Below are 55,554 nucleotides of genomic sequence, written 5' to 3'. Positions count from 1 at the left end.
ACCCTGACCGAGCTGGCCACGCCCCTCGCCGGCAAGGTCGTCGTCGACTGCGTGGTGCCGATGGGCTGGGACGAGCTCGGTGCGTACGCGCTCGACGTGCCCGAGGGCAGCGTCTGCCAGCAGGCGGCCGCGCTGCTGCCCGACAGCGCCGTCGTCGGTGGCTTCCACCACCTCTCCGCGGTGCTGCTCGAGGACCTGTCCGTCCCGACCCTGGACGGCGACGTGATGGTCGTGGGCGACAGCCGGGAGGCGACCGACCTGGTGCAGGCGCTCGCCGGGCGGCTGCCGGGCATGCGCGGGGTCTACGCCGGCCGGCTGCGCAACGCCCGCCAGGTCGAGGCGCTCACCATCAACCTGGTCTCGGTCAACCGGCGGTACAAGGCGCACGCCGGGATCCGCGTCACCGACGTCTGACGAAGGGCCGCCGCGGTGCCACGCTGTAGGTCGTGGGGGTCCTCGCGGGAGCGGTGGCCGTGCTGCACGGCGTCGTCGTGCTGGTGATGCTGACCGGCGCGCTGGTCGCGCTGCGCCTGCCGCGGTTCGTGCTGGTGCACGCGCCGGTCGCGCTGGCGGTGCTCGCCGTCAACCTCGCCGGCGCGGACTGCCCGCTCACCGACCTCGAGCTGGCGCTGCGGGCGCAGGCCGGGCAGCCCGGCTACGACGGCGGGTTCCTCGGCCACCACGTGTTCGCCCCGCTGGGACTCGACGTCGGCGCGACCGGGACGCAGGTCGGCATCTACGTCACGGCCGTGGGGGCGAACGCCGTCGGCTACGGGCTGCTGCTCGGTCGGAGGTGTGCTCCGCGGTCATCGGGAAGGTGCCGGTCCGCACCTCGGTGGCGTACTCCTGCGCCGCCCGCAGCAGCTCTCCCCGCAGGTCCGCGCACGCCGTGACGGACGCGCCGGCCCGGCCGGCGGCGTCCAGCGCCTCACGCGGGTGGTGGTCCTGCCCCGAGACGGACGGCTTGCTCTCACCGTCGGCCGACGGACCGGGCCGCGCCGCGGCCGACCCGGTCGGCGAAGGCCCGGAACTCCGGGAAGGCCGCCACTGCCACCAGACAGGCGGCCGCGAGGACCACAGCGAACCAGAGGGCCGGGACCGGACGGGCGACGACCATGACGGCGGGGACGGCGGCCATCAGGACGGCGCGGCGGACCCTCCCCGATCTCCGCCACGGCACAGCACCGAGCGCACGCCGCTCCGTGGCGAGCAGGCCGAAGAGCCAAGCGGCCAGCCAGCCCGCGGACAGGGCTCCGATCGCCAGCCCGCGGACCCCGTCCAGAGCGGCACCGAGCACCATCACAGCCGTCGTCGAGGACAGCGCCCAGGCGATGGCGGTGAACCCGCTCGACGGAGGTGAGTGCCCCGGAGTGGTGCGGCTCTGCACGAAGGTCGTCAGGAGGTTGAGCAGTCCCAGCGCGACACCGAGCGATGCCGTGTACGGCAACCACTGCGTGATCGAGCCGTAGTCCGCCGGGAAGACGCCACGGATGACGTCGCCAGGCGCGGTGAGCAACGCCAGCCAGATGAACCCTGACGTGACGGCGTACAACCGCAGGGCCTGCACACGTCCCCGGAAGGCGTTGCCCGGCACGAGCGTGGGGAAGACGGCGGTCGAGACGGCCGACGAGATGAACATCGGCACCTTGCCGATCGTGGAGGCCAGTTGGTAACCGGCCGCCGCTCCGCGGAGGCTCGGCAGAGCTGCGGCGAGGATGGTGTCCAGTGAGGCGATGACGCTCACGCCGACCTGGAGCACTCCGATCCGCCCCGCAGCCCGCCACAGGCTCCGGTCGGTGTGCAGCGAGCGCGGGAGACCGATGCACCGAGCCGCCGGCCCGAGTGCCACCAGGAGCACGCACGCCCCGGCGAGCGCGCCGCCCAGGGCGCCTCCAGCCGAGGGCTGTGACCGGGACACGAGGACCAGGCCGACCCCGAACTTGACCACCACCTCGGAGACGACGAGCGCCGCCAGCGCGGTCGTCCGACCGCGCCCCTGCAGCAGGCCCAGGCCGGTCGAGGCGACGCACAGGACCAGCGACGTACCGGCCACCAGGAGAGCGTCGACCGAGGAACCGAAGGACGCCACGATGGCACCGGTGACGACGCTCGCCACCACCCCGACCCCCATGTTGGCCCAGAACGCGAAGTTGATCGCCTGCCGCAGCCGCACCGTGTCCTGCTGGACCGCCGCAACGGCCGACTCCCGAGCGAGCACCCACGGCACGGCGGCACCGCTCACGATGCCGACGACGAGGACCAGCGACTGAGCACCCGCGAAGACGGAGAACTCGGACGTGGTGAGGCGGTGCGTCATCAGCAGCGTGTAGGCGTAGTTCACCACGCCGGCCGCGACGGTCCCGATCGTCAACAGCCCCGCGGTGTGGCCACGGGGCCGGGCGCTGATGCGGATCCGGCTAGCCACCGGTGCCGTCGGGGGAGCTGGCCGGTACGGGGTCCACCGTCACGGGTGTCCGGTGCGCCCGGCTCCTCTTCTCACGGTGACGACCTCCCCGTCGCACGAGCGGCCACGCCACCAGTGCCACCAGGGCATCCGCACCGAGAGTCGCACCCAGCGTGGTCCCGAACGCCGTCGCGGCGGCGATGTCGACCGGCTGGGGGAGCGGGGCCACGCAGCCCGGCAGCGATTGGCCGACCGGGGTGACGGGTTCCCCCACCACGTACACCGAGAGCCGCTGGTGGGTGGGGCTGGCGACGGAGAAGACCCGTCGCCCGTTCTCCGCCAACCAGTTGCTCAGCTCGGCGTTGCTCGGGCCGTAGTGGAACATCGCGTCCTTCGGCGAATCGAGGAAGATCCGGACGTCGTTGGCGACTGCCTGCCGGCCCGAGCTGTACGAGGTGATCGGGTTCGTGCGCAGCGTCCACTCCCAGCCGAGGGTGTTCCCGGTGGAGTTGACCGCGGCACACGGCGGGAGGTTGCGGCTGATGTACGCCTCCGCCTGGGCGGCGGCATCGTCACGGACGATCCCGAAGGAGGTCAGCCAGCTCACGGCGCACACGAGGAGTGCCACGACCGTGCACACGGCTGTCGCCAGGTGGACCCGGAAGCGTCGCCCTCTGAGGCGCAGCCCGGTGAGGATGCCCGGGGCGCCCGCGACGAGCAGGGTGGACGCGGGAACTGCATAGTCGGTGAGGTGCTGGTTGGCCTGACCGATCAGCGTGCTGTAACCCAGGAATCCGTAGGTGACCACGCCGAGTGCCAGGATCTGTGCTGCGCCGCTCTCGACGGGGGTCCGTCGCCGGAGCGCCTGCCACAACGCCACCACGAGGACGCAACCCCCGATGGCGAACACCAGGTACCCGCCGACGAACTGGCCGAAGGACTCCCACACAGCGGCGAAGGGTGAGAGACCCGGGCGGTTGAGCCCCGTGGTCTGCAGGATGCCCAACAGGCGTCGGACGCTCTCGCCCTGCTGCGAGGTGAACTGCACCCAGAAGCCGGTGCGGTAGGCCCAGATCGGGAAGGCGGCGAAGACCACGCCCCCGACGAGGAGCGCCGCGACGTGACGCCCGAGGGCCCGCCAGTCGCGTTGCAGGGCCGCGGCGGCCAGCGGAGCGGCGACGAGGAAGAGGACCGGCAACTTCGTCAGGAGCGCCACCCCGATGACCGCCCCGACCACCGTGGCGTAGAGCACCGCGTGTGCCTGACGCATGCGCCAGGCGACGAGCAGGGCGAGCAGCCCTGCGGCCAGCGCCATCGGTTCCAGCAGGACCGCCCGACCGAAGCGCAGGAGGAACGGGTTCAGTGCCGTCAACGCCGTGGCGACGACCAGCAGGCACCCGCGCCTGGCCGGGGTCCAGGTACGCGACCAGCTCCGGGCGAGCAACGCCACCAGGAGGATCACCAGCAGGTCGTAGACGACGTTGAGGTGCCGAGCAACGGCCACCCCGTCCAGCATGGGGGTCTGCAGACCGCCGAACACGGCCAGCCAGCCGGCCAGCGTCACGAAGAAGAGCGGCGGGTGGACGGAGATCGGGTCGTCACCGAAGGTGAGCGAGTTCCCGTTCCCGACGTTCCGGGCAGCCTGCACGTAGAGGGTCTCGTCCAGCAGGAAGTCCGGCGCCCGTCGCAGGTTCCAGAGGTACAGGAAGGCGCCGCAGGCGAGGGCGACAGCGATGACCCACGCCGGCCGGCGGTCCGCCCAGGCCCACACGGCGATGGTCCGTTCCTCCACCCAGCGCACCAGGTCGCCGGGTGAGTACGACCTGGCGGACCTGGGATGCGTCCTCGGCGACGGCGGGGCTTTGACTGACCTGCTCACGTCGTCGGTGACTCCCGGGTCCTCGGGGACGCATGCCGATGGAGGGGCGTGCGCCGCTGGTGCCTCACCTCACCCCGCCCGTCCGTCTCGGCGCAATACCCGTCCCCGTGGCCGATCCAGGCCCTCGTGGTCAGGTGACCACATGTCGACGGTGATCGAGGAGCTCCAGCAGGGCATCGAGGTGCTCGCTCCCCAGCTCGACCGGATCGCCGGACAACGTCGAGACGCTGAGGACGGAGACGCCGTGACTCAACTCGCGCAGCGGCATCACGATGGCGGAGGTGACCTCAGGGCGTCGCAGGAGTCCTCTCAGCGCCGCATCGACCCGCGCCCCTGAGTTGATGACGACCGGGTCGCCGTGGCGGCCCACGTAGGCCGCCACCGGCGCCTCCCTCGAGACCCCGACCAGCCCGTCTCGGCGATAGACGGTGGGGGCCGACGGGTGCCCGTCGTGGGGGACGAGGGAGATGCTGGCCCGGGCGGCACCCAGGCGGTGGGTGACCACATCGAGCAGTTCGACCGGTTGCCGCCAGCCTCTCGGCAGAGCCAGCGCCGCTCGACGGTGGAGGACCTCGCTGTGGGCCCGCCGGAACACCTGCTCGTACCGCTGACCGGCGGCCTCGACCGACATGTCCCGGCTCCGGGTGACGGCGTCGGCTGCGAGGCGGGCGAGGCGCTCCCGATCGAGGTCGAGGTCGAGGATCGCCTGCCGGAGCGCCCGGCTGTCGCCGGGCGGCACCAGCAGCCCGGAGCTGCCGACCACGCTGCGGACCCCGGGGAGGTCGGAAGCGATCGGCACGCAGCCGGCTGCCATCCCCTCGAGCAGGACCAGCCCGAACGCCTCGGCGCGGGTCAGGCTCGGCAACACGACCACGTCGTGCTCGCTGTAGGCCTGCCAGAGGTCCTGCTCGGAAACGCGGCCCCGGATCTCGACGCGGTCCAACCCGTCCCGTGCCACCTGCTCCCGCACCTCGGGGAGCAACGGCCCGTCCCCGATGATCGTGAGGCTGACCGGTGGGAGGTCTGCCATGGCCTCGAGCAGGACGTGCACGCCCTTGTAGGGACGGAGCTGGCCGACGAAGAGCAGCTTCAGCGGCTGGTGGACAGACGTGACACGGGGCAGGACCTTGCAGGCCGGGTCCACCCCCCAGGGGATCGCCTCGACCTTGGCGATCCCTCTGCTCCGCACCGTCGCGGCGTAGTCCTCGGAGCTGACGACGGTGAGGTCGGCGACTCGAGCGATGCGGTAGTTGATCCGGTTGTAGACCTCGCACGCCGTCTCGAGGCCAGGTATCGACAGGTCGCTGTGGTGCGTGTAGACGATCGCCGGGCGGCGGTGCCGTGGCAGCGTCGCCGCTGCCAGGAGGAGGAAGGTCTCACTCATCGAGGGCACGGGCCCGTGGACGTTCACGACGTCGAAACCGAGCACCCGTCGACGGATCCTGAACCAGGTCAGCGCGAAGGCGGAGAGGCGGCACTCCCGCCACACGAGGTGCGGGAAGTCCGCCCGGCTGATCACCGTGACGTCGTGGCCGCGTTCGCGGTGCGTCCGAGCCAGCCCGCCGACCGCCGTCGAGATCCCGCTGATCACCGGCGGTGCCTCGGAGGTGAAGACGAGCACTCGCATGCGGTCGTCGGGGTCCACGAGCGACGGGCGCCGGTGGTCCGTCCCTCGGGATCCGTGATCCGCGGTGCGCCAGAGGACCGAGACGTGGTGCAGGAACCGGCGCGACTCGGTGATCGACGACTTGGAACGACCCGAGTGCCGATGGTCGAAGCGGAAGGGGACGTCGAGGACCGAGTTCCAGCGGCCCCTCGCGAGGACCTCGAGGAGGATCTTGAACCCCTCGGGCCGCAGGTCGACCCCGGCGACGACGCTCCGACGGAGCGCGAAGAACCCGGACAACGGGTCCGTGGTCGCCCGCGACACGGGCAGGAGCAGCCGCGAGAACCGCCGGCAGCCCTGCGAGGCCACGGTACGGAAGCGGCCGCTGAGGCCCGTGCTGGAACCCCCGGTGACGTAACGGCTCGCGACCGCGAGATCGGCTCCGGAGTCGGTCACGGCCGCAACGAGTTCCGGCACGAGTTCCGGAGGGTGCTGCAGGTCCCCGTCCATCACGACGAGCACGTCGGAGCGTGCCGCGGCGAAGCCGCGCAGCACCGCGCCGCTCAGGCCGCCGTGTCGGGCGCCGGCCGGCCGGTGCACACAGCGGACGCGGCCATCGGTCCTGGACACACCTGCGATGACGAAGGGCGTCGGGTCGTCGGAGTCGTCGACGAACACCACTTCCCAGGACCGCCCGCGAAGGGCGCCATCCAGTCGCTGGTACAGCTCGTGCACGTTGCCCGACTCGTTCCGCGTGGGGACGATCACGCTCACCTGCACCCGCGCGGTGTGGGGAGGCGCGGCGTCCGCGGTCGTCAGGGCACGGCGGTTCTCCGTGGCAGGCAACATCGAAGGATCCCTTCGCTCAGCTTGGCGCAAGACGTGACTCAGGCGCGGACGGAGGACGGACGCAGCGCGGCGACGAGCGCGTCCGTGGTGCGGCTCCAGGTCGCCGTCCGGGCGACCTCGTGGCCGGCGTGGACCAGTTGCGCCCGGCGGGCCGGATCGCGCAGGCCCATGACCGCCTCGGCCCAGGCACCGGGATCGGACACGGGCACCAACTCGGCTGCGCCCCGGCTGACCTCTCGGAACACCGGGATGTCGCTGGCGACGACGGGCGCGCCCGCTGCCATGGCCTCCAGCAGCGGCAGGCCGAAGCCCTCGACGAGGGACGGGTACACGAACGCCTGCGCTCCCCGGTAGAGCGCGATGAGGTCGGCCTCCGACACGTGCGGGAGATGGACGACGCGGCCGGCGACACCGAGCTCCTCGGCGACCTCCGGCACAGGGTCCGGCGTCCGGCGGTCGACCGGGCCGACCAGGACGAGGTCGAGGTCCTCGGGGAGGCGGGCGAGCGCCCGGACCAGTGTGACGACGTTCTTGTGCGGTCGCCGCGCGCCGACGTGCAAGAGGTAGCTGCCCGGGGCGGGCAGCGTGCGCGCTGCCGTCGCGCTGCCGGCGTCCTCCTCCGGCCGCGCCCGAGCCCCGCGGAACGCGGTCTCGACACCCCACGGGATGACCGTCACGGCGTCGGCAGGGACGCCGTAGGTCTCCTGCACCGCGGCCGCCGAGGCCGCGGTCGGTGTGATCACCCGGTCGCGCCGCACGACCACGCTGGTGGCCGCCATGTAGAGAGCGCGCGTCAGTGCGCTCGGGGCGAACGCCGGGTCGGACTCGAGGATGCAGTCGTGCACGATCGTGTGGCGCTGGGCACGCCCCCAGACGGCTGCCCCCAGGTTGTACGGGAACAGCACGCTGTCGACGGCTGCCGCCCGGATCGCACCGGGCCAGCGCAGCCATTGCAGCGGGGAGTCGAGGGGCGAGTCGAAGGTCGCGGTGGTGTGGCCCAGCCCCGCCGTCAGCGCGGGCACGTCGAAGCGCCGGCTGCACTGGTCCCGCCGCAGGAAGACGACGACGTCGACGTCCGGTCGCCCGGTCAGACACCGGAGCAGGGCTTCGGTCACCCGACCGATGCCGTGGTAGCGATCGTCGAGGACGCGGCCGTCGATCCCGAGGCGGAAGGAGCCGGGCCGCACCGTCGTGGAGCCTCGCGGAGATCCCGCCGGACGGTCGACCGCCGCCGGGTCGAGCCGCTCGAGCACCCCGACCCCACGGCGGGACAGGAACGAGCTGACCCCGGTGACGTCTACGCGCAGGCCCATGATGCCTCTTTGCTCTGGCTCGGCAAGAGCGAGAGGTATATCGCGCCGACGTCGCGGGTTACAAGTTCGTCCCGAACGGAATTCGATGAAATCGAGATTGCACGGGCATGCGTGCCGATATGGTCACGAACAGTACTCGCGGCAAACCCCTACCGCAATCCTCGCGAATGCGATATGCGCGCGCCGCGCGCGAGATCTGCGGGGGGCGATCAAATGGACGGTCCGGTACGGACCTGGACCGCTCGCCGCCCCGAACTGTCGGAGTGCGACGCTCCTGCGTGCCGAAGTGGTCACGAATAGTCACTCGTCGAGAGATTTCCGCGTCGCGACGGCTGAGACCTTCCGCAGATCGTCCGGCGCGGCCATCATCCCTGGACGCCTGTCGGCCGATCCGCCAGTCGTACCGAGTCGACTGCACACAGTCACCCGAGGGGGAATTGCGGTGAGAATGCGCGCGACGACTCTCCGTGGCCCCCGGGGCCTGGTCATCATCGGTGTCGTTGCGGCCGTCCTCCTCGCGGGCCTCGGTTGGGGGTTGTTCCACCCACGGGACGCCCCCGGCCTGCGGCTGGGCCTGGCAGGGCCGTTCCGCGACTCGAGCCTGACCGCCGCGCGCGAGATCGGGGTGTCGGACGTGCTCGTCGAGGTGGAGTGGCGACGCGCCGAGCCACGTCAGGGACAGCTCGACGAGGAGTACCTGCGGGACAAGGCGCAGCAGGTCGCGCGGCTCCGCGCGCAGGGGTTCCGCATCGCGCTCAACACGGGCATCCAGGACGCTCCGGAGTGGCTGCTGGAACGTCCCGGCGCACGGTTCGTCAACCAGTTCGGGGACGCCTACACCGAGCGACCGGTCCCGAACCTCCTCTTCGGCACCGAGTTGCGACCACTGGCCGCGTCCTACCTGACTCGCCTCCTCGACCGACTGGGGACGGAGTTCAGTCTGGTACGCGTGGGCGGGGGGCCGTTGGGAGAGCTCAGCTACCCGTGGATCAGGAACTCCGACGGTCGCGTCGAGAACTTCTACTGGGCTTTCGACGACAATGCGATGCGTGCCAATCCCGTCCCGGAGTGGCGTCCCGGGATGCCGTCGGACAGAGCTGAGGCACATCGGTTCCTCACGTGGTACCTCGATTCTCTTGCGCGGTACCAGAACTGGCAGATATCCACTCTGCGGGGTGCGGGATTCGGCGGCCCGGTCGCCGTCCTCTACCCGTCCTACGGCATGCGCCCGGGTGATGCCGAGATCGCGATCGACAACAACCTGGGCGGCACGTCGGCGGTCGAGGAGAGCGGAGACGTCCAGCGCGGCTACGACTTCGCCCGACAGGTCTCCGCGCTGACCGACCTGAACACCGTGATCTACGCGACCTGGGGCGAGCAGGTCGACGTGGTGGCCTACCTCGCCTTTCTCGCCCACGACGACGGGCGACCGGCCATGGCCGAGAACAGCGGGGCCAACTCGCGCGACGAGATCGACCGGGCACTCCGGAATGCGGCGGACCAGGGACTGGTCGCCTTCTATCTCGTCCGCGCCGAGGACCTGACCTGCGAGTGCAACGGCCTCGCCACACTCGACGACGTCGCTCGTACGTACCAATCGCTGGCCGAGTCCCCTCGGCGACCGCTGCGGCGCAGGGGAGCCTCACGAGAGCGCGGCCACGGCAGTTCGTGGCCCCGCTCCACGAGGGCGGTCGGGTGCGTGTGAACCTCCCCGAGGCTCTGGCCGCGGGTCCGCCGGTCGTGACCACCACGGTCGGCACGGCATTCCTCGATGCTCTCTCGGGACAGCGTGCTGAACGGGACCCTCACCACAGGCGTACGTGCCGTCGGAGTTCCTGTACGAACCCGTGCCGACGGCAGCCCCGACACCCCTTCGGAGACGCATGATGGCTTGGCTCCGCGTCCCCCACCCCGGCGGCGACGGTGACGGTGACTCACCGTCATGAGCACGTCCGCGCCCCGGGTGTCCGTCGTAGTGCCCTCGTGGACCGGCGAGGTGTCGCGTCTACAGCGGAGTCTGGCCGAGCAGACGTTCCGCGATGTCGAGATCGAGGTGGTGCGCGGGGTCAGCCCGGCGGCTCGGGCGCGCAACGTCGGGGCAGCCCGCGCTCGTGGGGACATCCTCCTGTTCGTGGACGACGACGCCTACCTGGGCGACCCCCGGGTGATCGAACGCCTGGTGGCCGTCCTCGACCGTGACCCGGACGTGGCGGTGGTCGGGACGTCGAAGCTCGCCCCTCCCGATGCGACCCGCTTCCGCCGCGCGGTCGCTCGCCAGGTGCCGCGGATGACCTATCCGGTCGTGGATCACGACACCGACAGCAACCCACCACTGCACGGCTACGGGTTCTGCGCCATCACCACGACCTGCTGCGTCGTTCGTCGAGCCCAGTTCCAGGAACTCGGCGGGTTCGACGAGAGCCTGGCCACCGGGGAGGACACGGACTTCTTCTACCGGGTCCACCAGGCCGGCGGACGACTGGTGGTCGCGGCGAGGACCTGGGTGTACCACGACCCTCCGGGAGACCTCCGGGACCTGCTGAGGGCGAGTTTCGGGTACGGCCGGGGCCACGCGCTCGAGGCGCGCAAGGACCCCTCCCGCGGGATGGACATGTTGCGGTTGGACGAGAGGTGGGGAAGGCGCCGGCTCCTGTTCGCGCTGCCGGCTCTTCCGCTCCTGTTCCTGGTCCATCCCTACTTCGATCCCGAGCGGCGCCTGGTCCTGGGTGTCCGACCGCTGAAGACCCTGTCGACCTATGCAGTGCTCGCCGGATACGTGTACGGCTGGTTCCACGGTCCGTCCCGACGCCCGACCACCACCTACCGCGGGCGGGAGCCGGCGTCCGACACCGCGGAGCAGCTGGAAGGCGGACCGCTCGGCCGATCGGCATGAGAGGACCGCGTCCTGCCGGTCGGCGTCCGGGGTCGCCCCGGACTGCGCCCCTCCCGGAGGAGGTCAGCGGATGGCTCGTGGCGGTGACGTGACAGCGGGACCACCACCCGATGCTGAGCACTCCAGCGTCGCCGGCAGGGTCCGGAGCGGTCTCGCCTGGAGCCTGGTCAACAACATGGTGCTCCGTGTCGGTGCACTGGTCTCGGCCATCGTGCTCGCGCGCATCCTGTCCCCCGAGGACTTCGGCGTCTACGCCATCGCGCTGACCGTCCTGACCCTCCTGCAGAGTGCCAACGAGCTCGGGGTGAGCCTGGCGCTCGTGCAGCGCCCAGGGGACGTCCGGGAGATCGCCCCGACGGTGATGACGATGGCGACGGCGACGAGCCTGGGCATGTACGCGGTGACCTTCACGCTCGCACCTGCGCTCTGCGGGTGGATGAACGCTCCCGACGCCGTCGGGGTCGTGCGCCTCATGTGCTTCGCCGTCGTGCTGGACGGCATCGCGATGACGCCATGGGGGGTGTTGAACCGGTTCTTCCTCCAGAAGCGCTTGTTCGTCGGTGAAGCGGTCATGTTCGTCTCCACGACCGCCGTCACGATCGGCCTCGCGCTGGCCGGTACCGGCGCGTACGCCTTCGCGTGGGGCACCGTGGTGGGGCACGCCTGCCTGGCGACCTCCCACCTCTGTCTTGCGCCGGTACGGGTCTGGCCCGGCTGGGACCGCCGAGTCGTCCGGCCACTGTTGTCGTTCGGGCTGCCGCTGGCCGGCGCCAGTCTGCTGGCGCTGTCCGTCATCAACGTCGACAACATCGTGGTGGGGAGCGTCCTCGGCCAGACCATGCTGGGCTACTACCTGCTGGCCGTCCGGCAGTCCAACTGGCTGCTCCTGTTCTCCGACGCGGCGCGACGGGTCGCCCTGGCCGGTTTCTCCCGACTCGTCGACGACCGTGAACTGCTGTCCCGGGCCTTCGAACGCGGCCTGGCCCTGCTGATGGCGGCCACGATCCCGGCGGCGGTACTGCTGGCCGCCTACGCCGGACCGCTGGTCCGCTTCCTCTACGGCGAGCGGTGGGATCTCGCGGCGCAGGCCCTCCCCCTCCTGGCCGCCTTCGGTGTGGTCAGGATCGGGCTGACCGTCGCCTACGACCTCTTCGTCGCACTGGGCCACTCCCGGCTCCTCGCCGGGCTCCAGTTCCTGTGGCTCCTCGCCCTCGGGCCTGCCCTCGCCGTCGGTGCCCGCGTCGACGGGATCCGAGGTGCCGCGGCCGCCCACGCACTGGTCGCGGCGATCGTGGTCACCCCGGTCTTCCTGGCCGTCCTCCGCCGGGTGGGCGTCGGCCCCGGACGGGCACTGGCGGCGTGCCTCCGTCCCGCCCTCGGAGGCATGGCGATCGGGCTCGTCGCCTGGGGGGTCACCGCCACGGTGGAGGGCGATCTGGCCCGGCTGCTGTGCGCAGGCCTGTCGGTGGTGGTGGTCTACGGGCCGATCGTGTGGCCGATGCGGTCGCTGCTGCCGGCCCGCTCGGCACCCGGTCCGCTCGCCACCGTGCCGGGCTCTCCCGTGGACTCCTCGGCGTAGGAGGTCGCCTGGGGGGTCGTCCACGACCCAGCAGGACGTGCGGGGTCAGAGGCGGGGGGCAGGTCCCACAGCGGTGCGAACCTCGTGCGGAGACGGTCCCGGTAGGGCTCCGGTACGACGTGGTTGAGCACCGCCTTGCCGGTCTTGTACGTCGCCGCTCCAGCGGCAGGTCCGGCGAGGTGCCGCGTCCGGGTGACGACTGTCGAGCGGCTGGACAGCGCGCGGCTATAGAGGCGCTGCTCCAGCGCCGCAGCGGGCGGGAGCGAGAACCTCTCGACGACGAGGCGACGCCCGTAGTCCCCGAGCTCCTGCCGTGCCGAGGCGTCCGGGAGGACCTGCCGGAGGATGTCGACGAGCGCCGGCGTACCGCCCCCGGGTCGGTTGCCCACGAAACCGACGTCCAGGAACAGAGGTGCGCTCTCCGGTGTCAGGAGCACCCAGAAACCCGACGGCCCCTGGACGACGAGCGGCTTGGCGAAGGCCAGTCCCTTCAACGCCGAGCTCCCCATGCCCAGGACGACATCCGCGGCATCGTAGGCCGGGCGGGGATCGAGCAGCTCCCCGGTCACGATCACCGTCTCGCGCCCCGTCCGGTCGTTGACCGGCGCTGCGGCCGCCCGCACCCGGGGCAGGTCGGCACCGTCACCGACCACCAGCAGCCGGACCGGGAAACGCTCCGCCAACTCGTCGACCGCGGCGATCGCCTCGAGCACCCCGTGGACCTTCTCCAGATGGGTGGTGATCCGGCAGACGATGGAGAGCAGCAGCTCGTCGTCCGCCACGCCGAACTGTTGCCGGGCAGAACGGGGATCTGAGCTGGGGGCGTTCAGGTCGGTGTCGATCGGCGGTTCCATGAGATGGACCTCCGCATGCCGGGCACGCGCCGTCTCGACGAGTTCCTGAGTGCCCACGGTGAGCGGGACGTGCCTCGGCAGGAACTTCTTGACGGTCATGTCCATGGTCGTGGCCACCATGGGTGTCCCGAGGAGCAGGTGGGGGCCGTACGCCAGCTCCAGCACGGGCATCCGTTCGTAGCCGTGCACCACATCGATGGCGCGGGTGCGCACCAGCTCGATCAACCGGTTCATGTTCCGGAGCGAGGGCGATGTGCCCGTCACCGGGGCACGGTGGTACTCCAGACCCAGTTCCCTGACGCGGGACAGGAGCGGGCCGTCAGGCACGAACACCAGGACCTCGTGCCCTGCCTGCTCCACGTGTGCGGCGGACTCGATGGCGTTGAGCGGACTCCCACCGATCTCCATCGAGTGGGGGTAGACGAGGATCTTCATCCTGATCCCTTCTTCGGCGATGGGCGACGAGCTCCACGTCGAGCACGTCCGGTCGGGTCAGCGCGCGACTTCCAGCACCGCGCCGTCCCCCTGCGAGAAGACCCGGCCGCACGGACAGCACAGCTCCGAGGTCAGTGCTCGTCCGCACACACACACCCACCCGCGATGGACGGCGGGATTGCCGGCCACGAAGGAGTGCGGTCGGACGTCTCTGGTGATCACCGCACCGGCTGCCGCGAAGGCGTGCCGGCCGATCCGGACCCCGCACACGACGACGGTCCCGGCACCGAGGGTGACCCCCTCCTCGACCACCGTGGGCAGCAGGGCGTCACGCCCCTTCTTCACGTGAGCCCGGGGTCTCAGGTCGTTCGTGAACACGACGTTCGGGCCGAGGAAGACGTCGTCGCCCACCTCGACGCCGTCGAAGAGGAGGACGGCGTTCTTCACCGTGACGCGGTCGCCCAGCCGCACGCCGCCCTCGACGAACGCGTGGTCGCAGATGTTGCAGTCGGCGCCCACCCGGGCGCCGGGCAGGACGTGCGCCCACGCCCACACGCGCGTCCCCGGCCCCACGTCCTCGCTCTCGCACAGCCCGAGGGGGTGGACCTGGACCGCCGGGTCAGGCATGGCGGGTCACCGCGGCAGAGAGCGCGGCCACGACACGTTCCTGCTGCACCGTCGTGATGCCGGGGTAGAGGGGGAGGGAGAGGATCTCGGCGGCCGCCCGCTCCGCGACCGGGTGCTCGCCTTGCCGGTCCGCGGAGCCGCCGAGCGCTCCGGTCAGGTGCAGGGGGACGGGGTAGTGGATCCCGGCGCCCACCCCCGAGGCCTGGAGATCGGCCAGCACCGCGTCGCGGCCGGGCACCCGCACGACGTACAGGTGCCAGACGTGCTCGTCGTCCGGCGCGACCTCCGGCACGCGGACACCCGGGACACCGGAGAGGAGCTCGGTGTAGCACCGGGCGGCGGCGCGCCGCTCCTCGTTCCAGACGTCGAGCCGGGCCAGCTTGGCGCGCAGCACCACGGCCTGCAGCGTGTCCAGGCGCGAGTTGAACCCGATCATCTCGTGCTCGTACTTGACCTCGCTGCCGTGGTTGGCCAGCAACCGCACGCGGCGCGCCAGCTCGGGGTCGTCGGTGATGACAGCGCCCGCGTCCCCGTACGCGCCGAGGTTCTTCCCCGGGTAGAAGCTGGTGCCCGCCGCGGCACCCCAGCCACCGATCGGGACGCCCCTGTGCGTCGCGCCCTGCGCCTGCGCGGCGTCCTCGACGACCACCAGCCCGTACCGCTCGGCGATCCCGCCGATCCGTCCCATCGGCGCCATCTGGCCGAACAGGTGCACGGGCAGCACGGCACGGCACCTGCCGGCCACGGCCTCCAGTGCCTCGGGGTCGAGCAGCAGGTACCGCTCGTCGACGTCGACGAGCACCGGCTCCGCGCCGATCCGCAGGACCGCCTCCGCCGAGGCCACGAAGGAGTTGGCCGGCACGGCCACGCCGTCCCCCGGGCCGATGCCGGCGGCCCGCAGGGCGAACTCGAGCGCGTCGGTCCCGTTCCCGACACCGATGCAGTGCGCCCGCCCGGTGTAGTCCGCGAACTCCCGCTCGAACGCCGCGACGTCCGGGCCCTGGATGAACGCCGTGGCCTCCAGCACCCGGGCCAGGCCCTCGCCGACCTCGTCGGCGACCCTGTCGCGCTGGATGCGCAGGTCCACCAGGGGCACGGTGGACGTCTCGACGGTGGTCACAGGGAGTTCCCTTCGGAGTCGGACGGAGACGCGACGGTGTCCTGCACTCCGGACGCCAGCTGGGCGCGGAGCTGGGTCAGCTCCCGCACCAGGTCGGTGCTCCGCAGGCCCAGGGTCGCCCGGACCGACCGCAGGACGTCAGCCGCCGGCACCCTGGCTCCGGCGGCCAGCCGCACTCGGTGCAGGCGGAGGACGCCGTCGCCGGTGAGCACGTCGACCCAGCCCCCGGCAGGGCAGACCCGGACGACCCGGCCCGGTACCCGGCCCTCGTACCGGGCCGCCTCCGGAGCCGGCTCGGCCTCGTCCACCCACAGCCGCTGCAGCCCGAGGAACGTGAACGCACCGGGCGCCGGCGCGGTGAGTCCGCGGACCAGGCGGTCGAGCACCGCCGTCGGCGCGGACCAGTCGAGCTCGCCGTCGTCGGGGACGCGGGTGCACCCGTACGTCGCCTGTGTCTCGTCCTGCGGTACCCCCCGGTGGCCGGCCAGGAACCGGGACACCGCTGGGCCGAGCTCGCGCTCCTGCAGGGCGTTCAGCTGGCCGTAGAGCCGTGATGTGGTCGTGCGGGGACCGATGGGCACCCGCTCCTGGTAGAGGATCCGGCCCGCGTCGAGGCCCGGCACCATCTCGTGCACGCTGATCGCGGCCTCGGGCTCTCCGTTGATCACGGCCCAGATGACGTTGGCCCGTCCCCGGTACCGCGGGAGGGGGGAGTAGTGCACGTTGACGAACCGGCACTGGTCCAGCAGGTCCTCGGGCAGGACCCGGTCGTAGGACGACACGACGACGCACTCCGGCTGGAGCTCGTGGACGAGTGCCCGCACCCTGCGCACGGTGGCTGCCTCGTGCACCGGTACCCCGGCCCGGACCGCCTCGGCCAGGGCCGCGTCGCCGGCGGGTGCCTTCCGGACGAGTCCCACCACCTCATGTGTGGCGGTCAGCGAGCGGAGGGCCGTGGCGGACGTCGGCCCCTGCCCGACGAGCAGGACCCGCCCGCGCCGGTCAGAGGACATCGAGGAACCCGCGGTCGGCGTCGGTCCGCTCGTGTTCCGGCGTCCGGAGGACCTGAGCGACCTTGAGGCCGCCGGCCTGCAGCCGGATGATCGGCTCGGGCCCGATGTCGCTGGGCAGCACTCCCATGTGGCCGTGCGGGGGCGGTGGGTCGGGCCAGCAGTGGATGCCCAGCTCCTCGGCTGCCGCGCGGTCGACGTCGCCGAAGAACTGGGCGACGACGGCGTCGGGCATCCGCAGGGCAACCGTCGCCAGGTCCTCGCGTGTCACCCGGAAGACCTCCGCCGGGGTGAGTGACACGACGACCGCGTCGGCCGGCTCGCAACGAGTCAGCGCGGTCGGCGACGCGGCCACGGTCACCCTGGCACCGCAGGCGCGCAGGGTCCGGGCGACGTAGTGCCCGAAGGGGTTGTCGCACAGCAGGAGCACACGGGAACCGAGCACCGCGATGCCCGCGTCGACGAGCAGCTTCACGGCCATGACGCCGAGGTAGTCGAAGACCCCCACCGCCGGGTGTCGCTCGTCGGTACCGGCGAAGGGGACACCGGCCCGGCGCAGCGCGGCGAGGTCCACGTCGACCCGGCCGGCCCCGATCTCCCAGGCCTCCATCATCAGGGAGACCACGGCGCCCGGCCGGAGCGAGCCGACGAACGCGGCGTCGAGCGGGCGCAGGTGGCCGCTGTTGGTCACCACGTCGGCCGTGCCGATGAGGGCGGGCGAGAGGTCCTCCACGACCTCGACCGCGCCGCGGACCCCGGCAGCTGCAGCGACCCGCTCCGTCCAGGCCCGGACCTCGGCCACCGTCCCGTGCCGGGTGGCTCGCGTGTAGGCGGTGACGCGTCCCCCCGCCATCGCGGCCATGACCGCGGTGGAGACGTAGGCGCCGGTCGCCGCCTCGGTCAGGACGTGCCGGCCGGTGAGGTCGAGCCGGCACCGGTCGACGGCCTCGCGCATGAGCCGGGCCAGGCGCTCCGGGCGGCACCCGGCCGGGACCGCCGCCCGCACGGTCGCCGTCACCGCCCTTCACCCAGGGGGTGGGAGGGGCTCACCGGACCACCGCTCGCAGCGCCGTGACCACTCGGTCCTGCTCGGGCTCGGTCATCTGGTGGTAGAGCGGCAGGATCAGGCTGTCGGCCGTCAACCGCTCCGTCGCCGGCAGCTCCCGTCGCGGCAGGTCCGCACAGGCGGGCTCGAGGTGGGCAGCCATGATCCCCCGGCGTGCGGAGATGCCGGCGCCGGCGAGCTGGGCGAGGACGTCGTCGCGCGACACCGGCAGGTCCGGGGGGAGGAGCGCCCAGCAGGACTGGTAGTTCGTCGTCCCCCACGGCGGATCGGCGACCAGCCGCAGCCCCGGCACGTCGGCGAGCAGTTCGCGGTAGCGGCTCGCCAGCTCCCGGCGCCGCGACACCATCGCGTCGATCCGGGTGAGCTGGACCCGGCCGATGGCGGCCTGCACGTCGGTCATGCGGAAGTTGAAGCCCGGTTCCAGGTACTGCTCGGGCGTGACGCTGCCCCGCGCGTGCCGGTCGGCCGCGCTGACGCTCATGCCGTGCTCGCGCAACCGGCGGGCCCTGGTCGCCACCTCGGGACTGCGGGTGGTGAGCATGCCTCCCTCGCCGGTGGTGACGAGCTTGCGCGGGTGGAAGGAGAACGCGGCCAGGTCGACGCCGGCGCCGACCGGCCGCCCGTACACCGTGCTGCCGATGGCGCAGGCGGCGTCCTCGACGACGGCGACGCCCCGCGGCTCGAGCAGGTCGCGGAGCGATCGGGTGTCGGCGGGGACCCCTGCCTGGTGCACCACGATGACGGCCCGCGTCCGGTCGGTGAGCACCGGTGCCACCGTGTCGGCGGTGAGGTTGCCCGTCGCGAGATCGACGTCGGCGAACACGGGTCGCGCGCCGACGTACCGGGCCGCGTTCGTCGTCGCGATGAAGGAGAACGACGGGACGACCACCTCGTCGCCGGGGCCGACGCCCAGCAGGTGCAGGGCCAGGTGGAGTGCCGTCGTGCAGTTGGACACCGCGACCGCCTCGGCAGCACCGACCCGTCGGGCGAACTCCTCCTCGAAGGCCCGCACACGCGGCCCCTGGGCGATCCACCCGGAGGCAACCGCCTCGGCTGCTGCTGCGACCTCCTCCTCGCCCAACCAGGGCCGCATGACCGGGATGGTCGTCAGGTCGGCGTCGGGCTGGGAGAGGGCTGTCATGGAACTCCTCGGATCTCGGCTGGCTCGGTCAGGGGGTGGCAGTCGCAACGGGCGCCTGCTCGGACAGCCACCACGCAACGAGGTCACGCAGACCCTCGTCCAGCCCGATCCGCGGCTCCCAGCCCAGGCGTTCCCGCGCGGCGGTGACGTCGGCCAGCCGCCGCGTCACCGCGTTGACCCGGCGGGCCTCACCGTGGACCGGCCCGAGGTCGGAGCCCATGGCCCTCACCAGTCGCTGCGCCAACTCCAGGAGGCTCGTCTCCTCGCCGGCGGCGATGTTGAAGACCTCGTCGGTCACGTCCGCCTTCGCAGCGAGGACGTTGGCGCGCGCGATGTCGGCCACGTGGACGAAGTCCATGGTCTGCCGGCCGTCCCCGAGGATCAGCGGCGGCTGACCAGCGCGGATCCGCTCCATCCAGCGGATGAGCACCTCGGTGTAGAGCCCGTGGATGTCCATCCGGGGCCCGTAGACGTTGAAGTAGCGCAGCGCGACGTAGTCCAGGTCGTACATCGCCTTGAAGCTGCGCAGCATCCCCTCGTTGAAGACCTTCGCCGCTCCGTAGAAGGTGTCGTTGTTGTACGGGTGGTGCCGCTCCGCCGTCGGGAACTCCTCGGCCTGGCCGTAGACCGACGCCGACGACGAGGCGATGACCTTCCTGACGCCGTGCTCGGCGGCTGCTTCCAGCACCGTGAACGTCCCGTCGACCAGGGACTCCAGGGCCAGCCGCGGTTCCTCGGCGCACTGCGTGATCCGCAGCGCCGCGAGGTGGAACACCACGTCCGCGCCCGCGGTCAGCTCGTGCACGGTCGCGATGTCCCGGATGTCGCCCTCGACGACCCGGACGACGCCGGGCGCCCGGGCGAGGGCGCCCTCCAGGTTGGCCAGCCGCCCGCGGACGAGGTTGTCGAGCACGACCACCTCCGCCGCACCGGCCTGCACCAGCTGGTCCACGACGTGTGATCCGATCGTGCCCGCCCCCCCGGTGACCAGAGCGCGGGTGCCGGCCAGCTCGACTGCGGCGCTCATGTCCGGTCTCCGAGGGGGACCGCGGCGCCCCCGGCCCGCAGGCTCTCGCTGGCCGCCTCGAGCATGGCCAGCACCCGCAGCCCCGAGCGGCCGTCGGTCAGCGGTGGACGTTTCTCGGTGATCGCCGCGGCGAACTCGGCCATCATGCTGCGCAACGCCTCCTTCTCCGGCAGCGCCGGGGCCACCATGTCGCCGACGCGGTAGGCGACGCGGGTCTGGGCACGCTGTTCCGGGCCGAGCGAGCCCGGGTCCCGAGCCTCGACGCCGCGGTCGTAGACCGACAGCCGCTGGGTCGGGTTGAGGTCGTCCCAGACGACCGTGCGCCGCGATCCGCCGACGATGGTCGTCCGCACCTTGGTCGGCGACAGCCAGTTCACGTGGACGTGGGCGATCGCCCCGTTGGACAACTGGATGGACAGGTGCGCCACGCAGACCTGCCCGCAGCCGAGGGGGTCGGAGCCCTGCGCCGCGACCGTCACCGGGCGCACGCCGTCGGGCAGGACGGTGTCGAGGATCGACAGGTCGTGCGGGCCCAGGTCCCAGACGACGTCGACGTCGGGCTGCACGAGCCCGAGGTTGATGCGCACCGAGTCCAGGTACTGCAGCGCGCCGAGCTCACCGCCGCGCAGCATGTCCCGCAGCCGCGTCACCGCGGGGGTGTAGCAGTAGGTGTGGTCCAGCATCAGCACCAGGCCGGCGTCCTCGGCGGCCTGCACCACCTTCATCCCGTCCGCCCACGTCGACGCCAGCGGCTTCTCGACGAGCACGTGCTTGCCGGCGGACAGCGCGGCGAGTGCGATGTCGACGTGCGTCGCCGCCGGGGTGGCCACCGCCACCGCCTGGACCGCCGGGTCGGCGAGCACCTCGTCCAGGTCCGTGCTGACCTGGACGGTGCTGTAGTCGCCCAGGACCTCCCGTGCACGGGCCGGGTCCAGGTCACAGAGGTACTCCAGCCGCAGTGCGGGAGTCGCCTGTGCGTTGCGGACGAGGTTGGGCCCCCAGTAGCCGGCACCCACGACAGCGATCCCGATCGAGCACGTGGAGAGGACCATCGACCTCGGCCGCCCCTTCTTGGCGTCGGGTGCTCACCGACCACGGACCCGGGACGACGTCCGGACCAGCCGTCGATCTGGGCCGGCACGACGGGTCACCCGCGGGCCGGCCGCGTGAACCTTCATGTGAGGCGCGGAGTCAACCGACGGCCGGACGAACCCGACAACGGTTTACGACGGGGACGACCCGGAATCCTGCTCGACCGTGGGTGTCGGGCGCGGTGGGTGATCGTGGTCCTACCGTTGGTCGACCAGCGCCCGCCGCGACCGGACACAGGGCGGCACCCATGTCACGGCGGTGAGGGTGGACGCCGTCGGCCACGGGCTGCTGCTCACTCGAAGGAGTGCTCCGCGGTCGGGAAGGCGCCGGTCCGCACCTCGGTGGCGTACTCCTGCGCCGCCCGCAGCAGCTCACCCCGCAGGTCCGCGTACTTCTTCACGAACTTCGGCACCCGCCCGCCGTTGAGCCCTGCCATGTCCGGCCAGACGAGCACCTGCGCGTCGCAGTCCGGTCCCGCGCCGATCCCGATGGTCGGGATGACCAGCTCCTTGGTCACCTGGCCGGCGGTCGCGGCCGGCACCATCTCCAGGACGACGGCGAACGCCCCGGCCTCCTGCACCGCGTGCGCGTCGGCGAGCAGCTGCTCCGCGCCCGTCCCGCGGCCCTGCACCCGGTAGCCGCCGAGGACGTGCTCGCTCTGCGGCGTGAAGCCCACGTGCGCCATCACCGGGATGCCCGAGCGGGTGAGCAGCTCGATCTGCGGGGCCACCCGGACGCCGCCCTCCAGCTTCACCGCGTGCGCGCCGCCCTCCTTCATCAGCCGGACGGCGGTGTCGAACGCCTGCTGCGGCCCGGACTCGTAGCTGCCGAACGGCAGGTCGGCGACCACCAGCGCCCGCCGGGTGGACCGGGTCACCGCCTTGGTCAGCAGCAGCATGTCCTCGACGGTGACCGGGACGGTGGTGCTGTGCCCGAGCACCACGTTGCCCGCGGAGTCGCCCACGAGCAGCACCGGGATGCCGGCGTCCTCGAACACCTGCGCGGCGTAGGTGTCGTAGGCGGTGAGCATCGCCCACCGCTCACCGCGCTCCTTGGCCTGCTGCAGGTGGTGCACCCGGACCCGGGTGGTCGACTGGCCGCCGTAGAGAACCGACTCGGTCATGCCTGCTCCTCCTGAGGTGACCGCGCTCGGCCGGGCGACCGGTGCCGTCGGCCAGATCCAAGTACACCGGGCGTCGCAGGCTGGGGGTGGGGTCACCCGCCGTCGGTCACCGAGGCCGGCCGGGGCGCCGGCACGCGGCCGTTGGCGGCCGGCGGCGCGGGCTCGGGGGGAGTGCCCCGCTCCAGGAAGCGCAGCAGCTCGACCGGGAAGGGGAGGACGACGGTCGAGTTCTTCTCCGCCGCCACCTCGACCATCGTCTGCAGCAGTCGCAGCTGCAGGGCCGCGGGCTCCGCGCCCATCACCGCGGCGGCCTCGGCGAGCTTCCGGGAGGCCTGCAGCTCGCCCTCGGCGGTGATCACCCGGGAGCGGCGTTCGCGCTCGGCCTCGGCCTGCCGCGACATCGACCGCTTCATCGTCTCCGGCAGGGCGACGTCCTTGATGTCCACCCGGTCGATGTGCACGCCCCAGTCGACCGCGGGGCTGTCCAGCATCAGCTCCAGGCCCTGGTTGAGCCGCTCGCGGTTGGACAGCAGGTCGTCCAGCTCGCTCTTGCCGATGATCGACCGCAGCGAGGCCTGGGCCACCTGGGCGATGGCGGCCTGGTAGTTCTGCACGTCGACGACGACGCGGACCGGGTCGTACACCCGGTAGTAGACGACCGCGTCGACCTTGACGGTGACGTTGTCCCGGGTGATGCCCTCCTGGGCGGGCACCGGCATCGTGATCACCTGCATGGTGACCTTGTGCAGCCGGTCGGCGACCGGCGCGATGAAGGTGAGCCCGGGACCGCGGATGTCCCCGTGCAGCCGGCCGAACCGCAGGACGACCCCACGTTCGAACTGGTCGAGCACCCGGACGCTCACGCCCAGGAGGGTCAGCAGGCCCAGCACCGCCAGCACGAGCACCGCCAGCACGACGTCCATCTCGGCCTCCGCCGCCGGCGCCGGGCCGGTCGCGCCGCTCGTGCCGGAACCGCAACGCCCCTGACGACGTGCTCATCGTAGGACGGCAGCCGGGACCTGGAGCCGTTCGCGGCGTCCCCGGGCGACCTCGGGTGGGGGTGCTGCTGTGCCCGGTCACCCCCACCAGGCAGGCTGGTGGGCGTCGTAACAACCCCGTCACGTCCGGAGGCCACGATGGCGAGCATGGACCGCCAGCAGGAGTTCGTCCTGCGGACCCTGGAGGAACGCGACATCCGCTTCGTGCGGCTGTGGTTCACCGACGTGTCGGGATACCTGAAGGCGGTGGCCGTCGCGCCCGCCGAGATCGAGGCGGCGTTCGCCGAGGGGATCGGCTTCGACGGCTCGGCGATCGAGGGCTTCGCCCGCATCTACGAGTCCGACATGCTCGCCAAGCCGGACCCGGGGACCTTCCAGGTCATGCCGGCCGCCCGCGGGGAGGCCAGCGACACGGCGCGGATGTTCTGCGACATCACGCTGCCCGACGGCTCGCCGTCCTGGGCCGATCCGCGGCACGTGCTGCGCCGGACCCTGGCCAAGGCCGCGGACATGGGGTTCACCTTCTACACGCACCCCGAGGTCGAGTTCTTCCTGCTCAAGGATCTGCCCAGTGACGGCAGCCCGCCCGAGCCGGCCGACACCGGCGGCTACTTCGACCTGTCCACCCACAACGTGGCGCACGACTTCCGCCGCGAGGCGGTCTTCGCGCTGGAGGCGATGGGCATCTCGGTGGAGTTCAGCCACCACGAGGTCGCCCCCGGGCAGCAGGAGATCGACCTGCGCTACGCCGACGCCCTGTCGACGGCGGACAACATCATGACGCTGCGGCACGTCGTCCGTGAGGTCGCGCTGGCCCAGGACGTCCACGCGACCTTCATGCCCAAGCCGTTCACCGACCTGGCCGGCTCGGCGATGCACACCCACCTGTCGCTGTTCGAGGGCGACCGCAACGCGTTCCACGACCCGGCCGACCCGATGCGGTTGTCGACGACGGCCAAGCAGTTCATCGCCGGCCTGCTCACCCACGCCGGCGAGTACACCGCGATCACCAACCAGACGGTCAACTCCTACCGCCGGCTGCTCGCCGGCACGGAGGCCCCGACGGCGGCGACCTGGGGCCGCGCCAACCGGTCGGCGCTGGTCCGGCTGCCCTCCTACAAGCCGAACAAGGGCCAGTCCGCCCGGGTCGAGGTGCGGTCGCCGGACTCGGCGTGCAACCCGTACCTGACCTTCGCGGTGCTGCTCGCCGCCGGGCTGCGGGGCATCGAGAAGGGCTACGAGCTGCCGCCGGAGGCGGAGGACGACGTCTGGTCGCTCACCGACACCGAGCGCCGCGCCGCCGGCTACCAGGACCTGCCGGTGTCGCTGGGTGAGGCGCTGACCGCGATGGAGCGCAGCGAGCTGGTCGCGGAGACCCTCGGCGAGCACGTGTTCGACTTCTTCCTGCGCAACAAGCGGGAGGAGTTCGGCACCTACCGCCGCGAGGTCACCCCGTTCGAGCTGCGGCGCTACCTGCCCGGCCTGTAGCCGGGATGCGGGGGACGCACCACGCGGCGCACTAACCTCGCAGGCGTGGCCCGTCTGCTCGTCGTCGTCCCGCACCACACCGACCCGCCGGCCCGCCTCGGGCAGTGGCTCCGCGAGGCGGGGCTCGAGCTCGACGAGCGGCACCTCAGCGCAGGTGACCCGCTGCCGGGTGACCTGACCGGGCACGACGGGCTGCTGGTGCTGGGCGGGCCGCAGTCCTCCCTCGACCCGGCCGAGGTGTCGCCGGAGCTGGTCGAGGTGCGCGCGCTGCTCGCGACGGCGGTCGCCGAGGACGTCCCGACCCTGGGCGTCTGCCTCGGCGCGCAGCTGCTGGCCCAGGTCGGCGGCGGCAGCACCCGGGTGGGCGTCGAGGGCCCCGAGGTCGGCGCCACCCTGGTGGCCAAGCGGGACGCCGCTTGCGCCGACCCGCTGTTCGCGCCGCTGCCGCTCTCGCCGGACGTGCTGCAGTTCCACCACGACGAGATCGACCGGCTGCCGACCGGGGCGACGCTGCTGGCCAGCAGCGTCCTCTACCCGAACCAGGCCTACCGGGTGGGGGAGCACGTGTACGGCATCCAGTTCCACATCGAGACCGACGACGCGATCATCCGCCAGTGGGCCGAGAGCGACTCGGTCGGTGTCGCCGCCAGCGGGCTGGGCATCGAGACCATCTGCGCCCGCGCGGCCGCCGTCCACCCCGACGTGGCCGAGGTGTGGGCGCCCTTCGCCGGCCGGTTCGCCGCCCTGGTGCAGGAGCACGCCCGCCGCCGACCGGCGCCGGTGGGGAACTGACGGTGACCACCGTGCCCCGGCGGACGCCCGAGGAGGAGGTGCCGCGGCGGGCCGTCGTCCGGCTGGTCCGCTTCGGGTTCGAGGACGGCGCCCGCGCCGCGCGGCTGCTGTCCGACCCCTCGCTGGGGCTGTGGGACCTCGAGCGCAACGAGCCCGCCGACCCCGAGGCCGGCCCGGTGGTCGCGGCGCTGGCCCGCGCCGGCGACCCCGACCTCGCCCTCCGGTCGCTGGCCCGGCTGGTCGAGGCCCTGGACGCCGACGACCCCGACGGCGGCCCCGCCGCAGCACTGCTCGCCCGGCTGCGCGGCTCGGGGCAGCTGCGCTCGCGGCTGCTCGCCGTGCTGGGCGCCTCGGCCGGGCTCGCCGACCACCTGGTCGCCCATCCGGGCGACTGGGTCGTGCTCGACACCGAGGACCGCTGGGCCGCCCGGCCCAGCGCCCAGGAGCTGCAGCAGCAGATGCTGTTCGCGGTGGGCGCCGACCCGGACGACCCGCCGTGGGGAGTGGGCCTGGGCGCCGCGGCCTCGGACACCGACCCCACCCGGGTCCGCGACCTCAAGCACGCCTACCTGCGGGCGGTCCTGTCGGTGGCCGGGCGCGACCTCGGTGACGGACTGCCCGCCGACGAGGTCGCCGCGGAGCTGGCCGACATCGCCGGGGCCGTGCTCGCCGCCGGGCTGGCGCTGGCCGTGGCCGAGCAGCCCGACGGGTCGGCGCCGTGCCGGCTGGCGGTCATCGCGCTGGGCAAGACCGGCGGCCGCGAGCTCAACTACGTCAGCGACGTCGACGTGGTGTTCGTCGCCGAGGCGCTGGCCGACGTGCCCGGCGGCCACGACGAGCCCGCGGCGCTGGCCACCGCCACCCGGGTCGCCGGGGCGCTCATGCGGATCTGCGGGCAGGCCGCCTGGGAGGTCGACGCCGCGCTCCGGCCGGAGGGCAAGGCCGGCGTCCTGGTGCGCACCCTCGCCGGGCACCGCGCCTACTACGAGCAGTGGGCCAGCACCTGGGAGTTCCAGGCGCTGCTGAAGATGCGGCCGGTCGCCGGTGACCCGGCGCTCGGCCAGGAGTACGTCGACGCGCTGTGGCCGCTGGTCTGGAAGGCCGGTGACCGGCCGGGCTTCGTCGGGGAGATCCAGGCGATGCGCCGCCGCGTGGAGAAGCACATCCCGGCCGCGCAGGCCGACCGGGAGCTGAAGCTGGGCCGCGGCGGCCTCCGGGACGTCGAGTTCAGCGTGCAGCTGCTGCAGCTGGTGCACGGCCGCGCCGACGTCTCGCTGCGGGTCGGCGGCACGATCCCCGCGCTCACCGTGCTCGGCGCCGGTGGCTACATCGGCCGGGACGACGTCGCCACGCTGATCGCCGCCTACCGCTTCCTGCGCACCGTCGAGCACCGCCTCCAGCTGCTCCGGCTCCGCCGCACCCACCTGATCCCGGTGGCCGACGACCAGCTGCGCTGGCTGGCCCGGTCGCTGGGCTACAAGCCCGACGCCCGCGGCGACTCGGTGGAGGTGCTCCGGGCGGAGCTCGCCCTGCACACCCGGGTGGTGCGCCGGCTGCACGAGAAGCTGTTCTACCGGCCGATGCTCAACGCGGTGGCCAAGGTCCCCGGCGAGCAGCTGCAGCTCGGGCCCAGGGCGGCGGGGGAGTGGCTGCGGGCGCTGGGCTTCGCCGACCCCGAGGGCGCGCTGCGGCACATGGGTGCGCTGACCGGCGGGCTGAGCCGCTCGGCGTCCATGCAGCGCTACCTGCTGCCGGTGCTCATCCAGACGTTCGCCGCCTGCGCCGACCCGGACGCCGGCCTGCTGGCCTACCGCCGGGTCAGCGAGGCGCTGGGCCGGGACCAGTGGTTCCTGCGGCTGCTGCGGGACGAGGGCCAGACCGCCGAGCGGCTCGCGCTGCTGCTGGGCTCCAGCCAGTACGTCGCCGGCCTGCTCACCCGCACCCCCGAGGCGATGCGGCTGCTCAGCGACGACGCGCAGCTGGAGCCGCGCTCGGCCGACACGCTCGCCTCCGCCTGGCGGCAGGCCGTCGCCCGGGCCGGCGACGCGACGGCCGGGGTGCGGGTGCTGCGCTCGCTGCGCCGCCAGGAGCTGCTGCGGATCGCCTGCGCGGACCTGCTCGGCCGGCTGGACGTCGTCCGGGTCGGCCGGGCGCTGCACGACGTCGCCGTCGCCACCCTGCAGGCCGGCCTGGACGCCGCCGTGCGCAACTGGGCGGCCGAGGCGGGCGTGGCGCCCGAGGACGTGCCGGCCGACCTCGCGGTCATCGGCATGGGCCGGCTGGGTGGGGCGGAGATGGGCTACGGGTCCGACGCCGACGTCCTGTTCGTGCACCGGGCGCGCGGCGGCACCGAGGAGTCCCGCGCGGCGCAGGCGGCCAACTCCGTCGCCCACACGCTGCGCCGGCTGCTGTCCGAGCCGGCGCCCGACCCGGCGTTCGAGGTCGACGCCAACCTGCGGCCCGAGGGCCGGCAGGGGGCGCTGTCCCGCAGCCTGTCGGCGTTCGCCGAGTACTACCAGCGCTGGGTGGCGATCTGGGAGGTGCAGGCGCTGCTGCGGGCCGCGCCGGTCGCCGGGGACGAGGAGCTGGGCCGGGCGTTCGTCGCGCTCATCGACCCGCTGCGCTACCCCGACGGCGGGCTGAACGCCGAGCAGGTGGCCGAGATCCGCCGGATCAAGGCGCGGGTCGACAGCGAGCGGCTGCCCCGCGGCGCGGACCCGGCCACGCACACCAAGCTGGGCCGCGGCGGGCTGGCCGACGTCGAGTGGACCGTGCAGCTGCTCCAGCTGCAGCACGCCGCCCGGGTGCCGGCGCTGCGGGTGACCCCCACCGTCGACGCGCTCGTGGCACTGCGGGACGCCGCCCTGCTGGACGCCGAGCAGGCCGACGCGCTGCAGACGGCCTGGGAGCTGGCCAGCCGCGCCCGCAACGCCGTCTTCCTGGTCCGCGGCCGGCCCGGGGACCAGCTGCCGCGGCAGGGGCTGGAGCTCAACGGCGTCGCCCGCGCCTGCGGCTACGGACCCGACGTGGACGCCGGCCGGTTCCTCGACGACTACCGGCGCGTCACCCGGCGGGCCCGGGCCGTGGCGGAGCGGGTGTTCTACGACCGTCCCGAGGGGAGCTGACCGGGTTGAGCACGGATCCCGAGGAGTCCGTCGACGTCTCCGACGAGCTGGTGCGGGACCTCCCGCCGTCCGACGAGCCGACGGCGACCATCACGCCGTACCGGGACGGGCCGCTGATCGTCCGCGGCGACTTCCGGCTGGTCGACACCGACGGCAACGAGATCGACCCCGGCCGGAAGACCGTCGCGCTGTGCCGGTGCGGGAAGTCGGCGATCAAGCCGTTCTGCGACGGCACGCACAAGCGGGCCGGTTTCCACTCCGGCAGCGCCCCGGCCCGCCCGCGGCCGGCGGCCCGGCTGTTCGGGGACACCGGCCGCGGGGATCAGGCAGCGAGCTCCGGTTCCTGACGGAGGGCCGACCGGCCCTGCTCCCAGGCGCCGAGCAGGTGGGTGGCGGCCAGGCCGTCCAGGACGAGGGAGCAGCGGGCCCCGAAGAGGACGTCGGCGGCCAGTGCCGGGGTCTCGGCCACCAGCGAGCCGCACATGTCGACCGAGGCGATCTGCTCGTGCACCGCGTCGGCCTCGACGTGCTCGTCGTAGAAGACGGTCGTGCGGTCCCCGAAGCCCAGCCGGCGCAGCCCCGAGGAGTACCGGCGGCTGGGCTCGGAGGAGGTCATCTCGACCGCGGCCAGGTGACCGAGGCACGCCCCGCGCCGGCGCCGGTGCAGCCCGAACAGGGACATCGTGTTGACCGCCGTGAACGCCACGGCGGGGGCGTCGTCCCAGAGCACGCCGTAACCGGGGTCGAGGCCGAGGTCGCGCATCATCCCGGCGAACAGCTGGCTGTGCATGCGCTCGGGCACGCCTCCGCCGTACTCGTCGGCCTGGATCTCGACCAGCGCGGCCTTGCTCCGCCCGGCGAGGCGGGGGATCGCCCAGGTGTGCGGGTCGCCCTCCTTGAGGTGGTACACCGACCGCAGGGTCAGGTACTCCCGCCACTGCTCCACGGTCCCGTGCCGGGCCAGGTACCGGGAGAGCGAGGGGCCGTCGTCGGCGGCGATCAGGGCGGCAAGCTGCTGGTCGACCGGGTCGTCGGTGACCTCGACGTCCCCGGCCAGCTCCCGCAGGGCGGTCAGGTGCCGCTCCTCGAGGCGGCCGCGCAGCCGCAGCAGCTCGGGGTCCCACTCCCACGCGTCGTCGACGCCGTCGAACCCGCGGTAGTGCAGCTCGTAGCAGATCGCGAGGCTCAGCTGCAGGTCGTCGTCGATGAGGACGTCGGGGACCGAGGCGAGCGCGGTCTCGGCGGCAGCGGTCGTGCGGGCGCCGAGCGTGTGCCCGGCGGCGAGGTCGGTCACCAGTGCGGCGCTCAGCGGGCCCCGTGGCTTGGGAAGGCGCATGACCGTGATCCTGCCCAGCCGGACGAGCGGGGAACCCCCTCCCGGGAGTGAGGTGCGCCCGTCCGGCTGGACGTCAGCCGGTCGTGGTGATGGCCGAGGCCATCCGCGCCTGCTCCTCCAGCACCTCACCGATGCGCGCCTGGACGACGTCGAGCCGGCCGATGACCTCGCTGGTGGTGTGGATGCCGTCGGCGACCGCCCGGCTGCTGGCCTGGATCCCGGCGATCTGGTCGGACACCTTCTGGGTGGCGTTGGCGGTCTCCCGGGCCAGGTCCTTGACCTCGCTGGCGACCACGGCGAAGCCCTTGCCCAGCTCGCCGGCGCGGGCGGCCTCGATGGTGGCGTTGAGCGCGAGCAGGTTCGTCTGGTCGGCGATGCCGGAGATGATCCGGATGACCTCCCCGACCGCGGCGGACGCCTCGTCCAGGGAGAGGACCTCGCGGGTCATCGTCTGGGCCTGGCTGACCGCGCTCTCGGCGACCCGCCCGGCGTCGTCGGCGGCCTCCCGCAGCCGGGAGACGGTGTTCAGCAGCTCCCGGGCGTTCGCGGCGGACTCCTCGCTGCGGCGCAGCACGTCCAGCCGCTGGGAGACCAGCTGCTGCACGTTGCGCAGCGCCGAGGCCCGCGAGTCGGACAGCTCGATGGTGTCGGTGACGAAGAAGTCCATCGTGCCGACCACTCGGCCGCCGACCAGCAGCGGGAAGCACACGCCGGACCTGACCCCGGCGCGCTGCGCTGCCGGGGCCCGGCAGCAGTCGGTCATCTCGCCGATGTCGCGGACGAAGTACAGGTCCCGCGACCGCCAGGTGCGCCCGGACAGCCCGACCCCCTCGGCGAAGGAGGCGGCCAGGGTGACCTTGCGGAACTCCTCACCGGCCGAGCCGGACTCCTGCTGGAAGCGCAGCACGTTGGCCGCCGGGTCCAGCGCCCAGTACGAGCCGTAGGCCCAGCCGAAGGCCTCGCGCACGGTGTCCAGCGCGATCCGCAGCGCCTGCTGCTGGTCCCGGGCGGCGCCGATCTGGGTGACCACGGTGGTCACCGCCTCGCGGTCGTCCAACGTCTCCTGCAGCAGCGCCTTGGCCAGCGCGGCCTGGCGCGCGTGGGTGACCAGGCGGCCCAGCGAGTCCCACTTCTCCTTGCGGCCGCCGAAGAACGGCAGCTCACTGCGGCCGTAGTACTCGTAGAGGGCGGTGACCTGCCCGTTCTCGATCGTGGGGAGGACGCAGCCGTGGGTCGCGCCGGCGGCCAGGGCAGCAGCCCAGCGCCGGCAGGTGGCGGTGTCGGTGTCGGCGTCCATGACCACGGCCTGCTTGTTCCGGATCGCCTGCCCGCCGTAGCCGTCCACCCCGGTGATCCGGGTGATCCGCGGGGTCGCCGAGGACATGGCGCGCGCCAGGTCCCCGGACTCGCCGCTCAGGTGGAAGGCGCCGTCCGCACCGGGCAGCCACGAGGCCCCGTAGGCGAGCCCCAGGGCGTCGACCAGGGTCTCGGTGACCGTCCGGTGGGCGTGCACCGGGCCGGTGACGCCGCGGTCGAGGACGGCGATGACCCGCTCCACCGCCTCGACGTCGCGAGGCATCTCCGCGGGGGTGAGCACCGCCCGGTCCGGGCTGCTGCTGCGACGCCTCATCTGTCGTCCTCCATCGCCCTGGATCGCCGCCGGGTCAGCCGCGGCGCTCGGTTCCACCGGCCCGCCCGGCTGGGCGGACACGTCGCAGACGTTCTCGGCAGCCGACGGCCCGGTTGCAGCTGAACGACCGATGGCGCGCGATCTCCTCGCGTCCCACCCGCCGGGCCGCCGTCCCGGGGACCGCCGCGTCATGTGACCGCTGGTCAGGCGTCCTCATCGGTGCAGGCCAGCCCGTCCGGCGACCGAGAGGTGCGACGTGATCTCCGACGGCGTGTCCCGTGAGGGCGACGAGCCACCGGACCCGCGCACCGACCGTGCGCCGCCGGTGCAGTCCCTCGCCCGTCGTCGCGAGGTGCTGTACCAGTTGCGCCGGATCGCCCTGCACCTGGAGACGGCGGCCGTGCTGGACCGCCGGGCCGCCAGTTCGGACAACGCCGCCCTGGCGGAGGTGCTCCGCGAGCGGGCCGAGCAGCGCCGCCGGACGGCGGAGCGGCTCCGCGCCGGTCTCCTGGACGCCGACCGGGCGGGCCGCGCGGCGTGGTGACGGCCCGCGACCTCGCGCGCAGGACCCGCGACCGGCGGGCGCCGGCGGTACCGTTCCCCGCATGCCGGCCCCGGAGCCTGCTGGCGGTGTGCCCGACGGTCTCGGGTCCCCGGACGTCGCGGCGCTCATCCCGATCGTCCGGCGGATCGTCGCCGCCCGGGTGCCGGACCCGGCGACCGCGGACGACCTGGTCCAGGAGACGCTGGCCCGGGTCCTCGGCGCCGTCGGCCGGATCGAGCCCGGGATGCTCGAGCCCTATGCCATCGTCACCGCCCGCAACGTCGTCGCGTCCATGTGGCGGGACCAGGACCGGCAGCGGCGTCACCAGCACCGGGTCGTCGACCTCCGGCCGTCGCAGTCGCCGGACGAGGGCATCCTCGCCCGGGAGGACCGCGTGGCGATGACCGAGGCGCTCACCCGGCTGTCCGAGCGGGAGCGCCGGACGCTCCTCGCCCACGAGGTGTCCGGACAGGACACCCGCTCGCTCGCCGCCGAGCTCGGGTCCACCGCGGGGGCGGTGGCCGCCCAGCTCAACCGCACCCGCGCCCGGCTGCGCGTGGAGTACCTGCTCGCCCTCGAGCGGGTCGAGCCGCCGACGGGGCGCTGCCGGCCCGTGCTGATCGCGATCTCCGGCGGCGACCGGCGTCGGCAGCGGGAGGTCGACGCGGCGCACCACCTGCTGGAGTGCGAGCTGTGCGCCCGGCTCAGCGAGCCGCTGATGGGCCGGGGCCGTGATCGGGACGACGAGATCCGGGTCGCCGTCCGCACCGACTCGGACGTGGTCGCGGCCCGTCAGGCCGCGCGGGAGGCGGCCGCCGGGATCGGGTTCTCCCCCACCGAACTGACCGAGATCGCCACCGCGGTGTCCGAGGTGGTCCGCAACATCGTGCGCTTCGCCGACGCCGGGGAGGTCCTGGTGGAGCTGCTGGACCACCCGCGGCGCGGCATCCGGATCACCGCGCGGGACTCGGGACCCGGCATCGCGGACGTGGACGAGGCGCTGCGCGACGGCTACAGCACCTACCACGGGCTTGGCCTCGGGCTACCCGGAGCCCGGCGGTTGATGGACGAGTTCGCGCTCGCCTCCGAGCGGGGCCGCGGCACCACCGTGATCATGACCAAGTGGCGGGAGGTCGGATGACCACCAGGGAGGACGGCGACGTGACCGGCTCAGCGACCACGGACAGCGCGCCCGTGCGGACGACCGAGGAGGAGGGCCTCCTGCCGCAGCTCGTCGCTCACCTGCGGGAGCACCGCACCCGGCTCCGGGAGGAGTGGGTCGGCCGCATCAACGGGGCCCACCTGCTCCAGGCGATGACGGCCTCGGAGATGGTCGCCGAGACGACGTCGGTCTACGACAACTACGTCGAGGTGCTCGAGACCGGCAGCGTCGAGGAGCTGCAGCACTACGCGCGGGACCTCTCCGAGCGGATCATCCCGCGCGGGGTCGAGACCCACGAGGTGGTCGGCATAGTCCTGCTGCTCCGCGATGTCCTGGCCCGGTCGCTGTTCGAGAAGTACCAGGGCGACATGCACGTGCTCAACCGGGTGCTGGACGCCTACGAGCCCGCGGCCAACCGCATCGCCAACACCGTGGCCGTGAGCTTCGTCGACGAGCGGGAGCGGGTGATCCGCCAGCAGCAGGACTCCATCCGGGAGCTGTCCACCCCGGTGCTGCCGGTCCGGGAGCGCCTGCTGATCCTGCCGATCATCGGCGTGCTCGACCGGGAGCGGGCCCGGCAGCTGACCGAGCAGCTGCTGACCGGCATCCGGACGCACCGCGCGAAGGTCGTCGTCGTCGACATCACCGGTGTGCCCGACGTCGACGAGGCGGTGGCCAACCACCTGGTGCAGACGGTGGACGCGTCCCGGCTCATGGGGGCGAGCGTCATCATCACCGGGCTGTCGCCGGAGATCGCCCAGACCCTCGTCACCATCGGTGTCGACCTCAGCAAGATGGACACCATCGGCGACCTCCAGGGCGGGCTGGAGGAGGCCGAGCGGCTGCTCGGGTTCACCGTGACCCGCGGCGGCGAGGCGGGTGGACCGTGACCTCGTCCCCGCGGCTGTTCTCCATCCTGCGGCAGGGCACGTGCCTGATCGCCTCGATCCACACGGCGCTGGACGACTCCCAGTTGATGGTCTTCCAGCGGGACCTGGTCGAGCGGATCGGCCGCGACCGCGCGCGAGGCGTGGTGATCGACGTGGCCGCCCTCGACGTGCTGGACTCCTTCGCCACCCGGACGCTGCGGGACATCGCTGAGATGGCGCGGCTGCGCGGGGCGGCCACGGTGATCGTCGGCATCCAGCCCGAGGTGGCGTTCACGATGGTCCGCCTGGGGCTGCACACCGGCGCCGTGTCGACCGCGCTCGACCTGGAGGAGGGACTGGCGGTCCTGGGCGGACGGCTGGCCGGCCCGGCGGTCGGCGGTCGGTGAGCCGGCGCGACGGCGTGCTCCGGAGCTACCGGGCCGCGTTCCTGCGGTTCCTGGCCCGGCACGAGGAGTCCGCCCTGCACGCCGGGTACGAGATCGGGCGCTCGGCCCTCCAGGCCGGCCTCGGCCTCCTCGAGCTGGTCCGGGTGCACCACGACGTGCTGATCGAGGTGCTGGCGGGCACGCCCGCCGAGGAGGGACCGGCGGTGGCGGCTGCGGCGTCGGACTTCTTCCTGGAGGTCCTGTCCAGCTACGAGATGGTGCAACGGGGCCTGCGCCGCGACGGCTGACCGCGACCGCGGGAGGGGCCACGTGCCCCCGCGGGGGATGCGGGGACACGTGGCGGTGGCCGGCCGGGGGCAGGGGCCGCCCCGTCACCACGCCGCGGGTCCCGCGGTGGGGTGACGGTCCCTCGTCGATCAGGCCTCGTCTCGGCCTGCTGGGACCACTCCCTGAAGAGGGCCCGGAGGCACCGGGATGACGCGGGGAGTGCGGCGGCCCCGGGTGGGCGCCTGCCGGTTCGGCGGCCCGGCGGGTGCTGGCGGGCCGCGTCATGGCGGGTGCGTCAGGGCGTCACCCGTCTCTGACGCACCGCGGCCCCCGACCTCGGGGAGGTCGGGGGCCGCATCCAGAGGTCCGCATCCTCGCCGTCAGGCGGCGGGGGGCGTGGAACGGGGGCCGGTGAGCTTCTCGTGGAGGCTGTCGACGGCCTGGTCGAGCCGGGTGTCGGGCCGGGCCGGGTCGGCCGGTGCGGGCGGCATCAGCACCCACAGCAGCAGGTACACGATCACGCCGGCGCCGCCGGCGACGGTGAGCGCGACCATGGCGACGCGCCAGAGGACCGGGTCGAGGCCGCTGTACTCACCGAGTCCGCCGCAGACGCCGCCGAGCATCTTCTCGCTGCGGCTGCGGCGCAGCTGCCGGTAGGGGAGCGGGGGCTGCTGCTGCCCGGCGGTGACGGAGTGGGGAGCGGGGTGCGGTGTCGATGTCATGCCATGAGCGTGCCGACCGCGGGTCCGCCGGACCATGAGGGAACACCCGGAACCGGCCCTGATCCGTCCCGGGTGGCCGACCCTGAGCGGTGCCTCGGGGGGCACCATGGCGAGGTGCCTCCCGTGGTCGTCCGCCGGGCCCGGATCGGGGACGCCGACGCCCTCTACGCGCTGAGCCTGGACGCGATCCGGCGCTCGGCGGCCACCCACTACGACGAGCGCCAGCGGGAGGCGTGGGTCGCCCGGCGGACGCCGGAGGGCCACCGGAGGCTGGTCACCGCCACGACGACCTTCGTGGCGGCCGCCGGGGAGGACGTCGCCGGCTTCGCCAGTGTCGCGCTGCACCCGGTCGGCGCCCTGCAGGAGGGTGAGGTCGACCAGCTCTTCGTCGATCCCCGGCACGGTGGACGCGGCGTCGCCCTCCTCCTGCTCGACGCCGTCGCGACGGCGGCGGCCGGCGCCGGCCTCGCGGAGCTGGTCACCCACGCCTCCTGGCGCGCCGTCCCGGTGTTCGAGCGGGCCGGCTTCCGTCAGGTCGCCGAGGAGACGGTGGACCTGGACGGCGTCGCCCTCACCCGGGTCCTGATGCGGCGGGCCCTCGGCGGGGGCTGACGGCTCCCCGGCCGGCCGTCGCCGGGCACCTCGACCTCGTGGGCGGAGACGCGGGCGGTCGGCTCGTCGGGGTCGTAGCGGGTCACGATGGCTCCTGGGTGGGGAGGCGACGGGGACGTCGGCGGGGACGGGGTGCACGTTGAGCAGGACACGCTGCCACCGGCCGTCCGGCGCGTCCTGGCCGTGTGGTCGGCGGCCGCGTCGCCGAGCGCACCGGGTGACACCAGATAGCCGGCGGCGGAGGCGACCAGCAGCCGTTCGGTCAGGCCACCCCAGCGCCGGGTGTCGGCCACCTCGACGAGCCCGTGGTCCTCGAGCCGGCGCAGGTGGTAGTTGACCCTCTGCCGGCTCAGGCCCACCCGCTCGGCCAGCGCCGCGGCGGACGCCGGCGCGCGGAGCTCGGCGAGGAGCCGGCGCGGACCGGGTCCAGCGCGACCGCGGCGGCCCCCGGATCGCTGATCACGTCGACGGCCCGCACGGGCCGAGCCTGCTCTCCTGACAAGAAATGTCGTCAAAGGGCTAGGTTGTGCCGCGGGCGGACCTCACGCCCAACCCCAGACCGGCTCTCCACGCGGGCCGGCGACGCGGGGCAAAGGGGACTGCGGGAGCCTCGAGGGGCGGCACGGCCCTCGGACGTCGACGGCTGGGACACCACGGCTGCGGCGGTGGACCGTGCGTGGAACCGGTCGCCGCGCGCGCAGCCGGAAGGGCTCAATCGTGACCAGTGGCAAGCAGCTCAAGGCGCGCGTGCGCGCGCGGATGGCCCGCACCGGCGAGCGGTACGCCGTCGCCCGGGCGCACGTGCTCGGCGCCGCCGCCGGTGGTGCCCCGGTCGTGGACGCCGGGTGGACGCTGCGCGGTGGCACCGACCCGGACACCGCCGCGCTGGCAAACGTGCTCGCCCACCGCGGCGTCGCCGGCCCCGCCGGGCCGCTGACCGAGCCGCTGCTGTTCGTCGTCGGGGGCGGTCCCGGTGCCGGCTACATCCTGTGGGAGTTCGACGCCCAGGACGGCCGCGTGGTCACCCTGGGGTTCACCCACTCCTGGCAGTACTTCGACCGGCGGCTGGCCACGACGGTCGACCGGCTGGGGCTGGACGCCAGGTGGTCGCGCACCGGCGGCGCCGTGGGTGCCGCGCGGGCGCTGGCGTCGGCGCTGGACGCCGGCGACCCGGCGATCGTCTGGCCGGACCGCCACCAGGTCGGTTACTGGCACCTGCCGGCCTTCCTCGACGGCGGAGGTGGCCACCCGGTCGTCGCCTACGCCGCCTCCGGCACGGGCCCCGGTCGCCGGGTCCACGTCGACGACCGCACGCTCGCGCCGCTGACCGTGCCGGCCGGCGACCTCGACCGGGCCCGCGCCCGGGTCGGCAGCTACCGCAACGCGATGCTCGTCGTCGGCTCCATTGGCACCGCCGTGCCCGCCGACCGGCTGCGGGAGGCCGTGCTCACCGGGCTGCGGGCCACCGTCGACCAGCTCGGCGGCACCTCGACCTCCTTCGCGCTGCCCGCCTGGCGGAAGTGGTCGCGGTTGCTCGTCGACCCGCGTGCCGCGAAGGGGTGGCCGACGGTGTTCGCCGACGGGCGAGGCCTGCTCCGCGCGCTGGCCGGCGTGTGGGAGGCCGTGGAGCCGGCCGGCACGGACGGCGGCCACCTGCGCGGCCTGTTCGCCGACGGGCTGGAGAAGGCCGCCGCGGTCGTCGAGGAGCCGGCGCTGGCCGCTGAGGCACCCCGGTGGCGGGAGATCGCGGACCGCTGGCACACCCTCGCGGACACCGCGCTGCCGGACGACGTCCCGGCGGTGGCCCGGCTGCGGGAGCTGACGGCGACGGTGACCGGCGCGGTCGCCGAGGGCGACGCCGGCGCCGCGGACCGTGCCGCGGCCGCGGAGGAGCTGTGGCGGCTGCGGGCCGAGCACGCCGACGCGCCGCCGCTGGACGGCGCGCGGCTCACCGCCGTCCTCGCCGACCTGAGCGAGCAGCTGGCGGCCGTCCACGACGCCGAGCGCGCCGCGGTCGACCGGCTCGGTGCCGTGCTCGCCGGCTGACCTGGACCGACCGCAACGCGGCGGAGGAGGAGGGGTGTGTCCACGCCCTCCTCCTCCGCCGCGGCTCAGCGGTCGCGCCGGTCGGGGTCCACGGGCCGGCCGTCGTCGGGTCCGCGCGGAGCGGAGAGATCCGCCCCCTGGTCCGGCGCACCGCCGGTCGGCACGTGCCGCTCGACCGAGATCGCGCTGGTCAGCCCGTGGTGGTGGTGGGCCTCCTCGATCTCGTGGGCCGCCTCGGCCAGCACCGGGACGGTGGCCTTGCGCGGCAGGAACCGGCGGACCAGCGGCCAGAGCAGGATCAGCGCGACGATGACGTAGACGACGATCGAGAACGGCTCGAACAGCCCACCGACCCTGCCGTTGCTGAGCTGCAGCGCCTGGCGCAGTTCCTCCTCGGCGAACGGGCCGAGGATCACGCCGATGATCGCCGGCAGGAGCGGGAGCCCGAAGCGCCGCATCATGAAGCCCAGCGCACCGATGACCAGCAGCAGGAACAGGTCGAAGGTGTTCGCATTCGCCGCGTACGCCCCGAGGCTGGCGAAGAACAGGATGCCCGCGTACAGGTACGTGCGCGGGATCCGCAGCAGCCGCGCCCACAACGGCGCCAGCGGCAGGTTCAGCACCAGCAGCGCGGTGTTGCCGATGAACAGGCTGGCGATGAGGCCCCAGACGAGCTCCGGTTCGGTGGCGAACAGCCGGGGGCCGGGCTGGATCCCGTAGCTGGAGATCGCCGCCAGCATGACCGCCGCGGTCGCCGTGGTCGGGATGCCGAGGGTCAGCAGCGGCACCAGGCCGCCGGCGGCCGAGGCGTTGTTCGTCGCCTCCGGGCCGGCGACGCCCTCGATGGCGCCCTTGCCGAACTCCTCCGGGTGCTTGGACAGCTTCTTCTCCGTGACGTAGGAGAGGAAGGTCGGGATCTCCGCCCCGCCGGCCGGGATCGCACCGAACGGGAAGCCGATCACGGTGCCGCGCAGCCAGGGCTTCCAGGACCGGCCCCAGTCCGAGCGGCTCATCCGCGGGTTGCCGACCGGGATGACCTCGATCGGGCGCCGGCGCAGGTGCGCCGCCGTCCAGAGCGCCTCACCGACGGCGAAGAGGCCGACCGCCACGACGACGACGTCGATGCCGTCGGCGAGCTCCGCGATGCCGAAGGTCAGCCGCTGCTGGCCGGACGTGGCGTCGATGCCGATGAGCCCGATCGCCAGGCCGAGCCCCAGCGACGCCAGGCCGCGCACCCGCGAGCTGCCGAGCACGGAGGTCACCGCGATGAACGCGAGCACCATCACGGCGAACCGGTCGGCCGGGGAGATCTCGACGGCGAGGTCGGCGACGGTCGGGGCCACGAGCGCCAGGGCGAGGGTCGCGATGGTGCCGGCCACGAACGAGCCGATCGCCGCCGTGGCGAGGGCCTGGGCGGCCCGGCCGGCCCGGGCCATCTTGTTGCCCTCGATCGCGGTCACGACCGAGGCGCTCTCGCCCGGGGTGTTGAGCAGGATCGACGTCGTCGAGCCGCCGTACATGCCCCCGTAGTAGATGCCGGCGAACATGATCAGCGCGGTGGTGACGTCGAGCCCGCGGGTGAGGGGGAGGAGCAGCGCCACGGTCATCGCCGGGCCGATGCCGGGGAGGACGCCGATGGCGGTGCCCAGCAGGACGCCGAGCAGCGCGAACATCAGGTTGTTCGGCGTCAGGGCCGTGGCGAAGCCCTCAGCCAGGCTGGAGAACGCGTCCATCAGAGGATCCCCTCCAGGATGCCCACCGGCAGGCTGATGTTCAGGCCGAGGACGAACAGGTACCAGGAGCCCACGCCGAGGACGAGGGCGATGGCGACGTCGCGCACGTAGTGCCGGCTGCCGAGGGCGAACGCGCAGCCCCAGAAGAGGATGGCGCCCGAGAGCGGCCAGCCGAGGGGCCCGATCAGGAGCGCGTTCGAGAGGAAGGCGACCGCGAGGAGGGCGACGGTGCGCCAGTCGGTGCCGCCGCCGAGCTCGATGTCCTCGCCGCCCTCGGGCTCACCGCGGCCGCCGCGCCGGACGTCGAGGGCCAGGAAGACGCTCACGACCAGGAGCAGGCCGCCCACGACGATGGGCACCGCCCCGGGGCCGACCGGACCGCGGGCGATCCGGCTCTCGGGGAGCAGCAGCGCAGAGACGACGAGGAGGAGGCCGAGCGCCCCGAGGAACAGGGCCACCCCGTACTCCGAGCGGCCCTGCTCCTCGGTGCTGCTGCCCGTGGGGGCAGTGCTCACGCCAGCCCCAGTCCGCTCAGCACGGACTCGACGCGCGCGCTCTCCTCGTTCAGGAAGCTGGCGTACTCGTCGCCGGTGACGAAGGCGTCCGCCCAGCCCTGGTCGGTGAGGATCTGCTGCCACGCCTCGCTGCCGTGCATCTCGGTGATCGCGTCGATGAGGCGCTGCGTCTCCTCCTCGGTGATGTCCGGGGCGGCCACGATGCCCCGCCAGTTGGTGAAGACGAGGTCGATGCCCTCCTCGGTGAGGGTCGGTGCGTCGACGCCCTCGACGGGCTCCTCGGTGGTCACCGCGAGGATGCGCACGTCGCCGGAGGCGGCCGACTCGGTGACCTCGCCGATGCCGGTGGCGGCGAAGGCGATGTCCCCGCCGAGGATGCCGGCGAGCAGCTCGCCGCCGCCGTCATAGGCGACGTAGTTGACGTCGGACGGCGTGACGTCGACCGCCTCCGCCAGCAGCATCGGCGTCAGGTGGTCGGGACCGCCCGGGTTGGACGCGCCGCCCACGGGCGTGTTGCCCGGGTCGGCCTTCCACGCGGTGACCAGGTCGTCCATGGTCTGGAACGGGGAGCTCGCCGGCACGACGATCGCCTCAGCCTCCTCGATCAGCTTGGCGATCGGGGTGGTCTGGTCCAGCGTCGCCTCGGACTGGTTGCTGTACTGCGCGCCGACGACGCCGAGGCCCATCTGCATGAGCAGCTCGGCGTTGCCCTTCTCGTTGACGAGGCGCTGCAGACCGACGGTGCCACCGGCCCCCTCGAGGTTGAACACCTCCATCGACTCGGCGAGACCCTCGTCCTCGAGCACCTGGGCCCACGCCCGCGCGGTGGTGTCGTAACCGCTGCCCGGGGAGTTGGGGACCATCACCCGGAGACCGCTGATCGGACCGTCCGCGGCCCCGCCGCCGGCGGCCGAGCCGCCCTCGGCCGTGGTGCCGCAGCCGGTGAGCACGAGGCCGGCGGCGACGGCGCCGACGGTCAGCCTCCGCAGGGAAGCAGTGCGCATCTGGGTTCCTCCTGTGAGTCCAGCGGGTTCCCGCCGGTTGAAGGAAAGATGGCGACCCCTGTGGTCCGTGTCACCCTTGCGTGCGCAATGGGCTTTGTGGTCGTTGTGTCCACGCGCCCGGTGCGGTGGCCGGCGTGCTGGACTGGCCCACCTCCACCCCCGTCGAACAGGAGTGCACAGTGACCCGGCGGCTCTCGCTGGCCGGCCAGCTGCTGGCCCTGCAGGTGGTCATCATCTGCGTCGTCCTCGTCGGCGTCTGCGCCGTCACCGTGGCCCAGTCGACCCGGGGCGCGCAGGAGGTCGAGGGGCGCCGTGCGCTGGTCGTGGCGGAGACTCTCGCCAACGCGCAGGCCACCCGGGAGGCGATGGCGGCCGGCGAGATCCGCTACCTGCGGGTGGCCGCCGAGGTCGCCCGCAGCAACTCCGGCTCGGCCTCGGTCGTCGTCGCCGGCGCCGACCGGACCGTGCTCGCGACCGCGGACCCGGAGGAGCTCGGCGCCCGCTTCGACGTCGGGGACAGCACCGTGCTGACCGGCCGGTCGTGGACGGGGGAGCGTCCCCTGGACGGGGATCCGGCCGCCGGGGCGATGGCGCCGGTCTACGCGAGCGACGGGCAGATCCTCGGGTTCGTGTCGGTGCAGCGGCCCTACCCGTCGATCATGGACGGGCTGGCGTCCGCGACCCCGAACCTGCTGACCTACCTGGGGGTGGCCAGCGTGATCGGCTTCGGCGGGTCGCTGCTGGTCGCCCGGCGGGTGAAGCGGCAGACGCTGGGCCTGGAGCCGCCGGAGATCGCCGACCTGGTGGAGCACCGGGACGCCATGCTGCACGGCATCCGCGAGGGAGTGGTGGGGCTGGACCTGCAGGGCCGGGTCACGCTGATCAACGACGAGGCGATCCGGTTGCTGCGCACGCCGGGGGACGCCCTCGGCCGCACCCTGACCGACCTCGGGGTGGGGGAGGAGCTGCGCGACGTGCTGCTGTCCTCGGACGTGGAGCGTGACCGCGCGGTGGCCAGCGAAGGGCGGGTCCTGGTGCTGAACCGGTTGCCCATCGCCAGCCGGGGGCGGCCGATCGGCTCGGTCACCACCCTGCGCGACCGCACCGAGCTGCTGGAGCTCCGCCGCGAGCTCGACCTCACCCGGCACGTCACCGACACCCTGCGCGCCCAGGCGCACGAGTTCGACAACCGGCTGCACACCATCGCCGGCCTCATCGAACTGGGCGAGGCCGACGAGGCCGTGCGCTTCGTCCACCGGGTGAGCTCCAGCCGCTCGGAGTTCGGCCAGGCCGTCGCGGAGGTGGTCCGTGACCCCTCGATCGCCGCGCTGCTGATCGCGAAGGCCAGCCAGGCCGCGGAGCTGGGCGTCGACCTGCGCATCTCACCCGACTCCGCGCTGCCGGCACTCGGAGACGGGCTGAGCACCGACGTGGCGACCGTCGTGGGCAACCTGGTCGACAACGCGATGGACGCGGCCTCCACCGCGCCGCAGCGGTGGGTCGAGGTCGGACTCGGGATCGTCGACGGCGAGGTCGACGTGGTCGTGCGGGACTCCGGTCCCGGCGTCCCGGCCGGCATGGAACGGGAGATCTTCCGCCGGGGCGTCTCGACCAAGGGCGGTCCCGCGTCGGGGGAGCGGGGGATCGGGCTGTCGCTCGTGCACCTGGTCTGCACCCGCCGGGGCGGCGAGGTGACGGCGACGTCGGCCGGCGGCTCGGTCTTCACCGCGCGGCTCCCGGCCGACGACGAGACCGTCGACGGGGCGCTGGTGGACGCATGATCGGCGTCCTCATCGTCGACGACGACTTCATGGTCGCGAAGGTGCACGCCGGGTTCGTGTCGGCGCTCGACGGCTTCGAGGTGGTCGGGACCGCGTCCAACGGCACCCAGGCGCTCGCGGAGATCGACCGGCTGCGCCCCGACCTCGTGCTGCTGGACGTCTACCTGCCCGACATGACCGGCCTGGAGATCTTGCGCCGGCTGCGTGCCGCCGGGTCGCCGGTCGACGTCATAGTCATCAGCGCCGCCCGGGACGTCGAGAGCATCCGCAGCGCCTTCCACGGCGGCGTGCTGCACTACCTGATCAAGCCGTTCGACCGGGCGACGTTCGAGGCGCGGCTGCGGGACTACGCCGCCCTGCGGGACGACCTCGGCGAGCTCCAGGAGGCCGGCCAGGTCGACGTCGACCGGGTGTTCGGGCTCGCGCGCAGCAGGGTCGAGCGGCCCGCGCCGCCACCCAAGGGGATCGCCGCGGAGACGCTGCAACTGGTGCGCGAGACGCTCGCGGCCGCCGGGCCCGACGGCCTGTCGGCGACCGAGTGCAGCGAGCGGACCGGGCTGGCGCGGGTGAGCGCCCGGCGGTACCTGGAGCAGCTGGTCGCGCAGCAGGAGGCCGACGTCCGGCAGAAGTACGGGACGGCCGGCCGGCCGGAGCGCCGCTTCACCCCGCGGGGACGTGCACGCAACGACCGAAACGTCCGTTAGCGCCGTAATGCTGACGTGCCGGGCGGGGTACGTGAGGCTGCCCGCATGACCATCGTCGTGGGTTACGTCCCCACCCCCGAGGGCGAGGCCGCACTGGCCGCCGGCATCAGCGAGGCCGGCCTGCGCCAGGAGCCGCTGCACGTCGTCAACACCTCGCGCGGCGACTCGCTCGTCGACAGCCGGTTCGCCTCCGAGGACGCGCTCGCGGCGGTCCGGGCGAGGCTGGACGAGTCCGGTGTCGTGTACGAGATCGCCCAGCAGCTCGGCCGCCACGACGCGTCAGACGAGCTGGTGGAGATCGCCGACCGGGTCAAGGCCAGCCTGCTCGTCATCGGGCTGCGCCGGCGCACCCCGACGGGCAAGCTGATCACCGGCAGCCAGGCCCAGCGCATCCTGCTCGACGCGCACTGCCCGGTCCTGGCGGTGAAGGCCTCCTACTGAGGCCTGCCGTCTGCAGGAGGTCCTTCCTCAGCCGAGCAGGTCGAGGCCCTCGCCGGGGCCGCGGGCGAGGTTGCGGAAGATCGTCCGCAGGCTCTGGGTCAGGTGCTCGGCGATCGCGGCCGCCGCCGCGTCGGCGTCACCGGCCAGCAGCGCGTCGCACATCTCCAGGTGCTCGGCGACGGAGACGTCCACGCGCTGCGGGTCCACGTGCGAGAGGTTGCGCAGCCGCGCGGTGTGCGGTCGCAGCTCGGCGATGGTGCGGCGCAGGTGCTCGTTGCGGGTGGCGCCGATGATGGCCCAGTCGAACCGGTCGGCCACGTCGTAGAAGGCGCGGGAGCGGGCCTGCGAGGGCGCGCGGCGCTGGATCCGCGCGAACTCCGCGCGCAGCACGGTGAACGCGCGGCGCAGCTCCGGATCGGCCGCGGCGGCCTCGGTCGCCTGGCGCATGGCGGCCGGCTCCAGCAGCGAGCGGAAGTCGAACAGGTCCCGGACGCTCTGCAGCGACACCCGGGAGACCCGCGCTCCCTGCCGGGGCACCAGGTCGACCAGACCCTCGACCGCCAGCCGGCGCAGCGCCTCGCGGACCGGCGTCCGGGAGGCACCCGTGCGCTCGACGAGCCACAGCTCGGACAACGGCGTGCCGGGTGCCAGCTCGCCGAGCTCGATCTCCTCCTTGAGCCGGCGGTGGACGAGGTCGGCCTTGCTGAGGTCGGTGGCGGTCCCGGCGCCCTCGGGGCCGGCGGTCATCGCGCCTCGCCCGCCGGGAACGGCACGCCGGCCTCCGCGCCCAGGGTGCGGAGGCCAGACAGCGACTGCTCGGCGAGGACCACCCCACCGGCCGCCACGTTCGCCGCCTCGGCGCGGTCCTCCACCTCGCCGGGGTAGAAGACCTCGTCGAACCCCTGGGCGAGGGGCACGGACCGCACCTCGTCGATCAGCTGCCGCACGCGGTCCTCGTACCCGGCGCGGTCCCCGAAGGCATCGGGGTCGAGCGCGAGGAACAGGTGGCCGCACCCGCTGCGCTGGTCGGCCTCGTACGGGCCGTGCACCCCGGTGGCCACGGCGCTGCCGGTCAGCGCGCCGGACAGCACGTCCATCAGGAAGGTGATCGCGTAGCCCTTGTGCCCGGCCATCGGCAGGATCACCCCGAGCACCCCCTCCGCCGCGTCGGTGGTCGGCGCGCCGTCTGCGGTCAGTGCCCAGGTCTCCGGGATGGGTTCGCCGCGGTTCTTGGCGAGGTAGATCTTGCCACGGGCCACCGCGGTGTTCGCGATGTCCACGGCGATGACGCGGCCGTCCGGCCCGGGCGCCGCGATCGACCACGGGTTGGTGCCGAGCACCTTCTCCCGGCCGCCCCAGGGCGCCATCGCGGGACTCGCGTTGGTCGTGAGGACGGCGACCAGACCTTCGCGCGCCGCCCTGCGCGTGAAGTACATGGCCGTGCCGAAGTGGTTGGAGTTGCGCACGCCGACGACGCCCACGCCGTGGCGCCGCGCCCGCTCGCCCGCCAGCCGGCGCGCCTGGTCGGTGAGCACCTGCCCGATCCCGTCCCGGCCGTCGAGCAGCACCAGCGGCCCGGTGTCGGAGAGGACGGCGGCGTCGGTGACCGCGCGCATGGCGCCGGAGCGCAGTCGCGCGGCGTACCAGGGCAGCCGCAGGAAGCCGTGCGACTGGTGGCCCCAGAGGTCGGCCTGCACGAGGCTGTCGCTCACCAGGGCGCCGTCGGCCTCGGGGACGCCGAGAGCGACGAGGACCTGGGTGCCGAAAGTCCGGAGGGATGCTGCCGGGATCCGCTGCTGTGTCATGTCGAGCCCTCGCTTTATCGGTATGCGTTGCTGTATACAGTAGCGGATACATCCACCCACACCAACGGAGGAGACGACGATGTTCAGCCTGGTGGTCCAGATGGAGGTGCGGCCGGGACTGCGCGAGCAGTTCCTCGCCGGCATGGCCGCGAACGCCGAGGCGTCGGTCCGGGACGAACCCGGCTGCCTCCGGTTCGACGTGTGCTCGGTCCAGGGCGATGAGAACCGCTTCGTCCTCTACGAGCTCTACACCGACGCGGACGCCTTCACCGCGCACAAGGCGTCCCAGCACTTCACCCGGTGGCGGCAGGTCGCCGAGCAGGTGCTGGTCCCCGGCGGCCAGGTGAACACGCCCGGCGAGCTGCTCCACACCCACACGTCCGAGGAGTCCGCATGAGCAACCAGCCCACCGCTCCGTCGATGGTCCTCCGCCCGGAGGAGATCGAGCGGTTCGACCGCGGGAACGGCGTCGCCACGATCCCCTTCGTCGGGAAGTGGAACTGCGAGGGCAACCAGGTCACCACGGGGATGACCGTGTTCTCCCCGGGCACCGGCATCCCGCTGCACTCGCACAACGTCGAGGAGTCGGTCCTCGTCTACGAGGGCGAGGCCACCGCCGTCGTCGGCGAGGACGAGTTCGACCTGGTCGCCGGGCAGGCCACCTGGGTGCCGGCCGGCGTTCCGCACTGCTTCCGCAACCGCGGCGAGGGCTCGATGACCATCTACTGGGTCTACGGCGGCCGCGACGTCACCCGCACCATCACCGCCACCGGCGAGACGTTCGAGCACCTCTCCGCCAGCGACCGCGGGGCGACCCCGGCATGAGCACCGTCGTCACCCTGAACCCCGCCACGGGCGAGCGGCTCGCCGCGTACCCGGCCTTCGCCGACGCCGACGTCGATGCGGCGCTCGACCGGGCGGCCGACGTGCAGACCTCCTGGGCCGCGCGGTCCTTCGACGAGCGGTCCGCGGTCCTCCGGCGCGCGGCCGAGGTGCTGCGGGCCGACCTCGAGGACCTGGCCCTGCTGGTCACCCGCGAGATGGGCAAGCCCCTGGCCGAGGCCCGCGCCGAGGTGGAGAAGTGCGCCACCGCGTGCGACTACTACGCCGAGCACGCGGCCGGCTTCCTCGCCGACGAGCCGGTGGACACCTCGGCGGACCGCAGCTGGATCGGCTACGAGCCGGTCGGTGTCGTGCTCGCGGTCATGCCGTGGAACTTCCCGCTGTGGCAGGTGCTCCGCTTCGCGGCTCCGGCGCTCATGGCCGGCAACGCAGCCCTGCTCAAGCACTCGCCGAACACCACCGGGTGTGCGCTGGCCGTGCAGCGGGTGCTGGTGGACGCCGGCGCCCCGGAGGGGCTCTTCACCGCGCTGGTCGTGGCCGAGCCGGATGTCCCCGCGGTCACCCGACGGCTCATCGGGGACGCCCGCGTCGGTGCGGTGACCATCACCGGGAGCGAGCGGGCCGGCCGGGCCGTCGGCTCCGCCGCGGGTGACGCCATCAAGAAGTCGGTGCTGGAGCTGGGCGGGTCCGACCCCTTCGTCGTCCTCGCTGACGCCGACCTGCCGCGGGTGGCGGCCATGGCCGCCCGGGGCCGGTTCCTCAACGCGGGGCAGAGCTGCATCTCGCCCAAGCGGTTCGTGGTCGACTCCTCGGTCGCCGAGGAGTTCACCCGGTTGCTGGTCGCTGAGGTCGCGGCGCTGACCGTGGGGGACCCCGAGTCCGCGGCCACCGACGTCGGCCCGATGGCCAGGGAGGACCTGCTGGAGGGCGTGCACCGGCAGGTGGAGGCGTCCGTCGCGGCCGGTGCCCGGCTGCTGGCCGGTGGCCATCGGCTGGAGGGACCGGGCAACTTCTACGCGCCGACCGTCCTCACCGACGTCGCACCCGGACAGCTCGCCTACGACCAGGAGATCTTCGGTCCCGTCGCCACGGTGATCGTCGTCGACGGCGACGACGAGGCTGTCCGGGTCGCCAACGACACCCGCTTCGGCCTGGGCGCCAGCGTGTGGACCGGCGATCCGGAGCGGGGGATCGCGGTGGCCCGGCGGATCCGGTCGGGCGCGGTGTTCGTCAACGCCGTCGTCGCCTCCGACGTCCGGATGCCCTTCGGCGGCACCCAGGCCAGCGGGTACGGGCGGGAGCTGGCCGCGGCCGGCATCCGCGAGTTCGCGAACGTCCGGACCTGGTGGGTCCTGGACGAGCCCTCCCTCCAGGCGCCGGCATCCGAGTGAGTCGACCCGTGAGGAGAGACATGACGGCCCGCCCCTACCGCCTCGGCGTCCTGCTGGGTGATGGCATCGGACCCGAGATCGTCCCCGCGTCGGTCCGGGTGGTCGACGCCGCCCTCGCGGCGGCAGGCGCTGCTCCAGTCGACTGGCACGAGCTGCCGCTGGGGGCCTCGGCCATCGAGGAACACGGCAGCGCCATCCCAGCCACCACGATGGAGGCCCTCGCCGACCTGGACGGCTGGCTGCTCGGCCCGCACGACAGCGCCGCCTACCCCGAGCCGTTCCGGTCCCAGCTGAACCCCAGCGGTGCCATCCGCAAGCACTTCGACCTGTACGCGAACGTCCGTCCGGCCCGCGGCTTCGGGAGCGGGAAGGCGATCGCCCCCGACACCGACCTGGTCATCGTCCGGGAGAACACCGAGGGCTTCTACGCCGACCGCAACACCTTCGCCGGGACGGGCGAGTACATGCCCACCGCCGACGTCGCCATCGCCATGGGCGTCTTCACCCGGCCGGCGATCGAGCGGGTCGCCCGCGCGGCGTTCGAGCTGGCCGGGCGCCGGCGGAAGAAGCTCACCATCGTCCACAAGGCGAACGTCCTGCAGTTGAGCTCCGGGCTGTTCAAGCGGGTCTGCCTCGAGGTCGCGGAGAGCTACCCGGACATCGCCGTGGACGACTTCCACATCGACGCGATGACCGTGCACCTGCTCCGCCGCGCCGCGGACTTCGACGTCCTCGTCGCCGAGAACATGTTCGGCGACATCCTCTCCGACATGGCAGGCGAGCTGGCCGGCTCGCTGGGCATCGCGCCGTCGGTCAACGCCTCGGACGACAGGTGCATGGCGCAGGCCGCGCACGGCTCGGCCCCGGACATCGCCGGCCGGGGCCTGGCCAACCCGATCGCGATGATCCTGTCGTCGGGGATGCTCCTCGACTGGCTGGGCACCCGGTTCGGGGACGAGCGGGCGGCCGACGCGGCCGTCCGGGTCGAGGACGGCGTCCGGGCGGCCGTGCAGGGCGGGGTGAGCACCCGCGACCTCGGCGGCACGGCCTCCACCGATGAGTTCACCGACGCGGTCGTCCAGCGCATCACCTTGAAGGAGTCGGGCGGACGGGTCGGGGCAACCTCCCTGATGAACTGATTCCTCCTCCCGAGAGCGAGCCCCGCCGTGCCGACTCCTGCCACCACCGACCTCTGTGACGCCCACCCCGAGATCCAGGTCTGCGACCCCGTGTTCCGGGTGTTCGGCGGCACCGTCGCGTTCAGCGGCCCGATCACGACGCTGAAGGTGTTCGAGGACAACACCTTGGTCAAGCAGGCGGTCGAGGGCCCCGGCGACGGCCGGGTGCTCGTGGTCGACGGCGGCGGGTCACCCCGCTGCGGGCTGGTCGGCGGGAACCTCGCGGTCGCTGCGGCGACCAACGGCTGGGCCGGGCTGGTGGTCCACGGCTACGTGCCTGACGTCGACGAACTGGCCGAGCAGCCGGTCGGGATCCGCGCGCTGGGCTCCTTCCCGCGCCGGAGCGAGCGCGGGCTGCACTCGGGTCAGGCGGGCCGGCCGGTCGTCTTCGCGGGCGTCGAGTTCCGCGAGGGCGCGTGGTTGTGCGCCGACAACGACGGCATCGTCGTCCTGCCCACGGCGCCGGCCGAGGTCTGAGGCCGTCCGGTCAGCTCAGGACCCGGATCGGGGTCCCGGCGACGAAGGCGGCGACGTCCTCGACGGCCTCGCGGAAGAAGACCTCGTAGGTCCGCTCGGTGACGTAGCCGAGGTGTGGCGTGAGGACGGTCCTCGGGGCGCTGCGGAGAGGGTGGTGGCGGGGCAGCGGCTCCCGGTCGAAGACGTCGATCCCGGCGCCGGCGATCGTGCCGGCGGCCAGCGCGTCGAGCAGCGCCGTCTCGTCGACGATCGGGCCGCGCGAGGTGTTCACCAGGATCGCCGAGGCCATCATCCGGGCCAGCGCGTCGCGGCCGACGAGCCCACGGGTGCGGTCGGAGAGCACGAGGTGGACGGTGACCACGTCGGCCGTCGCGAACAGCTCGTCCTTCCCGACCCTGCGGACGCCGACCTCGGCGGCCCGCTCGTCGGTGAGGTTCTGGCTCCAGGCGACGACGTCCATGCCGAACGCCCGACCGATCGTCGCCACCCGTTCGCCCAGCCGGCCGAGGCCGACGACGCCGAGGGTGCCCCCGGCCAGGTCCGTGCCGACGGTCTCCTGCCAGCCGCCGGCGCGGACCGAGGCGTCCTCCTGCGGGAGGTGGCGGGCGACGGCCAGGATCAGCGCCCAGGTGAGCTCGACCGGACCGGTCGGGTGCGACGCCGTCCCGCAGACGGTGACCCCCCGGTCGGCCGCGGCGGCGACGTCGATCGAGGCGTTGCGACGGCCGGTCGTGACCAGCAGCCGCAGCTCCGGGAGCCGCTCGAGCAGGCTGCGCGGGAACGGCGTCCGCTCGCGCATGGCCACGACGACGTCGAACGGCGCGAGCCGCTCGGCCAGCGCGTCCTCGTCGTCGAGGTGGTCGGGGAACGCGGTGACGTCGACGGGCGCCGGCACCAGCGACCAGTCGGTGAAGCGGGCGGCGACCGACTGGAAGTCGTCGAGGACGGCGACGCGGGGCATGCGGCGGTTCTACTCCCTCTCACCGACACCGGCCGCCTGGCCTGGGCGGCGGCGCGGGGTCGGCCGATCCGTCGATGTGCGTTCCGCTCCCTATGCTTCCGCTGAGGGCGTCGGACGAAGACGCCGCGGTGTGTTCGGAGGCGCTCATGTCCACGACCGTGACCCAGGACGACACCGGTGGGCCCGCGCGCCCCCCGGGATCACTGCGCCGGATGTCGGTGCGCTCCGTGATCGTCTGGGCGGCGGTGGCCGCGGTGGGCGCCGTCGCCTGGACGGTGCTGGCCCTGTCGCGCGGTGAGTCGGTGTCGGCGCTGTGGATCCTCTTCGCGGCGCTGTGCTCCTACGCGATCGCGTACCGCTTCTACGCCCGGTACATCACCTACACGGTGCTCCGTGCCGACGACCGGCGCGCCACCCCCGCCGAGCGGCTGCACAACGGCATCGACTTCGACGTCACCGACCGGCGGGTGCTCTTCGGTCACCACTTCGCGGCCATCGCCGGCGCCGGGCCGCTGGTCGGACCGGTGCTCGCGGCCCAGATGGGCTACCTGCCGGGAACGATCTGGATCGTCGTCGGTGTCATCTTCGCCGGCGCCGTCCAGGACCTGACGGTCATGTTCTTCTCGATGCGCCGCAACGGGAAGAGCCTGGGCCAGATGGTCCGGGAGGAGATCGGCATCATCGGCGGCGTCGCGGCGCTCATCGCCGTGTTCGCCATCATGATCATCATCCTCGCCGTGCTCGCCCTCATCGTGGTGAACGCCCTGGCGGAGTCCCCCTGGGGTGTCTTCTCCATCGCGCTGACCATCCCGATCGCGCTCTTCATGGGCATCTACCTCCGCCGGATCCGGCCGGGCAGGGTGCTGGAGGCCACCGGCATCGGCGTGGTCCTGCTGCTGCTCGCGATCGTCGGGGGCGGCTGGATCCAGGACACCGGTCTCGCCGAGGCCCTCACGCTGTCCAAGGAGTGGCTGGTCCTCGCGCTGGTCGTCTACGGGTTCGTCGCCTCGGTGCTGCCGGTGTGGCTGCTGCTCACCCCGCGGGACTACCTGTCGACGTTCATGAAGATCGGCGTCATCGTGCTGCTGGCGCTGAGCCTGCTCATCGCGCGGCCGGTGCTGCAGGCCGAGGCGATCACCGACTTCGCCCGCGAGGGCACCGGCCCGGTCTTCGCCGGATCGCTGTTCCCCTTCGTATTCATCACCATCGCCTGCGGGGCGCTGTCCGGCTTCCACGCGCTGATCTCCTCGGGCACGACGCCGAAGATGGTGGCCAAGGAGAGCCAGGTCCGGCTCATCGGCTACGGCGGCATGCTCATGGAGTCCTTCGTCGCCATCAGCGCGCTGATCGCCGCCTGTGTCATCGACCAGGGTCTCTACTACGCGATGAACAGCCCCGCGGGGGCCACCGGCGGTACGGTCGAGTCGGCCGCGACCTTCGTCCAGGGCTTCGGCTTCGACACCACCGCCCAGGACCTCGCGGCCGCGTCGGCGGCAGTCCAGGAGCCGAGTCTCGTGTCCCGCACCGGTGGCGCCCCCACGCTCGCGGTCGGGATCTCCGAGATTTTCAGCACCGCGTTCGGTGGCGGCCTGCAGGCGTTCTGGTACCACTTCGCGATCATGTTCGAGGCGCTGTTCATCCTCACCGCCGTCGACGCCGGCACCCGGGTGGGCCGCTTCATGCTGCAGGACACGATCGGCAACGTCTGGAAGAAGTTCGGCGACCTGTCGTGGCGGCCGGGCAACATCATCGCCAGCGCCGTCGTCGTCCTCCTGTGGGGCTCGGTGCTCTACATCGGGGTGACCGACCCGCTGGGTGGCGTCAACCAACTGTTCCCGCTGTTCGGCATCGCCAACCAGCTGCTCGCCGCCATCGCGCTGACCCTCGTGACCGTGCTGCTGATCAAGCACGGCAAGCTGCGCTGGGCCTGGGTGACCGGCGTGCCGCTCGTCTGGGACCTCGTCGTCACCATGACGGCGAGCTGGCAGAAGGTCTTCTCCGACGTCCCCGCGATCGGCTACTTCGCGCAGGCGCAGCGGTACCGCGACGCGCGGGCGGCCGGGGAGGTGCTGCCGCCGGCGCAGGACCCGGGGCAGATGGACCAGGTCATCTTCAACTCCACGCTCAACGGCGTCCTGCAGTCCTTCTTCGCCCTGCTCGTCGTCGTCGTCGTGGTCAACGCCGTGGTCGTCATCGTCCGGGCGATCCGGGCCGGCGGCTCGCTGCCGACGACGGAGGAGCCGGCCGTGCCCTCGCAGCTCGTGGAGCCCGCGGGCCTGTTCGCCACCGCGGAGGAGAAGCGGGCGATCGCCGAGCACGAGCGGCTCGTGGGCGCCGGGACCACCGAGGGCGGCCGAGGGTGACCGGCGGCGACGTCCGCGAGGCGGTCCTGCGCGCCGGCCGCGGGGTGCGCTGGTACCTGCGGGAGTGGAGCGGTGAGGCCCGCTGGGACGAGTACCTGCGGCAGTGCGCCACGCACGGGCACCCGCCGGTCAGCCGGCGGGAGTTCGAGCGGCGCCGGGCCGACGCGCTGGAGAGCCGTCCGGTCAGCCGCTGCTGCTGAGCGGCACCGGGGGGATCCCCCGGCCGTCACCGCCAGTCGTAGAAGCCCCGGCCCGCCTTGCGGCCGAGCTCGCCGGCCGCCACCTTGTCGCGCAGGATCTGCGGCGGGGCGAAGCGCTCGCCGAGCGTCGCGTGCAGGTGCTCGGCGATGCCGAGGCGCACGTCGAGACCCACCAGGTCGGTCGTGCGCAGCGGCCCGACCGGGTGCTGGTAGCCCAGGACCATGGCGTTGTCGATGTCCTCGGGGGCGGCGACACCCTCCTCGACCATGCGCATGGCCTCGAGCGCGATCGCGACCCCCAGCCGGGAGGAGGCGAAGCCGGGGGAGTCCCGGACGACGACGGCGGTCTTCCCCAGCGCCTGCACCCACCGACGGGCGGCGGCGACGGTCTCGTCGGAGGTCCTCTCGCCGAGGACGACCTCGATGAGCTTCGAGGCCGGCACCGGATTGAAGAAGTGCAGGCCGAGGAACCGCTCCGGCCGCGTGAGCGAGGTGGCCAGCTCGCTCACCGACAGCGCGGAGGTGTTGGTCGCGAGGTACGCGTCCGGGTGCAGCTGCGCCTCGACCCGCGCCAAGGCCGTCGCCTTGAGGGCCATGTCCTCGGGGACCGCCTCGACCACGAGGTCGCAGCCGGCGAAGGCGCCGTGGTCGACCGCGGTGGTGAGGCCCCCGAGGACCTCCTGCGCGCTCCGGGTGACCGCGCCGCGCTCGACGGAGGTCTCGACGGAGGCGGCGACGCGCGCGCGGGCGCCGTCCGCGGCCTCCTCGTCGCGTTCGACGACCACGACCGTCGCACCCCGGACGAGGAACGCGTGCGCGATGCCGGCGCCCATGCGCCCGCCGCCGAGGACGCCGACGCGGCGGACGAATCCGTCGGCCAGTTCCGTGCTGGTCATGGGTGCTCCTGCTTCTTCTCGGAGAACGGCCGCTGGTTCAGCGGAGCGGGCCTCGACGACGGCGGCGTCAGCCGATCCGCTCGGCCAGGGACACGATGATCCCCTCCGGTCCGCGCATGTAGGCCATGCGCCAGATGTGTTCGTACTCTCCGATCCCGCCGACCAGGCCGTAGCCGTCCGTGGCCAGTCGGTCGACGGCCGCCTCGAGGTCGTCGACCAGGAAGGCCACGTTGCGCAGCCCCAGTTCGTTGGCCATGGCGGCGGGCGATCCCGGCTCGTGATCGGGCCGGACGAAGCTCGACAGCTCCAGCCCGGTCTCTCCGCCGGGCGGCCGCAGCATGCAGATCTCGGTGCGGGAGTCGGGGATGCCGCAGACGGTGTCCAGGAACTCACCCTCGACGAACATCCGGCCCGCGACCTCGAGACCCAGCCCGACGAAGAACGCCGACGCCGTGTCGAGGTCCGCGACGGTGATGCCGACATGGTCGAAGCCTCGGACGTGTGCCATGGGGGCGCCCCCTCCCGTGCTCGCCTCGTCGGTCCGACCCAGGGACGGAACCTACGGCGGATCCTCGACATACGGGGAACCGCAGTGAGCGAGGAAGGCGGCCACCAGCGCACGGAGCAAGAGGTGCTGACGCCGCTCCTGCGGCACGACGACGAGGTGCGTGGCGATGGCCGGACAGCGACGAGTCCGCACGGGCCGCCGTCGGTGCTGTGCTGGCGGCCCGTGGGGACTCGTCGGGGACTGCTGTCGCCGACCAGGGACGGTCAGCGCTCGGTCGGACTCAGATGTCGTAGTACACGCTGAACGTGCTTCGCAAGATCCCTACTGTTCGCGTTCGTGCAGGTCAACGGCTCGCGCATCGATGGGCCTCCTGCTTCATAGGCGTCAGTTGGGCCCTGATTTCCCCCTGTCTTGGGGGAAATCAGGGGGAAAGCCTGGGCGGCCCGGCTGGCTGACCGAGCCTCCGGCGCGACTGCTTCCTGCGCCGGGGAGGACAGGGTGAAGGTCACGAATGTGACGGTAACGCCGCCTTCGGACAAGATCGTTAGGTCGAAGATCGCCGGCTCCCTTCGGACAACCAGCAATCCCTGTGGAGCCTCTCGCACGACGAGGCGTCCGAGTCCCCCAGGTCCCCGATCGGTGCTGGCCCTTCGGGGCGCTTCCCTCGCTAGTGCTGCTCTCCGTTGAAACGTCGGGGGTCTGAGGGCCAGGCGGTGGGGTCGTTGAGGTAGAGGCCGC

The 55,554-nt window shown here is 73.1% G+C and carries 53 protein-coding genes (1 of these 53 only partly in view); 26 read left to right on the top strand and 27 right to left on the bottom strand.

Annotated features, from left to right (window positions below):
* Both npdG and HK417_RS14205 read left to right on the top strand, forming a co-directional pair.
* Window positions 1–414: the 3' portion of an NADPH-dependent F420 reductase gene (gene npdG / locus HK417_RS14210; RefSeq protein ID WP_222267540.1), read on the top strand. It extends 282 nt beyond the left edge of the window; 414 of the gene's 696 nt are visible here — the last part of the coding sequence; the start codon falls outside the window, past its left edge; it ends in the stop codon at window positions 412–414.
* 32 nt (window positions 415–446) lie between these two features.
* Window positions 447–893 (top strand): DUF2784 domain-containing protein, encoded by a 447-nt coding sequence (locus HK417_RS14205; protein ID WP_222267538.1) that lies wholly within the window; start codon window positions 447–449, stop codon window positions 891–893.
* 77 nt (window positions 894–970) lie between these two features.
* Here HK417_RS14205 and HK417_RS14200 read toward each other — a convergent pair whose 3' ends face one another.
* From HK417_RS14200 to HK417_RS14185, 4 genes are all read right to left on the bottom strand, one after another.
* Complete coding sequence (locus HK417_RS14200; protein ID WP_222267536.1) at window positions 971–2,371, bottom strand: lipopolysaccharide biosynthesis protein; 1,401 nt, start codon at window positions 2,369–2,371, stop codon at window positions 971–973.
* A 46-nt stretch (window positions 2,372–2,417) separates the two neighbouring features.
* On the bottom strand, window positions 2,418–4,196 hold the full coding sequence (locus HK417_RS14195) for an ArnT family glycosyltransferase (protein WP_222267534.1): 1,779 nt from the start codon (window positions 4,194–4,196) through the stop codon (window positions 2,418–2,420).
* Between the two features lie 217 nt (window positions 4,197–4,413).
* Window positions 4,414–6,738, bottom strand: a complete 2,325-nt coding sequence (locus HK417_RS14190) for a glycosyltransferase (protein WP_222267532.1) — start codon at window positions 6,736–6,738, stop codon at window positions 4,414–4,416.
* Window positions 6,739–6,776: 38 nt separating this feature from the next.
* On the bottom strand, window positions 6,777–8,051 hold the full coding sequence (locus tag HK417_RS14185; RefSeq protein ID WP_222267530.1) for a glycosyltransferase family 4 protein: 1,275 nt from the start codon (window positions 8,049–8,051) through the stop codon (window positions 6,777–6,779).
* 448 nt (window positions 8,052–8,499) lie between these two features.
* Here HK417_RS14185 and HK417_RS14180 point away from each other — a divergent pair, with 448 nt between their 5' ends.
* The 3 genes from HK417_RS14180 to HK417_RS14170 all read left to right on the top strand — a co-directional run bounded on the left by HK417_RS14180 (window position 8,500) and on the right by HK417_RS14170 (window position 12,523).
* Window positions 8,500–9,756: a hypothetical protein gene (locus HK417_RS14180; protein WP_222267528.1), complete on the top strand. Its 1,257-nt coding sequence runs from the start codon at window positions 8,500–8,502 to the stop codon at window positions 9,754–9,756.
* Window positions 9,757–9,993: 237 nt separating this feature from the next.
* Entirely contained in the window at window positions 9,994–10,944 is a 951-nt protein-coding gene (locus HK417_RS14175; protein ID WP_222267526.1) for a glycosyltransferase, read from the top strand.
* Between the two features lie 70 nt (window positions 10,945–11,014).
* Window positions 11,015–12,523 carry an oligosaccharide flippase family protein gene (locus HK417_RS14170; protein WP_222267524.1) on the top strand — a complete coding sequence of 503 codons (1,509 nt, stop codon included), beginning with the start codon at window positions 11,015–11,017 and terminating at the stop codon, window positions 12,521–12,523.
* On the opposite strand, the gene HK417_RS14165 is transcribed toward HK417_RS14170, so the two are convergent.
* The 10 genes from HK417_RS14165 to HK417_RS14120 all read right to left on the bottom strand — a co-directional run bounded on the left by HK417_RS14165 (window position 12,421) and on the right by HK417_RS14120 (window position 22,941).
* On the bottom strand, window positions 12,421–13,812 hold the full coding sequence (locus HK417_RS14165) for a glycosyltransferase (protein ID WP_222267523.1): 1,392 nt from the start codon (window positions 13,810–13,812) through the stop codon (window positions 12,421–12,423). The two genes, HK417_RS14170 and HK417_RS14165, sit on opposite strands and share 103 nt — an antisense overlap.
* A 57-nt stretch (window positions 13,813–13,869) precedes the next feature.
* Window positions 13,870–14,439, bottom strand: coding sequence for an acyltransferase (locus HK417_RS14160; protein WP_222267521.1), 570 nt, complete (start codon window positions 14,437–14,439; stop codon window positions 13,870–13,872).
* Window positions 14,432–15,559: a DegT/DnrJ/EryC1/StrS family aminotransferase gene (locus tag HK417_RS14155; RefSeq protein ID WP_222267519.1), complete on the bottom strand. Its 1,128-nt coding sequence runs from the start codon at window positions 15,557–15,559 to the stop codon at window positions 14,432–14,434. The genes HK417_RS14160 and HK417_RS14155 overlap by 8 nt, the downstream gene beginning before the upstream one ends.
* Entirely contained in the window at window positions 15,556–16,572 is a 1,017-nt protein-coding gene (locus HK417_RS14150) for a methionyl-tRNA formyltransferase (protein WP_222267516.1), read from the bottom strand. Before HK417_RS14150 ends, HK417_RS14155 begins: the two co-directional genes overlap by 4 nt.
* Window positions 16,562–17,587 carry a hypothetical protein gene (locus HK417_RS14145; RefSeq protein ID WP_222267514.1) on the bottom strand — a complete coding sequence of 342 codons (1,026 nt, stop codon included), beginning with the start codon at window positions 17,585–17,587 and terminating at the stop codon, window positions 16,562–16,564. The genes HK417_RS14150 and HK417_RS14145 overlap by 11 nt, the downstream gene beginning before the upstream one ends.
* Before the next feature lie 28 nt (window positions 17,588–17,615).
* Window positions 17,616–18,776, bottom strand: coding sequence for a DegT/DnrJ/EryC1/StrS family aminotransferase (locus HK417_RS14140; protein ID WP_222267512.1), 1,161 nt, complete (start codon window positions 18,774–18,776; stop codon window positions 17,616–17,618).
* Window positions 18,777–18,804: 28 nt separating this feature from the next.
* Window positions 18,805–19,803, bottom strand: a complete 999-nt coding sequence (locus tag HK417_RS14135; RefSeq protein ID WP_222267510.1) for an NAD-dependent epimerase/dehydratase family protein — start codon at window positions 19,801–19,803, stop codon at window positions 18,805–18,807.
* Window positions 19,800–20,855, bottom strand: coding sequence for a Gfo/Idh/MocA family protein (locus tag HK417_RS14130; protein ID WP_222267508.1), 1,056 nt, complete (start codon window positions 20,853–20,855; stop codon window positions 19,800–19,802). The genes HK417_RS14135 and HK417_RS14130 overlap by 4 nt, the downstream gene beginning before the upstream one ends.
* Window positions 20,856–21,187: 332 nt before the next feature.
* On the bottom strand, window positions 21,188–22,018 hold the full coding sequence (gene panB / locus HK417_RS14125) for a 3-methyl-2-oxobutanoate hydroxymethyltransferase (RefSeq protein WP_222267506.1): 831 nt from the start codon (window positions 22,016–22,018) through the stop codon (window positions 21,188–21,190).
* A gap of 92 nt (window positions 22,019–22,110) precedes the next feature.
* Complete coding sequence (locus tag HK417_RS14120) at window positions 22,111–22,941, bottom strand: slipin family protein (RefSeq protein ID WP_222267504.1); 831 nt, start codon at window positions 22,939–22,941, stop codon at window positions 22,111–22,113.
* Window positions 22,942–23,163: 222 nt separating this feature from the next.
* Here HK417_RS14120 and glnA point away from each other — a divergent pair, with 222 nt between their 5' ends.
* Genes glnA through HK417_RS14100 form a run of 4 tightly spaced genes read left to right on the top strand, consistent with a single transcriptional unit; the run spans window position 23,164 to window position 28,768 of the window.
* Window positions 23,164–24,504, top strand: coding sequence for a type I glutamate--ammonia ligase (gene glnA, locus HK417_RS14115; RefSeq protein WP_222267502.1), 1,341 nt, complete (start codon window positions 23,164–23,166; stop codon window positions 24,502–24,504).
* Between the two features lie 45 nt (window positions 24,505–24,549).
* Window positions 24,550–25,296 carry a type 1 glutamine amidotransferase gene (locus HK417_RS14110; protein ID WP_222267500.1) on the top strand — a complete coding sequence of 249 codons (747 nt, stop codon included), beginning with the start codon at window positions 24,550–24,552 and terminating at the stop codon, window positions 25,294–25,296.
* Between the two features lie 2 nt (window positions 25,297–25,298).
* On the top strand, window positions 25,299–28,421 hold the full coding sequence (locus HK417_RS14105) for a bifunctional [glutamine synthetase] adenylyltransferase/[glutamine synthetase]-adenylyl-L-tyrosine phosphorylase (RefSeq protein WP_308123578.1): 3,123 nt from the start codon (window positions 25,299–25,301) through the stop codon (window positions 28,419–28,421).
* A gap of 5 nt (window positions 28,422–28,426) precedes the next feature.
* The gene (locus HK417_RS14100) at window positions 28,427–28,768 is read left to right on the top strand and encodes a CDGSH iron-sulfur domain-containing protein (RefSeq protein WP_222267498.1); all 342 of its coding nucleotides are present in this window, start codon (window positions 28,427–28,429) and stop codon (window positions 28,766–28,768) included.
* Here HK417_RS14100 and HK417_RS14095 read toward each other — a convergent pair.
* Window positions 28,744–29,757 carry an iron-containing redox enzyme family protein gene (locus HK417_RS14095; protein WP_222267496.1) on the bottom strand — a complete coding sequence of 338 codons (1,014 nt, stop codon included), beginning with the start codon at window positions 29,755–29,757 and terminating at the stop codon, window positions 28,744–28,746. The two genes, HK417_RS14100 and HK417_RS14095, sit on opposite strands and share 25 nt — an antisense overlap.
* 73 nt (window positions 29,758–29,830) lie before the next feature.
* Window positions 29,831–31,387 carry a methyl-accepting chemotaxis protein gene (locus HK417_RS14090; protein ID WP_222267494.1) on the bottom strand — a complete coding sequence of 519 codons (1,557 nt, stop codon included), beginning with the start codon at window positions 31,385–31,387 and terminating at the stop codon, window positions 29,831–29,833.
* A gap of 256 nt (window positions 31,388–31,643) precedes the next feature.
* Here HK417_RS14090 and HK417_RS14085 point away from each other — a divergent pair, with 256 nt between their 5' ends.
* From HK417_RS14085 to HK417_RS14065, 5 genes are all read left to right on the top strand, one after another.
* A complete protein-coding gene (locus HK417_RS14085) occupies window positions 31,644–31,931 on the top strand; it encodes a hypothetical protein (RefSeq protein ID WP_222267492.1) in 288 nt (95 codons plus the stop codon).
* 61 nt (window positions 31,932–31,992) lie between these two features.
* A complete protein-coding gene (locus HK417_RS14080) occupies window positions 31,993–33,072 on the top strand; it encodes a sigma-70 family RNA polymerase sigma factor (RefSeq protein ID WP_222267490.1) in 1,080 nt (359 codons plus the stop codon).
* Window positions 33,069–33,983 (top strand): STAS domain-containing protein, encoded by a 915-nt coding sequence (locus tag HK417_RS14075; RefSeq protein WP_222267488.1) that lies wholly within the window; start codon window positions 33,069–33,071, stop codon window positions 33,981–33,983. Before HK417_RS14080 ends, HK417_RS14075 begins: the two co-directional genes overlap by 4 nt.
* A complete protein-coding gene (locus tag HK417_RS14070) occupies window positions 33,980–34,369 on the top strand; it encodes an STAS domain-containing protein (protein WP_222267486.1) in 390 nt (129 codons plus the stop codon). Before HK417_RS14075 ends, HK417_RS14070 begins: the two co-directional genes overlap by 4 nt.
* The gene (locus tag HK417_RS14065; RefSeq protein ID WP_222267485.1) at window positions 34,366–34,656 is read left to right on the top strand and encodes a phosphatase RsbU N-terminal domain-containing protein; all 291 of its coding nucleotides are present in this window, start codon (window positions 34,366–34,368) and stop codon (window positions 34,654–34,656) included. Before HK417_RS14070 ends, HK417_RS14065 begins: the two co-directional genes overlap by 4 nt.
* 360 nt (window positions 34,657–35,016) lie before the next feature.
* Here HK417_RS14065 and HK417_RS14060 read toward each other — a convergent pair whose 3' ends face one another.
* A complete protein-coding gene (locus tag HK417_RS14060) occupies window positions 35,017–35,358 on the bottom strand; it encodes a PspC domain-containing protein (protein WP_222267483.1) in 342 nt (113 codons plus the stop codon).
* Window positions 35,359–35,472: 114 nt separating this feature from the next.
* Between HK417_RS14060 and HK417_RS14055 the strand changes: the two genes are divergently transcribed.
* Window positions 35,473–35,970, top strand: coding sequence for a GNAT family N-acetyltransferase (locus HK417_RS14055; RefSeq protein WP_222267481.1), 498 nt, complete (start codon window positions 35,473–35,475; stop codon window positions 35,968–35,970).
* Here the strand turns inward: HK417_RS14055 and HK417_RS14050 are convergent.
* Together HK417_RS14050 and HK417_RS26485 are read right to left on the bottom strand one after the other, a co-directional pair.
* On the bottom strand, window positions 35,889–36,329 hold the full coding sequence (locus HK417_RS14050) for a winged helix-turn-helix domain-containing protein (RefSeq protein WP_308123577.1): 441 nt from the start codon (window positions 36,327–36,329) through the stop codon (window positions 35,889–35,891). The genes HK417_RS14055 and HK417_RS14050 overlap by 82 nt on opposite strands.
* Entirely contained in the window at window positions 36,320–36,448 is a 129-nt protein-coding gene (locus tag HK417_RS26485; protein WP_308123576.1) for a hypothetical protein, read from the bottom strand. Before HK417_RS26485 ends, HK417_RS14050 begins: the two co-directional genes overlap by 10 nt.
* 239 nt (window positions 36,449–36,687) lie before the next feature.
* On the opposite strand from HK417_RS26485, the gene HK417_RS14045 reads away from it, so the two are divergent.
* A complete protein-coding gene (locus HK417_RS14045) occupies window positions 36,688–38,016 on the top strand; it encodes a BtrH N-terminal domain-containing protein (protein ID WP_222267477.1) in 1,329 nt (442 codons plus the stop codon).
* Between the two features lie 65 nt (window positions 38,017–38,081).
* Here HK417_RS14045 and HK417_RS14040 read toward each other — a convergent pair whose 3' ends face one another.
* The 3 genes from HK417_RS14040 to HK417_RS14030 are packed head-to-tail and all read right to left on the bottom strand — an operon-like array spanning window position 38,082 to window position 41,268.
* Window positions 38,082–39,749: a tripartite tricarboxylate transporter permease gene (locus HK417_RS14040; protein ID WP_261326679.1), complete on the bottom strand. Its 1,668-nt coding sequence runs from the start codon at window positions 39,747–39,749 to the stop codon at window positions 38,082–38,084.
* Window positions 39,749–40,264 (bottom strand): tripartite tricarboxylate transporter TctB family protein, encoded by a 516-nt coding sequence (locus tag HK417_RS14035; protein ID WP_222267475.1) that lies wholly within the window; start codon window positions 40,262–40,264, stop codon window positions 39,749–39,751. The genes HK417_RS14040 and HK417_RS14035 overlap by 1 nt, the downstream gene beginning before the upstream one ends.
* Window positions 40,261–41,268 (bottom strand): Bug family tripartite tricarboxylate transporter substrate binding protein, encoded by a 1,008-nt coding sequence (locus HK417_RS14030; protein ID WP_222267473.1) that lies wholly within the window; start codon window positions 41,266–41,268, stop codon window positions 40,261–40,263. The genes HK417_RS14035 and HK417_RS14030 overlap by 4 nt, the downstream gene beginning before the upstream one ends.
* A 179-nt stretch (window positions 41,269–41,447) precedes the next feature.
* On the opposite strand from HK417_RS14030, the gene HK417_RS14025 reads away from it, so the two are divergent.
* From HK417_RS14025 to HK417_RS14015, 3 genes are read left to right on the top strand one after another with little or no spacing between them, the layout of a single operon-like run.
* Entirely contained in the window at window positions 41,448–43,049 is a 1,602-nt protein-coding gene (locus tag HK417_RS14025; protein ID WP_222267472.1) for a sensor histidine kinase, read from the top strand.
* Window positions 43,046–43,753 (top strand): response regulator, encoded by a 708-nt coding sequence (locus HK417_RS14020; protein ID WP_222267470.1) that lies wholly within the window; start codon window positions 43,046–43,048, stop codon window positions 43,751–43,753. The genes HK417_RS14025 and HK417_RS14020 overlap by 4 nt, the downstream gene beginning before the upstream one ends.
* 45 nt (window positions 43,754–43,798) lie before the next feature.
* The gene (locus tag HK417_RS14015) at window positions 43,799–44,194 is read left to right on the top strand and encodes a universal stress protein (RefSeq protein WP_222267468.1); all 396 of its coding nucleotides are present in this window, start codon (window positions 43,799–43,801) and stop codon (window positions 44,192–44,194) included.
* A 27-nt stretch (window positions 44,195–44,221) separates the two neighbouring features.
* Here the strand turns inward: HK417_RS14015 and HK417_RS14010 are convergent, their stop codons facing one another.
* On the bottom strand, window positions 44,222–44,941 hold the full coding sequence (locus tag HK417_RS14010; RefSeq protein WP_222267466.1) for a GntR family transcriptional regulator: 720 nt from the start codon (window positions 44,939–44,941) through the stop codon (window positions 44,222–44,224).
* Window positions 44,938–45,999, bottom strand: coding sequence for an Ldh family oxidoreductase (locus HK417_RS14005; protein ID WP_222267464.1), 1,062 nt, complete (start codon window positions 45,997–45,999; stop codon window positions 44,938–44,940). The genes HK417_RS14010 and HK417_RS14005 overlap by 4 nt, the downstream gene beginning before the upstream one ends.
* 79 nt (window positions 46,000–46,078) lie before the next feature.
* Between HK417_RS14005 and HK417_RS14000 the strand changes: the two genes are divergently transcribed.
* From HK417_RS14000 to rraA, 5 genes are read left to right on the top strand one after another with little or no spacing between them, the layout of a single operon-like run.
* Window positions 46,079–46,396 (top strand): putative quinol monooxygenase, encoded by a 318-nt coding sequence (locus HK417_RS14000; protein ID WP_222267462.1) that lies wholly within the window; start codon window positions 46,079–46,081, stop codon window positions 46,394–46,396.
* On the top strand, window positions 46,393–46,824 hold the full coding sequence (locus HK417_RS13995; RefSeq protein ID WP_222267460.1) for a cupin domain-containing protein: 432 nt from the start codon (window positions 46,393–46,395) through the stop codon (window positions 46,822–46,824). The genes HK417_RS14000 and HK417_RS13995 overlap by 4 nt, the downstream gene beginning before the upstream one ends.
* The gene (locus HK417_RS13990; RefSeq protein ID WP_222267458.1) at window positions 46,821–48,233 is read left to right on the top strand and encodes an NAD-dependent succinate-semialdehyde dehydrogenase; all 1,413 of its coding nucleotides are present in this window, start codon (window positions 46,821–46,823) and stop codon (window positions 48,231–48,233) included. The genes HK417_RS13995 and HK417_RS13990 overlap by 4 nt, the downstream gene beginning before the upstream one ends.
* Window positions 48,234–48,253: 20 nt before the next feature.
* The gene (locus HK417_RS13985; protein WP_222267456.1) at window positions 48,254–49,372 is read left to right on the top strand and encodes an isocitrate/isopropylmalate dehydrogenase family protein; all 1,119 of its coding nucleotides are present in this window, start codon (window positions 48,254–48,256) and stop codon (window positions 49,370–49,372) included.
* Window positions 49,373–49,399: 27 nt separating this feature from the next.
* Entirely contained in the window at window positions 49,400–49,888 is a 489-nt protein-coding gene (rraA, locus tag HK417_RS13980; RefSeq protein WP_222267454.1) for a ribonuclease E activity regulator RraA, read from the top strand.
* A gap of 10 nt (window positions 49,889–49,898) precedes the next feature.
* Here the strand turns inward: rraA and HK417_RS13975 are convergent, their stop codons facing one another.
* Entirely contained in the window at window positions 49,899–50,849 is a 951-nt protein-coding gene (locus HK417_RS13975) for a D-2-hydroxyacid dehydrogenase family protein (protein ID WP_222267452.1), read from the bottom strand.
* Between the two features lie 146 nt (window positions 50,850–50,995).
* Here HK417_RS13975 and HK417_RS13970 point away from each other — a divergent pair, with 146 nt between their 5' ends.
* Both HK417_RS13970 and HK417_RS13965 read left to right on the top strand, forming a co-directional pair.
* On the top strand, window positions 50,996–53,212 hold the full coding sequence (locus HK417_RS13970; protein ID WP_222267449.1) for a carbon starvation CstA family protein: 2,217 nt from the start codon (window positions 50,996–50,998) through the stop codon (window positions 53,210–53,212).
* A complete protein-coding gene (locus HK417_RS13965; RefSeq protein ID WP_222267448.1) occupies window positions 53,209–53,412 on the top strand; it encodes a YbdD/YjiX family protein in 204 nt (67 codons plus the stop codon). The genes HK417_RS13970 and HK417_RS13965 overlap by 4 nt, the downstream gene beginning before the upstream one ends.
* 26 nt (window positions 53,413–53,438) lie before the next feature.
* Here HK417_RS13965 and HK417_RS13960 read toward each other — a convergent pair whose 3' ends face one another.
* Complete coding sequence (locus HK417_RS13960) at window positions 53,439–54,308, bottom strand: 3-hydroxyacyl-CoA dehydrogenase family protein (RefSeq protein ID WP_222267446.1); 870 nt, start codon at window positions 54,306–54,308, stop codon at window positions 53,439–53,441.
* A gap of 67 nt (window positions 54,309–54,375) precedes the next feature.
* A complete protein-coding gene (locus tag HK417_RS13955; RefSeq protein WP_222267444.1) occupies window positions 54,376–54,816 on the bottom strand; it encodes a VOC family protein in 441 nt (146 codons plus the stop codon).
* Between the last annotated feature and the right edge of the window lie 738 nt (window positions 54,817–55,554).

Origin of the sequence: Modestobacter marinus, assembly GCF_019799945.1 — a bacterium.
GTDB classification, from domain to species: domain Bacteria; phylum Actinomycetota; class Actinomycetes; order Mycobacteriales; family Geodermatophilaceae; genus Modestobacter; species Modestobacter marinus_B.
The sequence above is the reverse complement of the archived record's forward strand: the minus strand, read 5'-3'. Positions and strand labels throughout refer to the sequence as shown.

What these genes read in the sequence shown, in the direction of transcription:
- HK417_RS14190 (WP_222267532.1), bottom strand. Translation starts at nt 6,738, where the DNA reads ATGTTGCCTGCCACGGAGAACCGCCGTGCCCTGACGACCGCGGACGCC.
- HK417_RS14185 (WP_222267530.1), bottom strand. Translation starts at nt 8,051, where the DNA reads ATGGGCCTGCGCGTAGACGTCACCGGGGTCAGCTCGTTCCTGTCCCGC.
- HK417_RS14180 (WP_222267528.1), top strand. Translation starts at nt 8,500, where the DNA reads ATGCGCGCGACGACTCTCCGTGGCCCCCGGGGCCTGGTCATCATCGGT.
- HK417_RS14175 (WP_222267526.1), top strand. Translation starts at nt 9,994, where the DNA reads ATGAGCACGTCCGCGCCCCGGGTGTCCGTCGTAGTGCCCTCGTGGACC.
- HK417_RS14170 (WP_222267524.1), top strand. Translation starts at nt 11,015, where the DNA reads ATGGCTCGTGGCGGTGACGTGACAGCGGGACCACCACCCGATGCTGAG.
- HK417_RS14165 (WP_222267523.1), bottom strand. Translation starts at nt 13,812, where the DNA reads ATGAAGATCCTCGTCTACCCCCACTCGATGGAGATCGGTGGGAGTCCG.
- HK417_RS14160 (WP_222267521.1), bottom strand. Translation starts at nt 14,439, where the DNA reads ATGCCTGACCCGGCGGTCCAGGTCCACCCCCTCGGGCTGTGCGAGAGC.
- HK417_RS14150 (WP_222267516.1), bottom strand. Translation starts at nt 16,572, where the DNA reads ATGTCCTCTGACCGGCGCGGGCGGGTCCTGCTCGTCGGGCAGGGGCCG.
- HK417_RS14140 (WP_222267512.1), bottom strand. Translation starts at nt 18,776, where the DNA reads ATGACAGCCCTCTCCCAGCCCGACGCCGACCTGACGACCATCCCGGTC.
- HK417_RS14135 (WP_222267510.1), bottom strand. Translation starts at nt 19,803, where the DNA reads ATGAGCGCCGCAGTCGAGCTGGCCGGCACCCGCGCTCTGGTCACCGGG.
- HK417_RS14130 (WP_222267508.1), bottom strand. Translation starts at nt 20,855, where the DNA reads ATGGTCCTCTCCACGTGCTCGATCGGGATCGCTGTCGTGGGTGCCGGC.
- panB (WP_222267506.1), bottom strand. Translation starts at nt 22,018, where the DNA reads ATGACCGAGTCGGTTCTCTACGGCGGCCAGTCGACCACCCGGGTCCGG.
- HK417_RS14120 (WP_222267504.1), bottom strand. Translation starts at nt 22,941, where the DNA reads ATGGACGTCGTGCTGGCGGTGCTCGTGCTGGCGGTGCTGGGCCTGCTG.
- glnA (WP_222267502.1), top strand. Translation starts at nt 23,164, where the DNA reads ATGGACCGCCAGCAGGAGTTCGTCCTGCGGACCCTGGAGGAACGCGAC.
- HK417_RS14095 (WP_222267496.1), bottom strand. Translation starts at nt 29,757, where the DNA reads ATGCGCCTTCCCAAGCCACGGGGCCCGCTGAGCGCCGCACTGGTGACC.
- HK417_RS14090 (WP_222267494.1), bottom strand. Translation starts at nt 31,387, where the DNA reads ATGAGGCGTCGCAGCAGCAGCCCGGACCGGGCGGTGCTCACCCCCGCG.
- HK417_RS14080 (WP_222267490.1), top strand. Translation starts at nt 31,993, where the DNA reads ATGCCGGCCCCGGAGCCTGCTGGCGGTGTGCCCGACGGTCTCGGGTCC.
- HK417_RS14075 (WP_222267488.1), top strand. Translation starts at nt 33,069, where the DNA reads ATGACCACCAGGGAGGACGGCGACGTGACCGGCTCAGCGACCACGGAC.
- HK417_RS14060 (WP_222267483.1), bottom strand. Translation starts at nt 35,358, where the DNA reads ATGACATCGACACCGCACCCCGCTCCCCACTCCGTCACCGCCGGGCAG.
- HK417_RS14040 (WP_261326679.1), bottom strand. Translation starts at nt 39,749, where the DNA reads ATGGACGCGTTCTCCAGCCTGGCTGAGGGCTTCGCCACGGCCCTGACG.
- HK417_RS14030 (WP_222267473.1), bottom strand. Translation starts at nt 41,268, where the DNA reads ATGCGCACTGCTTCCCTGCGGAGGCTGACCGTCGGCGCCGTCGCCGCC.
- HK417_RS14020 (WP_222267470.1), top strand. Translation starts at nt 43,046, where the DNA reads ATGATCGGCGTCCTCATCGTCGACGACGACTTCATGGTCGCGAAGGTG.
- HK417_RS14015 (WP_222267468.1), top strand. Translation starts at nt 43,799, where the DNA reads ATGACCATCGTCGTGGGTTACGTCCCCACCCCCGAGGGCGAGGCCGCA.
- HK417_RS14010 (WP_222267466.1), bottom strand. Translation starts at nt 44,941, where the DNA reads ATGACCGCCGGCCCCGAGGGCGCCGGGACCGCCACCGACCTCAGCAAG.
- HK417_RS14005 (WP_222267464.1), bottom strand. Translation starts at nt 45,999, where the DNA reads ATGACACAGCAGCGGATCCCGGCAGCATCCCTCCGGACTTTCGGCACC.
- HK417_RS14000 (WP_222267462.1), top strand. Translation starts at nt 46,079, where the DNA reads ATGTTCAGCCTGGTGGTCCAGATGGAGGTGCGGCCGGGACTGCGCGAG.
- HK417_RS13995 (WP_222267460.1), top strand. Translation starts at nt 46,393, where the DNA reads ATGAGCAACCAGCCCACCGCTCCGTCGATGGTCCTCCGCCCGGAGGAG.
- HK417_RS13990 (WP_222267458.1), top strand. Translation starts at nt 46,821, where the DNA reads ATGAGCACCGTCGTCACCCTGAACCCCGCCACGGGCGAGCGGCTCGCC.
- HK417_RS13985 (WP_222267456.1), top strand. Translation starts at nt 48,254, where the DNA reads ATGACGGCCCGCCCCTACCGCCTCGGCGTCCTGCTGGGTGATGGCATC.
- HK417_RS13975 (WP_222267452.1), bottom strand. Translation starts at nt 50,849, where the DNA reads ATGCCCCGCGTCGCCGTCCTCGACGACTTCCAGTCGGTCGCCGCCCGC.
- HK417_RS13970 (WP_222267449.1), top strand. Translation starts at nt 50,996, where the DNA reads ATGTCCACGACCGTGACCCAGGACGACACCGGTGGGCCCGCGCGCCCC.
- HK417_RS13960 (WP_222267446.1), bottom strand. Translation starts at nt 54,308, where the DNA reads ATGACCAGCACGGAACTGGCCGACGGATTCGTCCGCCGCGTCGGCGTC.
- HK417_RS13955 (WP_222267444.1), bottom strand. Translation starts at nt 54,816, where the DNA reads ATGGCACACGTCCGAGGCTTCGACCATGTCGGCATCACCGTCGCGGAC.